General features: G+C 70.4%; 43 protein-coding genes (1 of these 43 running past the window's edge). 25 read left to right on the plus strand and 18 right to left on the minus strand.

Translation table 11 applies throughout. The annotated features are described in order from the left end of the window. Positions 1-572: 572 nt before the first annotated feature. On the plus strand, positions 573-2,252 hold the full coding sequence (gene ctaD, locus ACSIH6_RS20000; protein ID WP_435109824.1) for an aa3-type cytochrome oxidase subunit I: 1,680 nt from the start codon (positions 573-575) through the stop codon (positions 2,250-2,252). A 50-nt stretch (positions 2,253-2,302) separates the two neighbouring features. On the opposite strand, the gene ACSIH6_RS20005 is transcribed toward ctaD, so the two are convergent. Then, the gene (locus ACSIH6_RS20005) at positions 2,303-3,763 is read right to left on the minus strand and encodes an aldehyde dehydrogenase family protein (protein WP_435109825.1); all 1,461 of its coding nucleotides are present in this window, start codon (positions 3,761-3,763) and stop codon (positions 2,303-2,305) included. 61 nt (positions 3,764-3,824) lie between these two features. On the opposite strand from ACSIH6_RS20005, the gene ACSIH6_RS20010 reads away from it, so the two are divergent. Further along, positions 3,825-4,469 carry a TetR/AcrR family transcriptional regulator gene (locus tag ACSIH6_RS20010; protein WP_435109826.1) on the plus strand — a complete coding sequence of 215 codons (645 nt, stop codon included), beginning with the start codon at positions 3,825-3,827 and terminating at the stop codon, positions 4,467-4,469. Positions 4,470-4,631: 162 nt separating this feature from the next. Here the strand turns inward: ACSIH6_RS20010 and ACSIH6_RS20015 are convergent, their stop codons facing one another. From ACSIH6_RS20015 to ACSIH6_RS20040, 6 genes are read right to left on the minus strand one after another with little or no spacing between them, the layout of a single operon-like run. After that, a complete protein-coding gene (locus ACSIH6_RS20015; RefSeq protein WP_435109827.1) occupies positions 4,632-6,326 on the minus strand; it encodes an adenine deaminase C-terminal domain-containing protein in 1,695 nt (564 codons plus the stop codon). 35 nt (positions 6,327-6,361) lie between these two features. Then, entirely contained in the window at positions 6,362-7,327 is a 966-nt protein-coding gene (locus ACSIH6_RS20020) for a nucleoside hydrolase (RefSeq protein WP_435109828.1), read from the minus strand. Beyond that, the gene (locus tag ACSIH6_RS20025) at positions 7,324-8,385 is read right to left on the minus strand and encodes an ABC transporter substrate-binding protein (RefSeq protein ID WP_435109829.1); all 1,062 of its coding nucleotides are present in this window, start codon (positions 8,383-8,385) and stop codon (positions 7,324-7,326) included. The genes ACSIH6_RS20020 and ACSIH6_RS20025 overlap by 4 nt, the downstream gene beginning before the upstream one ends. Beyond that, the gene (locus ACSIH6_RS20030) at positions 8,382-9,404 is read right to left on the minus strand and encodes an ABC transporter ATP-binding protein (RefSeq protein WP_435109830.1); all 1,023 of its coding nucleotides are present in this window, start codon (positions 9,402-9,404) and stop codon (positions 8,382-8,384) included. The genes ACSIH6_RS20025 and ACSIH6_RS20030 overlap by 4 nt, the downstream gene beginning before the upstream one ends. Positions 9,405-9,424: 20 nt before the next feature. Beyond that, positions 9,425-10,213: an ABC transporter permease gene (locus ACSIH6_RS20035; protein ID WP_435109831.1), complete on the minus strand. Its 789-nt coding sequence runs from the start codon at positions 10,211-10,213 to the stop codon at positions 9,425-9,427. Next, positions 10,210-11,088 carry an ABC transporter permease gene (locus ACSIH6_RS20040; RefSeq protein WP_435109832.1) on the minus strand — a complete coding sequence of 293 codons (879 nt, stop codon included), beginning with the start codon at positions 11,086-11,088 and terminating at the stop codon, positions 10,210-10,212. Before ACSIH6_RS20040 ends, ACSIH6_RS20035 begins: the two co-directional genes overlap by 4 nt. 239 nt (positions 11,089-11,327) lie before the next feature. Here ACSIH6_RS20040 and ACSIH6_RS20045 point away from each other — a divergent pair, with 239 nt between their 5' ends. Together ACSIH6_RS20045 and ACSIH6_RS20050 are read left to right on the plus strand one after the other, a co-directional pair. Next, positions 11,328-12,320: a LacI family DNA-binding transcriptional regulator gene (locus ACSIH6_RS20045; RefSeq protein ID WP_435109833.1), complete on the plus strand. Its 993-nt coding sequence runs from the start codon at positions 11,328-11,330 to the stop codon at positions 12,318-12,320. 570 nt (positions 12,321-12,890) lie between these two features. Beyond that, positions 12,891-13,667: a tyrosine-protein phosphatase gene (locus ACSIH6_RS20050; protein WP_435109834.1), complete on the plus strand. Its 777-nt coding sequence runs from the start codon at positions 12,891-12,893 to the stop codon at positions 13,665-13,667. Positions 13,668-13,761: 94 nt separating this feature from the next. Here the strand turns inward: ACSIH6_RS20050 and ACSIH6_RS20055 are convergent, their stop codons facing one another. The 3 genes from ACSIH6_RS20055 to ACSIH6_RS20065 all read right to left on the minus strand — a co-directional run bounded on the left by ACSIH6_RS20055 (position 13,762) and on the right by ACSIH6_RS20065 (position 16,897). Next, entirely contained in the window at positions 13,762-14,907 is a 1,146-nt protein-coding gene (locus ACSIH6_RS20055; RefSeq protein WP_435109835.1) for an RNA polymerase sigma factor, read from the minus strand. Between the two features lie 6 nt (positions 14,908-14,913). Beyond that, the gene (locus ACSIH6_RS20060; RefSeq protein ID WP_435109836.1) at positions 14,914-15,321 is read right to left on the minus strand and encodes a YciI family protein; all 408 of its coding nucleotides are present in this window, start codon (positions 15,319-15,321) and stop codon (positions 14,914-14,916) included. Between the two features lie 565 nt (positions 15,322-15,886). Beyond that, positions 15,887-16,897, minus strand: coding sequence for a LacI family DNA-binding transcriptional regulator (locus tag ACSIH6_RS20065; RefSeq protein WP_435109837.1), 1,011 nt, complete (start codon positions 16,895-16,897; stop codon positions 15,887-15,889). Positions 16,898-17,114: 217 nt separating this feature from the next. Between ACSIH6_RS20065 and ACSIH6_RS20070 the strand changes: the two genes are divergently transcribed. The 5 genes from ACSIH6_RS20070 to ACSIH6_RS20090 are packed head-to-tail and all read left to right on the plus strand — an operon-like array spanning position 17,115 to position 21,678. Continuing rightward, a complete protein-coding gene (locus ACSIH6_RS20070) occupies positions 17,115-18,161 on the plus strand; it encodes an extracellular solute-binding protein (protein ID WP_435109838.1) in 1,047 nt (348 codons plus the stop codon). After that, positions 18,161-19,018, plus strand: coding sequence for an ABC transporter permease subunit (locus tag ACSIH6_RS20075; protein ID WP_435109839.1), 858 nt, complete (start codon positions 18,161-18,163; stop codon positions 19,016-19,018). Before ACSIH6_RS20070 ends, ACSIH6_RS20075 begins: the two co-directional genes overlap by 1 nt. Further along, complete coding sequence (locus ACSIH6_RS20080) at positions 19,015-19,776, plus strand: ABC transporter permease (protein ID WP_435109840.1); 762 nt, start codon at positions 19,015-19,017, stop codon at positions 19,774-19,776. Before ACSIH6_RS20075 ends, ACSIH6_RS20080 begins: the two co-directional genes overlap by 4 nt. After that, the gene (locus tag ACSIH6_RS20085; RefSeq protein WP_435109841.1) at positions 19,773-20,870 is read left to right on the plus strand and encodes an ABC transporter ATP-binding protein; all 1,098 of its coding nucleotides are present in this window, start codon (positions 19,773-19,775) and stop codon (positions 20,868-20,870) included. Before ACSIH6_RS20080 ends, ACSIH6_RS20085 begins: the two co-directional genes overlap by 4 nt. Before the next feature lie 31 nt (positions 20,871-20,901). Beyond that, positions 20,902-21,678, plus strand: coding sequence for an MBL fold metallo-hydrolase (locus ACSIH6_RS20090; protein WP_435109842.1), 777 nt, complete (start codon positions 20,902-20,904; stop codon positions 21,676-21,678). Positions 21,679-22,085: 407 nt separating this feature from the next. On the opposite strand, the gene ACSIH6_RS20095 is transcribed toward ACSIH6_RS20090, so the two are convergent. Next, positions 22,086-23,048, minus strand: coding sequence for an AraC family transcriptional regulator (locus ACSIH6_RS20095; protein ID WP_435109843.1), 963 nt, complete (start codon positions 23,046-23,048; stop codon positions 22,086-22,088). 80 nt (positions 23,049-23,128) lie between these two features. On the opposite strand from ACSIH6_RS20095, the gene ACSIH6_RS20100 reads away from it, so the two are divergent. The 3 genes from ACSIH6_RS20100 (at position 23,129) to ACSIH6_RS20110 (ending at position 26,886) form a co-directional block, all read left to right on the plus strand. Further along, the gene (locus ACSIH6_RS20100) at positions 23,129-23,986 is read left to right on the plus strand and encodes an NAD(P)H-binding protein (protein ID WP_435109844.1); all 858 of its coding nucleotides are present in this window, start codon (positions 23,129-23,131) and stop codon (positions 23,984-23,986) included. A 58-nt stretch (positions 23,987-24,044) separates the two neighbouring features. Then, complete coding sequence (locus ACSIH6_RS20105; protein WP_435109845.1) at positions 24,045-25,640, plus strand: MFS transporter; 1,596 nt, start codon at positions 24,045-24,047, stop codon at positions 25,638-25,640. A 310-nt stretch (positions 25,641-25,950) separates the two neighbouring features. Further along, entirely contained in the window at positions 25,951-26,886 is a 936-nt protein-coding gene (locus tag ACSIH6_RS20110) for a hypothetical protein (protein WP_435109846.1), read from the plus strand. Positions 26,887-27,009: 123 nt separating this feature from the next. Here the strand turns inward: ACSIH6_RS20110 and ACSIH6_RS20115 are convergent, their stop codons facing one another. The 3 genes from ACSIH6_RS20115 to ACSIH6_RS20125 are packed head-to-tail and all read right to left on the minus strand — an operon-like array spanning position 27,010 to position 30,800. Beyond that, a complete protein-coding gene (locus tag ACSIH6_RS20115; RefSeq protein ID WP_435109847.1) occupies positions 27,010-28,350 on the minus strand; it encodes a hypothetical protein in 1,341 nt (446 codons plus the stop codon). 43 nt (positions 28,351-28,393) lie between these two features. Beyond that, a complete protein-coding gene (locus ACSIH6_RS20120) occupies positions 28,394-29,656 on the minus strand; it encodes an MFS transporter (RefSeq protein ID WP_435109848.1) in 1,263 nt (420 codons plus the stop codon). A gap of 1 nt (position 29,657) precedes the next feature. Next, the gene (locus ACSIH6_RS20125) at positions 29,658-30,800 is read right to left on the minus strand and encodes a hypothetical protein (protein ID WP_435109849.1); all 1,143 of its coding nucleotides are present in this window, start codon (positions 30,798-30,800) and stop codon (positions 29,658-29,660) included. 793 nt (positions 30,801-31,593) lie between these two features. Between ACSIH6_RS20125 and ACSIH6_RS20130 the strand changes: the two genes are divergently transcribed. The 7 genes from ACSIH6_RS20130 (at position 31,594) to ACSIH6_RS20160 (ending at position 49,893) form a co-directional block, all read left to right on the plus strand. Beyond that, the gene (locus ACSIH6_RS20130) at positions 31,594-32,556 is read left to right on the plus strand and encodes a TauD/TfdA family dioxygenase (RefSeq protein WP_435109850.1); all 963 of its coding nucleotides are present in this window, start codon (positions 31,594-31,596) and stop codon (positions 32,554-32,556) included. Continuing rightward, positions 32,553-35,510, plus strand: coding sequence for an AMP-binding protein (locus ACSIH6_RS20135; RefSeq protein WP_435109851.1), 2,958 nt, complete (start codon positions 32,553-32,555; stop codon positions 35,508-35,510). The genes ACSIH6_RS20130 and ACSIH6_RS20135 overlap by 4 nt, the downstream gene beginning before the upstream one ends. Positions 35,511-35,611: 101 nt before the next feature. Further along, entirely contained in the window at positions 35,612-36,454 is an 843-nt protein-coding gene (locus tag ACSIH6_RS20140; RefSeq protein ID WP_435109852.1) for a thioesterase domain-containing protein, read from the plus strand. After that, complete coding sequence (locus ACSIH6_RS20145) at positions 36,451-42,090, plus strand: beta-ketoacyl synthase N-terminal-like domain-containing protein (RefSeq protein WP_435109853.1); 5,640 nt, start codon at positions 36,451-36,453, stop codon at positions 42,088-42,090. Before ACSIH6_RS20140 ends, ACSIH6_RS20145 begins: the two co-directional genes overlap by 4 nt. Positions 42,091-42,144: 54 nt before the next feature. Continuing rightward, complete coding sequence (locus ACSIH6_RS20150) at positions 42,145-47,148, plus strand: amino acid adenylation domain-containing protein (protein ID WP_435109854.1); 5,004 nt, start codon at positions 42,145-42,147, stop codon at positions 47,146-47,148. Next, positions 47,145-48,518, plus strand: coding sequence for a hypothetical protein (locus ACSIH6_RS20155; protein WP_435109855.1), 1,374 nt, complete (start codon positions 47,145-47,147; stop codon positions 48,516-48,518). Before ACSIH6_RS20150 ends, ACSIH6_RS20155 begins: the two co-directional genes overlap by 4 nt. Before the next feature lie 124 nt (positions 48,519-48,642). After that, complete coding sequence (locus ACSIH6_RS20160; RefSeq protein WP_435109856.1) at positions 48,643-49,893, plus strand: ATP-grasp domain-containing protein; 1,251 nt, start codon at positions 48,643-48,645, stop codon at positions 49,891-49,893. Positions 49,894-50,379: 486 nt separating this feature from the next. Here ACSIH6_RS20160 and ACSIH6_RS20165 read toward each other — a convergent pair whose 3' ends face one another. Then, positions 50,380-51,177: a helix-turn-helix transcriptional regulator gene (locus tag ACSIH6_RS20165; RefSeq protein WP_435109857.1), complete on the minus strand. Its 798-nt coding sequence runs from the start codon at positions 51,175-51,177 to the stop codon at positions 50,380-50,382. 177 nt (positions 51,178-51,354) lie between these two features. Here ACSIH6_RS20165 and ACSIH6_RS20170 point away from each other — a divergent pair, with 177 nt between their 5' ends. The 4 genes from ACSIH6_RS20170 to ACSIH6_RS20185 all read left to right on the plus strand — a co-directional run bounded on the left by ACSIH6_RS20170 (position 51,355) and on the right by ACSIH6_RS20185 (position 52,687). After that, entirely contained in the window at positions 51,355-51,690 is a 336-nt protein-coding gene (locus tag ACSIH6_RS20170) for a hypothetical protein (RefSeq protein WP_435109858.1), read from the plus strand. Between the two features lie 41 nt (positions 51,691-51,731). Beyond that, a complete protein-coding gene (locus tag ACSIH6_RS20175; RefSeq protein ID WP_435109859.1) occupies positions 51,732-51,875 on the plus strand; it encodes a hypothetical protein in 144 nt (47 codons plus the stop codon). Between the two features lie 69 nt (positions 51,876-51,944). Then, positions 51,945-52,289 carry a nuclear transport factor 2 family protein gene (locus ACSIH6_RS20180; protein ID WP_435109860.1) on the plus strand — a complete coding sequence of 115 codons (345 nt, stop codon included), beginning with the start codon at positions 51,945-51,947 and terminating at the stop codon, positions 52,287-52,289. 110 nt (positions 52,290-52,399) lie between these two features. Continuing rightward, positions 52,400-52,687 (plus strand): hypothetical protein, encoded by a 288-nt coding sequence (locus tag ACSIH6_RS20185; protein ID WP_435109861.1) that lies wholly within the window; start codon positions 52,400-52,402, stop codon positions 52,685-52,687. Between the two features lie 515 nt (positions 52,688-53,202). Here ACSIH6_RS20185 and ACSIH6_RS20190 read toward each other — a convergent pair. After that, complete coding sequence (locus ACSIH6_RS20190; RefSeq protein WP_435109862.1) at positions 53,203-54,063, minus strand: Rossmann-fold NAD(P)-binding domain-containing protein; 861 nt, start codon at positions 54,061-54,063, stop codon at positions 53,203-53,205. Positions 54,064-54,203: 140 nt separating this feature from the next. On the opposite strand from ACSIH6_RS20190, the gene ACSIH6_RS20195 reads away from it, so the two are divergent. After that, complete coding sequence (locus ACSIH6_RS20195; protein ID WP_435109863.1) at positions 54,204-55,061, plus strand: helix-turn-helix transcriptional regulator; 858 nt, start codon at positions 54,204-54,206, stop codon at positions 55,059-55,061. Positions 55,062-55,161: 100 nt separating this feature from the next. Here ACSIH6_RS20195 and ACSIH6_RS20200 read toward each other — a convergent pair whose 3' ends face one another. Both ACSIH6_RS20200 and ACSIH6_RS20205 read right to left on the minus strand, forming a co-directional pair. Next, on the minus strand, positions 55,162-56,370 hold the full coding sequence (locus ACSIH6_RS20200) for an MFS transporter (protein ID WP_435109864.1): 1,209 nt from the start codon (positions 56,368-56,370) through the stop codon (positions 55,162-55,164). A 96-nt stretch (positions 56,371-56,466) separates the two neighbouring features. Further along, positions 56,467-57,069 (minus strand): hypothetical protein, encoded by a 603-nt coding sequence (locus tag ACSIH6_RS20205; protein ID WP_435109865.1) that lies wholly within the window; start codon positions 57,067-57,069, stop codon positions 56,467-56,469. A gap of 233 nt (positions 57,070-57,302) precedes the next feature. Here ACSIH6_RS20205 and ACSIH6_RS20210 point away from each other — a divergent pair, with 233 nt between their 5' ends. Continuing rightward, positions 57,303-57,671, plus strand: the 5' portion of a protein-coding gene (locus tag ACSIH6_RS20210; RefSeq protein ID WP_435109866.1) for a helix-turn-helix domain-containing protein. 219 nt of this gene lie beyond the right edge of the window; the window shows 369 of its 588 coding nt (coding positions 1-369); its start codon is at positions 57,303-57,305; its stop codon lies beyond the right edge, outside the window.

Here is a 57,671-nt window from a genome sequence, read left to right on the forward strand (position 1 = left end):
GTCGAACACGTTAACGAACCCGCACACCGTGGTGGGGTCGAATCCGAAGAGTGGTGGGGTCGAATCCGAAGATTGTTGTCCGGTCGCATCCGCACAACCTCTTGGGGTCGCGTGCACGACACGATCCCTCCCGGGTCTGAAGGCCCGGGGCTCCTAGCTAGATTCCGCTGAATCTGCCGTCCGCGCGGTGGAAAGACCCGGCCGAGGAGAGGTTCTGGCTGGGAGTCCGCGCCCCCGTGCCCTGACGGTGTGGCCGCAGGGTCCGGAGAAGGCGTCCGCGGCGCCGAAGCGGCGTGCCCGCGGACCGCAGGGTCGCGCCGGGGCGACCGGGAGATCGTGACGGGGGTCCGGAAGGGTGCTGTCGCGGGGGAGGTCACGCCTTTCCCGCGAACAAAAAGGACATTCCCCGCCCGAGAAAGAAAACGCTGGAGACAATCACCACCCCCGGCGGACCCGATGGGCTAGGTTGCGTTCCCGAGGCCTGCACGATTCCTTTCCCAAACCACCCCCAAAAGGAAAAGCCTCATTTCTCCCATTCGCCCGCACCCATCTTCCGCACGGAGGCACGAGCAGTGGCACCAGCGAAAACCGAGGCAGAGGAGTCCTCCGGGAAGGCCCCCAAGGGGTCGCTCATCGTGAGCTGGCTGACCTCGACCGACCACAAGGTCATCGGGTACATGTACATCATCACCGCCTTCGCCTTCTTCGTCTTCGGCGGAATCCTGGCGGTGCTCATCCGCACCGAACTGTTCTTCCCGGGCATGCAGATCATGTCCAACGAGGAGTTCAACCAACTCTTCACCATGCACGGCACGATCATGCTGCTGCTCTTCGCGACCCCGCTGTTCGTCGGCTTCGGCAACGTCATCATGCCGTTGCAGATCGGCGCGCCCGACGTGGCGTTCCCGAGGATGAACCTGTTCAGCTACTACCTGTTCCTGTTCGGCGGGCTGATCGTCGCGGCCGGGTTCCTGACCCCGGGCGGCGCGGCCAGCTTCGGCTGGTTCGCCTACACGCCGCTGTCCTCGGCGGTCCACTCACCGGGGGTGGGGGGCAACCTGTGGATCATGGGGCTGGTGGTCTCGGGTCTGGGCACCATCCTGGGCGCGGTCAACTTCATCACGACCGCCCTGTGCATGCGCGCGCCCGGCATGACGATGTTCCGCATGCCGATCTTCACCTGGAACATCATTCTCACCAGCGTGCTGGTGCTCATCGCGTTCCCCGTGTTGACGGCTGCCCTGATCGCGCTGGGCGCGGACCGCATCGTCGGCACGCATGTGTTCGACGCCGAGCACGGCGGCGCCATCCTGTGGCAGCACCTGTTCTGGTTCTTCGGCCACCCCGAGGTGTACATCATCGCGCTGCCGTTCTTCGGCATCGTGACCGAGATCCTGCCGGTGTTCAGCCGCAAGCCGATCTTCGGCTACAAGGGGCTGGTGGCGGCGACCATCGCCATCACCGGCCTGTCGGTGACGGTGTGGGCGCACCACATGTTCCCGACGGGTGCGGTGCTGCTGCCGTTCTTCTCGTTCATGAGCTTCCTCATCGCGGTGCCGACCGGCGTGAAGTTCTTCAACTGGATCGGCACCATGTGGCGGGGCCAGATCACCTTCGAGACACCGATGCTGTTCTCGATCGGGTTCCTGGTGACCTTCCTCTTCGGTGGTCTGACCGGTGTGCTGCTGGCCTCCCCGCCCGTCGACTTCCACGTCACCGACTCCTACTTCGTGGTGGCCCACTTCCACTACGTGGTGTTCGGCACGGTGGTGTTCGCGATGTTCGCGGGCTTCTACTTCTGGTGGCCCAAGTTCACCGGGACGATGCTCAACGAGAGGCTGGGCAAGTTCCACTTCTGGCTGCTGTTCCTGGGCTTCCACGGCACGTTCCTGGTGCAGCACTGGCTGGGCGCCGCGGGCTTCCCGCGCCGCTACGCCGACTACCTGCCCAGTGACGGGTTCACGCAGTTGAACCAGATCTCCTCGGTCTCCTCGTTCGTGCTGGCGGCCTCGACGCTGATCTTCTTCTGGAACGTCCTCGTGACCGCGCGGACGGCCCCCCAGGTGGGGATGGACGACCCGTGGGGTTACGGCTGCTCGCTGGAGTGGGCCACGTCCTGCCCGCCGCCGCGGCACAACTTCGCGTCGCTGCCGCGGATCCGTTCCGAGCGTCCCGCGTTCGACCTGAACCACCCGCACGTGGCGGCGCAGGCCCTGGACACCGAGCACGGGGAGGCTGCCCGGAGGGGCTGACCCGCGCGGGCGGGAGCGGGCAGCGCTGACGCCCGTCCCCGCCCGCATGTTCAAAGGAACCGGCGCAGCAGCTTCTGCTTGAGATCGGTGACGGGCGCGTAGGCGATGCGCATGGTGTCCATGAACAGCGACTTGTCCAGCACCGACTTGGTGTGCGAGAAGGTGTCGAGGGAGGCCGCGGAGTGGTAGGCGCCCATACCGCTGTCCCCCACACCGCCGAAGGGCAGGTCGGGGACGGCCAGGTGGGCCACGGGCAGGCCGAAGGCCAGGCCGCCCGAGGAGGTCTCGGTGGTCAGGCGGCGCTTGGTCTCCTCGGAGTCGGTGAAGCCGTACAGCGCCAGCGGCTTGTCGCGTTCGTTGACGAAGGCGATGGCCGCGTCCAGGTCGGGGACCCGCAGGACCGGCAGGACGGGGCCGAAGATCTCCTCCGACATCACCGGGGAGTCGGGGTCCACGTCGCCCAGGACGGTGGGGGCGACGTAGAGCCGGTCGATGTCGTGCTGTCCCCCGGTGACCACGGTGCCGCTCTCCAGCAGGGCGGTGATCCGGGCGAAGTGGCGCTCGTTGACGATGCGCCCGTAGTCGGCGCTGCGTGAGGGGTCCTCGCCGAACATCTCGGTGATGGCGGCGGTCAGCTCGCGCTGGAGCGGTTCGGCGGTGTCGCCGACGGCGAGCACGTAGTCGGGGGCCACGCAGGTCTGCCCGGTGTTGGTGAACTTGCCCCAGGCCAGACGGCGGGCGGTGGTGGCCAGGTCCACGCCGGGTTCGACGATCGCGGGGCTCTTGCCGCCCAGTTCCAGGGTCACGGGGGTCAGGTGCTTGGCGGCGGCGGCCATGACGACGCGGGCCACGGCGCCGTTGCCGGTGTAGAAGATGTGGTCGAAGCGCTCCTCCAGCAGGGCGGTGCTCTCGGGGATGCCGCCCTCCACGACCGCGACCGCCTCGGTGTCCAGGTAGCGGGGCAGCAGCTCGGCCAGGACGGCGGAGGTGGCCGGGGCGAGTTCGCTGGGCTTGACCAGGGCGGCGTTGCCCGCGGCGATGGCTCCGACCAGGGGCGCCAGGGACAGGTTCACCGGGTAGTTCCACGGGGCGATGATCAGCACGGTGCCCAGCGGCTCGCGCACGCGGCGGGCCTTGGCCGGGGCCAGGGCGACGGGCACCGGCACGCGCTGCGGGCGCAGCCAGGAGGCCAGGTGCCTGAGGGTGTGGTCGATCTCGTTGACGACGAAGCCGATCTCGGTGGTGTGGGCCTCGATGGGGCTCTTGCCGAGGTCGGCTCCGAGCGCGCCCTCGAACGCGGTGCGCTGTTCGGTGAGCATGCGGCGCAGCGCGCGCAGCTGGGCGCGGCGCCAGGCGACGGGCTTGGTGCGGCCGGAGGCGAAGGCGGCGCGCAGACGGGCGACCACCGGCGGGATCTCGGTGGTCAGGGTCAGCGGCTCGGCGGGGGGACGGGTGGCGGCCTCGGCGACGTCGGCGGTCTCGGCTGCGGGAACGCCTTGGGTGTTGGTCATGGGGCGATACTAAACGAAACACTTTCGTTTCCCTAGGCCTCACTCGCATAGGATTCCGGGCATGACCACCGACCATCTGCCCGACGCCTCGCGCGCCCCCCACCGGGGCCGGCCGCGCGACGCCGCCCGGGACCGCGCGCTGATGGACGCCACCCTCGCCGAGCTCGAACTGCACGGGTACGGCGGCCTGACCACGGCCGCCGTCGCCCGGCGGGCCGGTGTCTCCACCGCCACCCTCTACCGGCGCTGGCGCTCCAAGGAGGACCTGGTGCTGGGGGCCGCCCGGGACTGGGCGGAGAACCTGGGGCCCGACCGCGACACCGGCGCGCTGCGCTCGGACCTGTCCCTGCTCCTGCACGACAAGGCCGCGGCCCTGGAGGGGGCCTCGGGAAGGCTGCTGCGCGCGGTGCTGGGCGAGGCCGCGCACAACCAGGCGCTCGCCGACGCGCTCTTCGGCGACTTCGTGGTGCCGCTCCAGGACCGGGTGCTGGCGGTCGTGGAGCGCGCCGTCGCGCGCGGGGAGATCCCGCCGGTGGACGACCCCCTGGTGGTGGCGGAGATGGTGATCGGCCCGATGGTCAGCCACACGTTCCTGGTGCCGCCCGTGCCCGGCGCCTCCCCGGGCCACGACATCGCCGTTCGGCTCCTGCCCTACCTGCTGCGCGCCCTGGGCCACCGGGAGGCGGGGGGCTCCGAGGTGGCCTGACCATGTGAGTCAGGTTCTGCGTGGCGATCAGTGCTGTCTTGTAGCGACGCGACCCGGCAGACGGACCGCCGGAGCGGTTCGGCCCCCGCCGCGGGGCGGACCAGCGGTGCCCGCGGAGCCGCACCCCCGTGAAGGTGCGCGGCCCCGCGTCGCGGAACGGGGTCAGCCCACCGTCGCCGGTTCCCAGGCGCGCTCGACCACGCGCACCAGGCCCCGGTCGGTGATCTTCACGCTCGGGGACACCGCCAGGGTCAGGGTCGACAGGCTCATGAAGGCGTTGCGGTTGTCCCAACCCCACGCCGCCAGCTCCGCGCGCAGCTCCCGGGTGGCCCGGGCCACCTCGTCGGCGGGCCGCTCCGACATGACCCCGCCGATGGGCAGGGCGACCCCGGCGCCCGCGCCGCCCTCGCGGACCAGGTTCATACCGCCGCCCCAGGACACCACCCGGGCGGCGGCCTCGCGCAGCGCGTCCTCACTCGTGGCCACGACCGTGAGGTTGTGGCTGTCGTGGGCGTAGGTGGTGGCGAAGGCCCCCGCGCCCAGCTCCTGGCCGGTGACCGGCGCGAACGCCACCCCGCCCGCCCCGGTGTGGCGCTCGAAGACCGCTACCACCGCGGTCCTACCCTGCCAGTCGACCACTCCCCCGCGCACGGGCAGCACGACCTCGTCCGGCTCGGTGTAGGTGTCCACCGCGTTCACCCGCAGCGCGCGGAAGGCGTGTTCGCCGTCGGGCAGGTCCACCCGCCAGCGGGCCGCCTCCGCGTCGGGCGCGCTGATGCGCACCGTGCCGCCGAACGGGTGGTCCGGCGCGGGTCCGGGACCGGTGAGCGGGGCGCCGTCGCGGCCCACGACCGTGCCGCCCGCGATCGCGACCACGGGGGTGAGCTCGGTGAGCGAGCGCAGCAGGACCAGGTCGGCGCGCTTGCCCGGGGTGACGGTCCCCCGGTCGTCGAGGCCGAGCCTGCGCGCGGGCTGGAGCGTGAGCGCCCGCAGCACCGCCAGCGGGGGCAGCCCGCGTTCGAGGGCCACCGACCCCACCCGGTCCAGGTGGCCGGTACTCACGACAGCGTCCACGACGATGTCGTCGGTGACCAGGCAGAAGTCGGGCAGGTGCGGCAGCTCCAACAGTGCCCGCACGACCTCGGGGGTCAGGCACTTCTCCTGGAGCATCAACAGCATGCCCAGGCGGGCCTTCTCCACCGCCACCTCGGCGGTGTTCTTGCAGTGGTCGGAGTCGATCCCGGCCCACAGGTACTCGCCCAGCTCGGCCCCGGACAGGTTGGGGCAGTGCCCGTCCAGGCGCACGCCCCGGCCGCGGGCCGCGGCGATGATGGCGCCCATCCGGGGGTCCCCCGAGACCACCGCGCGGTAGTCCATCACCTCTCCGAGGGTGGTGACCCCCTCCCAGTCCAGCATCTCGGCGACGTCGTCGGCGTCGAGGCGGGCCCCGGCCGTCTCGAACCCGTCGAGCGCGGGCACGCACGAGGGAACCGCCCAGCGCATGGTCTGCCGGGTGGCCCCGCCCTGCTCGATCATCCACGCCTGCCCGTCGCGCCCGGCGACGTTGACGATCTCGTGGGCGTCGGCGAGCACGGTCGTGGTGCCGCGCGCGAGCGTGACCCGGGCGAACTCGGCCGGGGCCAGCAGCGAGCTCTCGATGTGCATGTGCGCGTCCACGTACCCGGGTGCGACCACGAGCCCGTCGGCATCGACGGTCTCCCTGGCCTCTACCGGGGTCCCCGGCGGCAGCACCGCGCGGATCGCGTCGCCGACCACGGCGACGTCGGCCCGCCACACCTGGCCGGTGTGGACGGAGACGACGTCTCCGCCGCGGATGAGCAGGTCTGCGGTGAGCATCGAGGTCGGTTCCCCTTCCGGTGCGCGGTCGCGGTTCACGGCGTCCTCGCGCTGTCGTTCGGTTCTGCGGCGTAGCTGGCGATGCCCTCGGTGAGGCGGGCGGCGAACCCGTCGGCGTCGACGGTGCGGGCCACGCGCACGTTCCGTGCGCGGCCGGGGGTGCGCACGTCGGCCACGAGGGCGCCGCGGGTGAGCTCTCCGGCGCACTCCACCGAGGCGGCGCCCTCCTCCCAGCCGAGCAGTTCGGGGTGGGCCACGGCGGCCACCGCCAGCGCGTCGTGCACCGGCACGGCGGCGACGCCGAAGCGGTCCCGGTAGCGCAGGGCGTAGTCGCGCAGCAGTCCTCCGGCGATCCCGGCGGTGCCGGGCAGCGACGCCAGCTCCTCGGCCTCGCGCAGCGGGTACAGCGCGGCGCGGGTGACGTCCAGGCCCACGATCCGCACCGGCAGGCCCGATTCCAGCACGTAGCGGGCGGCCTCGGGGTCGGCGTGGAAGTTGAACTCCGCCGCCGGGGTGATGTTGCCCTGGGCGAAGGCGGCGCCGCCCATCACGACGATCTCGCGCAGCACCGGTCCGGCCTGCGGGTGGCGGGCGAGCAGGGCCGCCACGTTGGACAGCGGGCCGATCGCCACCAGGGTCAGCTCGCCCGGCGAGCGCAGGGCCTGCTCCGCCAGCCAGTCGACCGCGTGGCCGGGGTCGAACGCCCGGGGCGGGGAGGCGGGGGCCAGCCCGCCCAGACCGCCGACCCCGTGCATGGGCTCGTCGCGCAGGCGCGTGGTACGCGAGATCGGCCCGGCCAGCCCCGAGACCAGCGGCAGTCCGGCCGGGGCTCCGGCCAGGTCCAGCACGTGCGCGGCGTTGCGGTCCACGTCGGCGAGGGAGGCGTTCCCGGCCACCGTGGTCACCCCCCGCACCTCCAGCCCCGGTGAGGCCAGCGCGAGCAGCAGGGCGAGGGCGTCGTCGACGCCGGGGTCGCAGTCGATCACAACGGGGACGCTCACCGCGCCACCTCCTCGGTGAAGCGGTCCAGCCAGGTGGAGCGCTCCTGCGCGATGAGGGCCAGGTCGCCCTGGTGGTAGCCGCTGTCGGACGGGGAGGAGGCGGCCTGCCCCGAGACCCGCTCCATGAGCGGGGTGGGGTCGGCCTCCAGCGCCACGGGCTTGTCGTAGAGGGCCTCGGCCATCCCCTCCTGCACCTCGGGGCGCAGCAGGAAGTCGACGAAGGCCAGGGCCCCGGCCTCGTTGGGCGCCCCGTTGACCACCTGCGCGGTGTTGGCGGTCATCACCCGCCCCTGTTCGGGCGCGGCGAAGCCGATCGGCTGTCCGGCCTCCACCGAGCCCATGGCGAAGTTGTCCAGGCCGGGCGCCATGGCGATCTCGCCGCGTTCCAGCAGGCTGGTGAGCTCGGTGGAGCCGGTGTAGAACTGGAGCGCGTCCGAGCCGATCCGGCCCATCGCCTCGAAACCGGCGTCCGGGTCGGAGGGGCCCGAACCGAAGTGCTCGCCCGCGGCCAGGACGAACATCGGGCCCGCCGAGACCGAGATGTCGGGCAGCACGTACCCCGCCTCGGGCTTGGCCCACAGGTCGTCCCAGGAGTCGGGTGCCTCCTCGACCAGGTCGGTGCGGTAGAGCAGTCCCAGGAGCTGGAAGGTGTAGGCGGGGCCGTACCCGTCCGGGTCCACCGCCCAGGGCTGGATGGCGCCGAGGTTGGGTACGTCGGCGGGGTCGACGGGGGCGAACAGCCCCATGTCCTTGCCGATCTGCGCGTAGTAGTCGGAGATGAGCACGACGTCGGTGTCGGGCGTCTCGGCGTTGATCCTCAGTTTGGTGAGCCGCCCGGCGTTGTTGCCGGTGTCCAGGACCACCCGGATCCCGGTCTCGGCCTCGAAAGGGTCGGCCACCACCTCGGTGAACTCCTCGGTGGCGAAGGCGAAGGTGCTCACCACCAGCGTGTCGGGGTCGTCCTCGCGCACCGGTGCGCACGAGGCGCTCACCAGGGCCAGCGTCGCCGCCCCGGCGAGCGCGGCCAGCAGTCGGCGCGGGCGTGTGGGACGGCTCATCCGGCCTCCTCCGCGAGTTCCACCAGGTGGCGGTGGGGCAGGGCGATGCGCACGGGGTCGCCGGGGCGCAGGTCGTCGGCGGGGTGCAGGGAGCGCAGGACCGAACCGGGTCCCTCCACCCCGTCGATGCGGGCCTCGACCAGGCAGTTGCTGCCCTGGAAGGTGACCTCGGCGACGGTGCCGTCCAGGCCGGTCCCGCCCTCGCCCTCCCGGGTTCCGGCGGGCAGCAGGCGCACGTGCTCGGGCCGGATGGTGACGGTTCCGTGCCCGGGCACCCGCGGGAAGTTGTCGTAGCCCAGGAACTCGGCGACGAAGCGGTTGGCGGGCCGGGGGAAGACCTCCCGGGGCGCGCCCGCCTGCTCCAGGCGTCCCTCGTTGAGGATGACCATGGTGTCGGACAGCTCCAGCGCCTCGTCCTGGTCGTGGGTGACCAGGACGGCGGTCAGCCCGGTCTCACGCTGGACCCGAAGCAGTTCGCGGCGCATCTGCACGCGCAGCTGGGCGTCGAGGTTGGACAGCGGCTCGTCCAGCAGCAGCACCGAGGGGCGGATGGCCACGGCGCGGGCCAGGGCCACGCGCTGCTGCTGGCCGCCGGACAGCTCGGCGGGCTTGCGGTCGGCCAGGTGCGCCAGGCCCACCAGCTCCAGCGCCTCACCGGCGCGTTTGGCCACCTCCTGGGCGGCGATCTTGCGGGTGCGCAGCCCGTAACCGACGTTGTCGCGCAGCGTCATGTGCGGGAAGAGCGCGTAGGACTGGAAGACCATGCCGATGTTGCGCTTCTCCGGCGGGGTGCGGGTGGCGTCCTGGCCCTCCAGCAGGATCCTGCCGGAGGTGGGCTGGAGGAACCCGGCGATCATGCGCAGGGTGGTGGTCTTGCCGCAGCCGCTGGGGCCCAGCAGCGTGGTGAACTCGCCGCTCCGCACGGCCAGGTCCAGGTCGGCGACGGCGGCGGGGCCGTCCTTGCCCCTGCGTCCGCCGAAGCGGTGGGTGACGCGGTCGAGTTCGACGACGGGTGTCATATGGGTGTCCTTCTTCCCGGTTAGCGGCCGAAGACCTTCGTGAAACCGACCATGCGCTCGGTGGCGAAGGCGACCGCGACGCTGAGCGCCAGGAGCAGCACGCTGACCGCCGCGACCACCGGGTCGAACGAGGACTGGACGTAGTTGAGCATCTCCACCGGCAGCGTCGCCACGCCCGGGCCGGTGAGCAGCAGGGACAGCGGAACGTTGTTCAGGGAGGTGATGAAGGCCAGGATCGTGGCGGACACGATGCCCGGCGCCATGACCGGCAGGGTCACGGTGAAGAAGGCGCGCACCGGCCCGGCGCCCAGCCCCCGGGCCGCCTCCTCCAGTCGCGCGTCGGCCAGCGACAGCGAGGCCCCCACCACGCGGACGGTGTAGGGCAGCAGCAGGACGGTGTGCCCGACGATGAGCGCGCCCAGCGCGGTGACGCGCATGCCCACCATGAGCTGCTGGAACAGGGCCAGGCTCAGGACCAGTTCGGGGACCACGATCGGGGCGAAGAAGAGGTTCTCCATCACCCTGCGCCCGCGCGGGTTGCCCCGGTGCAGCGCCAGGGTCGCCGGAACGCCCAGGAGCAGGGCGACCGCGGTGGAGGCGAGCGCCACGGCGACGCTGGTGCCGAAGGAGTCGATGAAGGGCCCGTAGTCCAGGGCGGCGGCGAACCAGCGCAGGGACAGGCCCTCCGGCGGGAAGGCCAGGGTGCTCCCCGCGGTGAAGGCGACCCCGATCAGGATCACCACGGGACCGAGCATGAGGACGAAGGCCGCCGCCGCGAGCAGCGACAGGAAGGGGCGTCTCAGGATCATGAGGTGGTGGTGCTCCCGATCTTGCCGAGCCGGCCGGACAGCGCGCTGACCGCCAGCACCAGCACCGTCATCACCAGGGCGACGGCGCTGGCGGAGGGCCAGTCGAGGCTGACGTTGACCCGGCTGTAGAGCAGGGTGGACAGAAGGCGTTCGCGCGGCCCGCCGAGCAGCTGGGGCGTGGTGAAGGCGGTGACCGCGCCCGCGAAGACCAGCGTGCAGCCCACGAGCACCCCGGGCAGGGCGAGCGGGAAGACCACGGTGCGGAAGGCCCGGCCGGGCGAGGCGCCCAGCCCCCGGGCCGCGTCCTCCAGGCGGTGGTCCTGCTGGGCGAGGCTGGAGTAGGAGGACAGGATCATCAGCGGCAGGAACAGCTGGACCAGGCCGAGCACGATGGCGGTCTCGGTGTAGAGCAGCTGGACCCGGCCCATGCCCAGGGCCTCGCTGATCCCGCTGATGAGGCCGTTGCCGCCCAGGACCATGATCCAGCCGTAGGTGCGCACGACGGTGTTGAGCAGCAACGGGAAGATCGCCAGGGCCAGGAGGCGACCGGACCAGCGGCCGGGGGCCCGGGAGATGAGGTAGGCCACCGGGAAGCCCATGAGCAGGCACAGTCCGGTGGTCACCACGGCGACGCGGACGGTGCGGGCGACCACGGGGAGCAGGTAGGGGTCGCTGAGCAGACTGCCCGTCTCGCGCGCGACCGTGGCGGGGTCGCCGTCGGGCGGCCAGGCCAGGGTGGCCACGACCGGGTAGCAGAAGGCGAACAGGACCACGGCCAGCCCCGGGACCAGCAGGACCGTGACGGGTGGTCGTGGAAGGCGGCCGCGGCGCGGAGCGGCTCCGGTGGCGCCGACGGTGGGTGACGGGCGGGGCAATTCCACTCCCGGTCGCTGTCGAGGGGACGGTCTGGGATCTTCGCCGTGCTTCAGCTGCACGGCGCTTCGTCTGCGCGGTACTTCATCCGCACAGTTCCTCATCCGCATAGTGCTTCATCTGCGGAAATGCCTGCAAGCGCTTGCACAAGCGCTTGCACACCGTAGCCTGTGTCGGGGACACGAGCCAACCCCCGGGTCGCGAGTGTGACAGGGGGCACCATCGGGTGTGAGGAGCTGCAATGGCGAGTCTGGACGACGTGGCCAGGGAGGCCGGTGTGTCGGCGTCCACCGTTTCGCGGGCCCTGTCGCGGCCGTCCATGGTCTCCGAGCCCACCCTGCTCAGGGTGCGCGCCGCCGCGGAGAGGCTGGGCTTTCGCGCCAACCCGGCCGCGCGGGCGCTGACCACGGGCCGCAGCGGCTTTTTCGCCCTGCTCGTCCCCGACCTGGACAACCCCTTCTACTCCACCACCGCCACGGCCGCGCAGGAGCTGGCGGGCAGGAGCGGACGCCGGGTGATCATCGCCGTCACCGGCGGCGACGCGGCCCGGGAGGCCGAAGTGCTCGGCGAGCTGGAGAGCCAGGTCGACGGTTTCGCGCTCCAGTCACCGGTGGGCTCGGCCGCCGACCTGAAGGAGACGCACCGGCGCAAGCCGCTGGTGGTGATCAACCGCCGCGTCCCCGGACTGACCTCGTTCACCGTCGACACCCCCGGCGGCCTGGGCACCGTCTACGACCGCCTGGTGGAGCTCGGGCACCGCGACGTCGCCTACCTGGCGGGTCCGCCCAGTTCGTGGATGGACCGGCGCAGGCGCGAGGAGCTGGTGGAGCACGCCGCCCGGTCCCGGCTGCGGGTGCGGGTCTTCGGGCCCGTGCGACCGGCCTTCGCCGAGGGTGCCGCCACGGCGCGGGAGATCGTGGACTCGGGCTGCACGGCGATGCTCGTCTACAACAGCCTGTTGCTGTTGGGCGCCATGTTCGAGTTCGGCCGCATGGGGCTGCGGGTGCCCGAGGACATCAGTGTGGCCGCGGCCGACGACATCGCCCTGGCCGACCTGCCGGGGCCGCCGATCTCGGCGGTGCTGGCCCCGGCGGACGAACTGGGGCGTGCGGCGGTGACGGCGCTGGTCGAGATGGTCGACGGGCCCGCCGGGACCCGGCCCCGGGGACGCAGACTGCCCACCGAGGTACGGATCACCGACTCCCTCGCGCCGCCGCGCGCGGCACGCGGCTGACGGACGTCCGGCTGTCCCGTGCTCACCGGTCGGGTTCGGGCGTCGGGAGCTGGGACGTCAGTGGCTCAGGAGCCCAACGGAGGACAGCGTTCGGCACGGAACCCGAGGTCGGCGGCAGGAGCGGTGTGAAGGCCTGGTCCGGTCACCGGAAAGCCGGGCGAGAGCGCGCCCCCGTACGGGATCCTGGGCGGGACGAAGCAGCGATCGACCGAATCGCAGGAGTCGGCTGTATGGACAGAACAGTTCTGGTGATCGGCGGGACCAGGGGCATCGGGCTCGGCCTCGCCGAGGCTAGGGCGCGCGAGGCCGCCCGGGAGCATTCCCAAAGCAGAGTAGGAATTTTTGTTCTTGGGCCATCCTTTACGGCGTAGATTCACATTGTCGTCCGTGTGCACGGAACGGAGGCGCGGTCCCCGCGAGCTTCGGCGCTGCTGTCGCCATGTCCTCTCCCCCACCGCTCCACTTCGATGACGTGACCGTGGAGGTCTGAGCGCCAGCGAACCGGCGCAGTGCCCGGAAAGGGACCAAGGAACTTTTCTTCTTCGGCGGGGGGAAGTATCCCTGGCGTCCATGAGCGACAGCAGAAAGATCACCTGGGAAGGCTTCTTCAACACCCGCGACCTCGGCGGCCTTCCGAACCGGAACGGACGGAGCGTCCGCCAGGGCGCCTTCATCCGGTCAGCCGACCCGCGCTTCGTCACCGAAAAGGGCTGGCAGACCGCGTACGACGCCGGTGTGCGCACCGTCGTGGACCTGCGCAACCCGGACGAGATCCGCCCGGCTCCGGGTGAGGGCCTGACGAGTCAGGGCGGATCCGCCGCGTTCCCCGCGGAAGCGGCCCAGACACCCCTCCCGCCGGGGATGACGCGCCTGGAGGTGCCCCTGGACGATGTCGAGGACGTCGAGTTCTGGCAGGACGTCAACCGTCGGCGGCTGAACGGGAGCCCGCTCCACTACCGGCCCTTCCTCGAACGCAAGGGTGAGCGGTGCGCCGCGGTGATCACCGCCCTGGCCCAGGCCCGGCCCGGCGGCGTCCTGTTCCACTGCGGAGCCGGACGCGACCGCACCGGCCTGGTCGCCCTGCTGCTGCTCGCCCTGGCCGACGTCAGGGCCGACGCGATCGCCGACGACTACGAGCTCTCCACGACCGAACTCGTCCCGCTCTTCGCCGCGATGGGACACAAGGACCAGGGCCCCGTGATCGGGGCCGTGCTGTCCGAGCGCGGCCTGACGCTCCGCGACACCGTCCTCGACGCCCTCCGCGGGCTGGACGCGCACGCCTACCTGTTGGAGGCGGGAGTCCGGGAGGAGGACCTGGACGCCCTCCGGAAGCGACTCATGGACTGACCACCGCCTTCGAACGACGCGACTCGGCCGACCAGCGGGGTGAGCGGACCGTCCCCGTCTGGCCGGTGAACGCCCGCCGCCCTTGGGGGGACGCTCAACCGCGCAGCCGCGCGTTGAGCCGCGCGGCCTGTCGCATGAGGTGGTCGCGTTCGGGCAGGTTGGACGCTGAGCGGGCGGCCTCGGCGTAGAGCCGCGCCGCGGTGGCCGGGTCACCGTCACGCTCGTGCAGGTACGCGGCGGCGGCGGTGCGGCGGGGCACGGAGGGGTCCAGTCCCGCCAGGGCGGCCAGGCCCGCCCGCGGGCCGTCGGCCTCGCCGACCGCGACGGCCCGGTTGAGGCGGACCACGGGGCTGTCGGTGAGGCGCACCAGTTCGTCGTACCACTCGACGATCTGCACCCAGTCGGTCTCCGCGGCCGTCCGGGCGTCGGCGTGGAGCGCGGCGACGGCGGCCTGGGCCTGGAACTCGCCCAGGCGGTCGCGGGCGAGGGCCGCCTGGAGCACGCCGACGCCCTCGGCGATCATGCGGGTGTTCCACAGGCCGCGGTCCTGCTCGGCGAGGGGCACCAGCCTGCCGTCGGGACGGGTCCGTGCCGGGCGCCGTGCGTGGTGGAGCAGCATGAGCGCGAGCAGGCCCGCGACCTCCTCATGGCGGATTCTGGCCGCAAGCTGACGGGTGAGCCGGATCGCCTCACCGGCGAGGTCGACGTCTCCGGAGTAGCCCTCGTTGAAGACCAGGTAGAGCACGCGCAGCACCGTGGCGACGTCACCGGGCTGGTCGAACCGGACGCCCGAGACGGTCCGCTTGGCCCTGCTGATGCGCTGGGCCATGGTCGCCTCCGGCACGAGGTAGGCCTGCGCGATCTGGCGCGTGGTCAGGCCGCCGACCGCGCGCAGTGTGAGTGCGACGGCCGAGGCCGGTGTCAGGGACGGGTGCGCGCACAGGAAGTACAGCTGGAGCGTGTCGTCCACCGCCTCGCCCGGGCCGGGCACGGGCTCGCCCTCGACGCGTACCTCGCGGTGCCGCCGCGAGGTGTCGGCGCGGACGGCGTCGAGGAACTTACGCCAGGCCACGGTGACCAGCCAGCCCTGGGGGTTCTGCGGCGGGTCGTCCGGCCACACGCGCACGGCCTCGACCAGGGCTTCCTGCACGGCGTCCTCGGCCGCGGCGAAGTCGGCTCCGCGGCGGCCGAGGATCCCGATCACGGTGGGGGTGAGGGTCCGCAACAGGGCCTCATCCATGGTGTGTCACTCCGTGATGGTCGGGGGCGCGGTCAGGAACGGGCGCACCTCGAGCCACTCGTGGATCGGCTCCCCGCCCGCCCCGGGCGCGGCCGACAGCTCCCCGGCCAGCTCGAGCGCTCGCTCGTAGGTCTCGACGTCGATCACCATCCAGCCGGCGATCAGGTCCTTGGTCTCGGCGAACGGGCCGTCGGTGACCGGCGGCCGTCCCTCGCCGTCGTAGCGGACGAACGTGCCCTCCGGGGAGAGCGCCTGGCCGTCGACGAACTCGCCGGTGCCCTCCAGCCGATCGGCGAAGTCCTGCATGTACCGCATGTGGGCCGAGACCTCCTCCGGCGTCCACTGGTCCATGGGCACGTCGTTGACCGATGCCGGTGCGCCGCGGTAGTGCTTGAGCAGCAGGTACTTGGCCATGATGTCCTCCGTGGGTTGTTCCGTGGCCCGGGAGGGCCGGGTGCGGTGCGGCCCGTCGTGGGCCGTGTTCACTCCGGGGACGGAGCCGCGCGTGGGTTCTCGACATCCCACGGCGATATTTTCTGACGGATTTCACGGTGTCTGCTTCTTCCATGGTGCCTGTCGGCGTGTTTCGCGGTGCCGCAGACGAGCACGGGGGCGTTTCGCGGCACATTCGTCGGGCGAAGCCGCCTTCACCCTCGGACGGAAGAAGCAGCCCGCTTCCGCCAAAGGGAACACCCCGGCAGCGGGAACCTTCCGCGCCCCTCCCCCACACGGACGGCGGGCGGCAAGACGCTGTGGGTCGGGGCATCCGAACGAACACCCTGAACGCGGCGAACAGCCGTCCTCCCACCGGCCGGAACAGCCGTCCCAGGGCGGTGCGCCATGGCTGTCAGCATCGCGTTGGCCATGCTGACAGCCGCGTCCGGGAGCGCTTCGGAAGTCTCGCCACCTCGGGGGACGGTCCGCGACGGCGGGAGGTGACGGGCGGCGGGGTGACAGGCGGCGGGGGGACGGGGCGGTCTCACGCCAGGACCGCGACCGACCCCCGCTCCACCAGGCGCACGGGCAGCCGCACGGCGGTGCCGGGACCCTCCACGAGCAGGTCCATGATCCGCTCCCCCAGGGCCTCGCGCTCCACGGCGATCGTGGTCAGGCCCGGGTCCAGCAGGGCCGAGGTGGGCAGGTCGTCGTGGCCCACCACGCTGACGTCCCGCCCCACGCGCAGGCCCAGGGAGCGGGCGGCGTCGTAGACGGCGGCGCTCAGGTGGTCGGAGTTGACGACCAGGGCGCGGTGCCCGGGGCGCGCCATCATCTCCGCGGACCTGCGGGCCACCGCGTCGTAGTCCAGGGGGCCGCGTGCCACCGAGCCGGCCACCCCGTGCTCGGCACAGTGGCGGTGGAAGGCCTCCTCACGCCCCCAGTCGGCGGCCAGGGGCTCGGGGGCCATCAGGAGCGTGGCCTCGCGGTGACCCCGCTCCGCCAGGTGCGCCACGGCCCGGGCGACGGCCTCATCGTCGTCGGGGCCGACCGTGGACAGGCGGCTCGCGGTGCCCTCCCGGTCGGGTTCCGGCGTGCAGTTGAAGGCCACCACCGGGACGTGGGAGTGGCGGTCCATCCACTCCAGGAGGCGGCCGCGCCGTCCGATGGGCGCGATGGCGATCCCCGCGACCGCCTCGGCGGCGAGCCTGCGCAGCGCGGCGCTCTCCCGTTCCTGGTCGTAATCCGAGCTCATGATCAGCAGGAGCGCCCCCTCGCGGTGCGCGACGGTCTCCATGCCGCGCAGCACGTCCAGGAAGAAGGGGTTGCGCATGTTGCGGATCACCACGCCGTAGGCGGAGCGCCGGCCGGTGCGCAGGGCCCGGGCCCGGCCGTCGGCCTGGTAGTCCAGTTCCGCGGCGACCCGGCGGACCCGCTCCGCGGTCGCGGCGGCCACGCGGCCGGTGCCGTTGAGGGCGAAGCTGGCCTGGGCGACCGAGACGCCCGCCCCGGCCGCGACGTCCCGCAGGGTCGCGCGCTTGGTCGGTTCCGGCATGGCTCTCCTCGGGGGGACTGTGGCCGTGGACTCGAAAGTACCGTGCGCCCGCTCCGGCCGGGCACCGGAGGGTCGATGGCGCGGGACGCTGTTCCACCAGCGTTCGGTCTCCGGTCACCGTTTGCGAAACCTCAGGTCACCGCACTGATTAATCGTTTAATCAAGCACTTCCGCACAGCGGTGCCCGGCGGGCACCGCAGCCGACCCCGGAGTCCCCATGACCCTCACCCACGGCCGCGGCGTCCTGAGCGCCGCCGCGATCGCCTCCGTCCTCACCCTGACCGCCTGCGGCAACGCCGACCTGCCCTCGGCCTCGGCCACCGGCGACGGCGGCACCGTCATCACCTACAACTCGCCCGCCGAATGGGGCAACTACGGCGAGGTCCTGGCCGCCTTCACCGAGGAGACCGGGATCCAGGCTCCCAACGACCCGAAGAACTCCGGGCAGGCCCTGGCCGCACTCCAGGCGGAGAAGGGCGCGCCCGTCGCCGACGTCGCCTACACCGGCATCGCCTTCGCCGGACAGCTCGTGGAGGCCGGAGTCCTCCAGTCCTACGTGCCCGAGGGCGCGGAGGAGGTCCCCGAGGACCTGCGCGACCCCGACGGGAACTGGACCGCCGTCCACACCGGCACCATCGCCTTCATCGTCAACGAGGACCACCTGGACGGCGCGCCCGTGCCGAGCAGCTGGGGGGACCTCCTCGACCCCGCCTACGAGGGCAAGGTCGGCTACCTCGACCCCACCCAGGCGGCCGTGGGCTACTCCGCCGCGACGGCGGTCAACCACGCGCTCGGCGGTGACCTGTCCGACTGGAAGCCGGGCCTGGACTACCTGGCCGAGCTGAAGGACAACGGCGCCGCGACCTCGGCCCAGACCGCCACCGCCAAGGTCGCCCAGGGCGAGATCCCCATCCTCATCGACACCGACTTCAACGGCTACAAGCTCCGTGACGAGGGCGCCGACGTCAGCGTCGTCATCCCCGAGGAGGGCTCGTTGCAGATCCCCTACATCGTCGGCCTGGTCGAGGGCGCGCCCAACGCCGAGAACGGCAGGGAGCTCCTGGACTTCTACTTCTCCGAGCAGGGCCAGGGCCTCTTCGCCGACGGGTACATGCGCCCGGTAATCGGCCAGATGCCCGAGGAACTCGCCGACCAGGTCCTGCCCGAGTCCGACTACGAGCGCGCGATCACCATCGACTACCTCGAGCAGGGCGAGCGGCAGCAGGAGTTCATCGACCTGTACCAGAGCGAGGTCGGCTTCTAGTGTCCCCCGGTACCGCGCGCGTGCGTCGCGGCATACCGCCCCCGTGGTCCGCCGCGCTCCCGGCCCTCACCCTCATCTGCCTGTTCAGCGCCTACCCGGTCGTGGTGCTGGTGGCCAACTCCCTCGGTCTGGGCCGGTCCCCGGCCGACGGGGGCCCCACCCTGGAGCACTACGCCGACGCCCTGGCCTCGGCGGCCGTCCGTGAGTCCCTGGCCGCGTCGGCGCTGGTCGCCGGGGTGGCGGTCCTGGCCACGCTCGTGATCGCCGTCCCCGTCGTCCTGCACCAGGCACGGCAGGACCGCGCCGGGGGCGGCGGGGCCGCCACCGACGCCCTGCTCACCCTGCCGATCGCCCTGCCCGGCATCATCATCGGGTTCTTCGCGATCGTGCTCAACGGCAGGACCGGACTGCTCGCGCCGCTGTGGGAGGGCTTCGCGGGGCTCGCCTACACCCTGCCCGGCCTCCTCGTCGCCTACGTCTACTTCTCGCTGCCCCGCGTCCTGGGGCCGCTGCGCGCCGCCGCGGCCGGGCTGCCGCCCTCGCTCACCGAGAGCGCCCGCACCCTGGGCGCCTCCAGGGTCCGGGTACTGGTCACGGTCACCCTGCCCCTGCTGTTGCCCGCGCTCATCGAGACCGGGGGCACCGCGGCGGCGATCGCCCTGGGCGGGTACGGCACGGTCGCCACGCTCTCGGAGGGCATCCGCCTGCTTCCGCTCAACGTCGCCAACGAACTGACCACCGGCTACCGCCTGGCCGCCTCCTCGACCCTGGCGGTGCTGCTGGCGGCCATGGCCGTCGCCGCGCTGGTCCTCGGCCGCGGCGTGGGGCGCCTGGTCGGACGGGTGGTTGCCTCGTGAACCGCGTCGTCACCTGGGCCGTGTGCGCCTTCGTCCTCATCCCGATCCTGGCGACACTGGTGGTCGCCACCAGCGTCGACTTCTCCCAGGGGCCCTGGGGCGGCGGGGTCACGCTGGACTGGTTCGCCCACGCCTGGCCCCCGCTGGCCCCCGTCATCGGCCGCAGCCTGGCCGTGGCGGCGCTGGTGGTGGTGTTCAACCTCGCACTGGGCGGTCCGCTGGCCTGGTGGGTGGCCCACCACCCCTCGCCGCTGACCCGGCTGACGGGATACCTGGTCAACGTCCCCCTGGCCGTGCCGGGCATCGCGTTGAGCGTCGCCCTGGTGAGCGCCTACGCGGCGCTGCGCCCCAGCGGGCTGCTGCTGGTCATGGGCCACGTGGTGTTCACGTTGCCCTTCACCCTGGCCGCCCTGGTACCCGCGCTGGCCGACGACGAACTACGCCTCAACGAGGGGGTCGCCCGCAGTCTGGGTGCCGGCTCGGCCAGGGTCCTGGCCACGGTCACCGTCCCCGGCTGCCTCATCGCCCTCACCCAGGCGATGACGATGGTCTTCGCCCTCTCCTTCGGCGAGTTCAACATCTCCTTCTTCGTCAACCCGCCCGCCACGCCGACCGTGCCGTTCGCCCTGTTCGACGCCTACTCCACCCAGAGGCTCGAACCGGCGTCCGCGCAGTCGATCGTCTTCATCGCCTTCGTCGCCCCGGTGCTGACGGCCATCGTGCTGGCCCGGCGGCACGCCCTGAGGAGCACTCCGTGACCGATCTCCGTGAACCCGGGACCCGCGTGTCCGGCCCCACCACCCGCGCGTCCGGCCTCACCGTGTCCGACCTGACCATCCGCTACGGCGACACCGAGGCCGTCCGCGGGGTGTCCATGGAGGTACTGCCCGACGAGACCGTGGCCGTCGTGGGCCCCTCCGGCTGCGGCAAGAGCAGCACCCTGCGCGCGGTGGCGGGGCTCACCCCGGTCGCCGGGGGAGGCATCGGCCTGGGCGGGCGCGACATCACGCACCTGGACCCGGCCCGCCGGGGCGTGGGCCTGGTTCCGCAGAACTACGCGGTGTTCCCGCACCTGAGCGTGGCGGGCAACATCGCCTACGGCCTGCGCGCCCGGCGGGTCCCGGCCGACCGCAGGCGCCGCCGGGTGGCCGAGATGCTGGAGCTGACCCGGCTCACCGACCTGGCGGGGCGCCGACCCGACCAGCTCTCCGGCGGCCAGCGCCAGCGCGTGGCCCTGGCGCGGGCCCTGGCCGTCGAACCGGACGTCCTGCTCCTGGACGAGCCCCTGGCGGCCCTGGACCCCCAGTTGCGGGGCGGCCTCCGCAGGGAGCTGTCCACCATGCTCTCCTCCTCGGGGTGCGCCACGCTGATCGTCACGCACGACCAGCGCGAGGCCCTCTCCCTGGGGTCGCGGATCGCCCTGATGCGCGAGGGGTCCCTGGTGCAGTTCGGGACGCCCCGGGAACTCTGGGAGGACCCCGCCGACCCCTTCGTCGCGGACTTCCTGGCCAACGCGGTCCTCCTGGACGCCGAGCGCTCCCAGGGCGAGGCCGCGGTGCTCGACGGCCGGTGGAGGATCCCCGCGGCGGACCTGCGGACGGGGCCGACCGGACACGGCCGCACCCGCCTGCTCCTGCGCGACGACAGCCTCACCGTCACCGACCGCGACGACGCCTCCGCCGTGACCGCGCAGGTCACACACGCCGAGTTCGTCGGCGACGCCGTCCGCCTCACGGTCGACGCGCACGGCCGCGTGTTCGGCGTCCGGGTACCACCCGACGCCCGGATCGGCCGTTCCGTGTCGCTGGCGGTCGTTCCCGGCCGCGCCACCCTGCTCGTCCCCGCCCCCTGAGACCACCGGACCGCCCCACGACGGAGGAACCATGCTCGAACTCGAAATCCTCGGATCCAACGCCACGGCGCCCACCGCGGAGGGCCCCGCGTCCTGCTACCTGCTGCACACCGACGAAGGCGTCCTGCTCATCGACGCCGGGCCGGGGTCCCTGCTGGCCTACTGCTCGCGCTACGGGCTCGACCGGCTGCGCGGGATCGTGGTGACGCACCTGCACGCCGACCACAGCCTGGACCTCATGGCCTGGGCCTACCGGTGGACCTTCCCCGAGGTCCTGCCGCGCGTCCCCCTGTACTACCCGGCGGGGGAGGCCGAGCGCCTGGCCGCCTTCGACGCGGTCTTCGGCATCCCGACGCTGCCCACGATGAACAGCCCGATCGCCCAGTCCTTCGAACCCAGGGAGATGGCCATGGACGGGACGACCCGCTACGAGGTGGCGGGGACGGCCTTCCGCTCCTTCCGGGCCCACCACAGCGTCCCCTCCGCCGCGCTCCGGTTCGAGGGCCCCGGCGGCAGGGTGGTCTCCTTCTCCTCCGACACGGGGTACTGCGAGGCCGTCGTGCGCGCGGCCGAGGGGGCCGACCTGTTCGTGTGCGAGGCGACCTACCTGGAGGCCGACGACCAGGCCCTGACCGGCCACGGCCACCTCACCGCCGCGATGGCCGGGGACCTGGCCGCCGAGGCCGGGGTCGACCACCTGGTCCTCACCCACTTCGCCGACCCCGGCATGTGGGAGGAGGGCGCCCGGGCCGCGGCCCGCGGTTTCTCCGGCGCGGTGAGCGTGGCCAGGCCCGGCAGCCGCTTCTGAGGTGCCGACCGGGCCGGTGAGGAGTACCACAGCCTGGACCACGAGTTGTGGACGCCGATCCTCTTCGGTGCCTCCCGCCCGGATCGTGCTCCGACCCCAGCGAGAAGTACCAGCTCCCATGCCCCCGCCTCGCCGGTCGAGGACACCGGCCCTCCCGAGTTCTCACACTCCCGGTTCCTCGGCGTCCGTGCCGTTCGTACACCGAACCCGAGCCAGACATGACCAACACCCCTGACACCAGTCTCCCGGGAGGTGCCGGGAACAGCCCACCTGTGGGCCAGAACCGGCCGAGCCGACCCCAGCCTTCCGACGATCGCCGGGTGACGGGAGGCGATCCAGGCACACGCCGGAGCTTCCGCCACCCCCGGTACGAAACAGTTCGCGCGTGAGGTCGGGCTTGGCAGGGGTCAGGACAGTTGCCCGCGCCTGGGGTCGTCCTTCAGTGCCTTGCGGTACTCGGTCGGAGTCACGCCGCGCAGGCGCTTGAAGGCGACGCTCAGCGCGAAGGCGTTGGCGTAGCCGACACGCTGGGCGATCGCCGCGACGGTCGCCTCACCGCTTCGCAGGTGTTCGGCAGCCTGGGTGACACGCCACTCGGTGAGGTAGGTCATCGGCGGCTCTCCAACGAGCCCGGTGAAGCGCCGCGCCATCGAGGCTCGGGAGACCCCGCACCCCTGTGCCAGGGACGCGACCGTCCACGGGCGGGCGGGTGCTTCGTGCATGAGGCGCAGAGCACGGCCCACCACCGGGTCAGCCATGGCCGAGTACCAGTGGGGAGCCCGCGTGTCGGGACGGTCGAACCAGTGCCGGAGTGTGGAGATGAGCACGAGGTCGAGGAGGCGGTCGAGGACGACCTGCTGCCCCGGATGCTCCTTGGTGCTCTCCTCCACCACCAGGTCCATGGCCGGACACCGGTACTCGGCGCTGGAAACCACGAAGGCGCGGGGCAGGGCTGACAGAAGGCGCTGGCTGACCTCGCCTCCGAGTTCGTAGGAGCCGCTGAGCAGCAGGTCGGGGCCGTCCGGGCTGTCGCCGCACAGGCGCGGCCCCAAGGTCAACTCCTCCAGGACCGGTGTCCCGTCAGGCGTGGTGCACAGGTCGGCGCCCTGCACCACGTACTGGGCGGAGGTGTCGGGATGATCGGCCACGCTGTGGGCTCCAGGACCGCGCACGATCGCGATGTCCCCGGCCTCCAGGGACAGGGGGGCTTCCTCGTCCGCGAGGACCCAGCCGTGTCCGCGGACCATGGTGACCACGGTCAGCAGGGTCGGGTTGGCGAACCGCAGGGACCAGGGAGGGCGCAGAACCGTCTGGCTGAACAGGGATCCGCGCGCCCTGACTCCGTCCAACAGATCTGCAAGAGCATCCATACCACGACTGTAGACGCACAGACAGGCATGTGAGCTTCTCAGCTATGGAAAGTCTCATGAGAGCAGGATTGACTCGGGGCATGACAGAGATGACAACCCAGAGCACCTTCCTGGTCACAGCGGGACAGGGCATCACAGGGCGGCGGGCCACCCGGATTCTGCGCGAAGAGGGTTTCACCGTACGCGCCGCTTCCCGCTCGTCCGAGCAGTACTTCGACTGGCTCGACCAGAGTTCCTGGAGTCCCGCCCTGGAGGGTGTCGACGCCGTGTACCTGGTGCCCTTCGACCCCGAGCCCCTCACCCCGGCATTCGTCCGGTCGGCGGTGGAGGCGGGTGTGCGCCGTATCGTCCTGCTCTCCGGACGGGGCGTCGACGTCCCCGGCTACGGCGGTGAGGGCAACGACGCGGTGGCCTACCACCTCGCCGGGGAGGAAGCGGTGCGCGCGAGCGGCGTGGAGTGGACGATCGTGCGCCCGGGCTGGTTCGCCCAGAACTTCAGCGAGGGTTTCCTGCGCGAGGACGTGCTCGGCGGGGAACTCCGGTTGCCCACGGCCGACGTGCCCGCGAGCTTCGTCGACGCCGAGGACATCGCGGCAGTGGCGGCCGCGGCCCTGACCGGCGCCGGCCACTCCGGTCAGGTCTACGAACTGTCCGGTCCGCGCTCGCTGACCATGGGCGAGGTCGCCTCGGAGATCTCCGAGGGCACCGGGCGCGACGTGCGCTACGTCCCGCTGTCACCGGAGGGGTTCGTCGCCGAACTGATCCGGCAGGGCTACGCGGAGGAGGACGCGCGTTCCTTCGAACGGACGCTGTCGCCCATCCGGCTCGGGTTGGACAGCCACCTCTCCGGCGGGGTGCGGCGGGCCCTGGGACGCGAGCCCCGTGATTTCACCGACTTCGTCCACGACGCCGAGGCCTCGGGCGCTTGGAACAAGTGACCCCGTGGGGCCGCGCACGCCGCGGCCCCAGCCGATCGCACACCCACGAGGAAACACCTTGACCGCGCCGCCTGACTCCGCGAAGGCCTCCGATGGCCCGCCGACACGCGCGAGTGCCAGGGAGTGGACGGGACTGGCCGTCCTGGCACTTCCCACCACACTGCTCACACTCGACATCACCGTCCTCAACCTGGCGCTCCCCCACCTGAGCGCCGATCTTGGTCCCAGCAGTACACAACAGCTGTGGATCATCGACGTCTACGGCTTCATGATCGCCGCGTTCCTGATCACCATGGGAACGCTCGGTGACAGGGTCGGGCGGCGCAGACTCCTGATGCTGGGCGCCGCGTCCTTCGGTGTGGCCTCCGTCGTCGCGGCCTACGCGACGACCCCCGCGATGCTGATCGCCGCCCGGTCGGCACTCGGTATCGCGGGAGCCACGCTGATGCCCTCGACCCTGGCCCTGATCAGCAACATGTTCCACGACGTCAGACAGCGGGGCATGGCCATCGGTGTCTGGGCCACCTGCTTCTCCGTGGGAGCAGCAGCCGGACCGCTCGTCGGAGGACTCCTGCTGGAGTACTTCTGGTGGGGATCGGTCTTCCTGCTGGGGGTGCCGGTGATGGTGCTGCTGCTGGTGTGCGCCCCGCTGCTCCTTCCCGAGTACCGCGACCCACAGGCGGGCCGTCTGGATCTGACCAGCGTGCTCCTGTCCCTGGTCGCGATCCTGGCGTTCATCTACGGCCTGAAGGAGATGGCCGCCTACGGAGTGCGTCCGCAGTACCTGGCCGCGCTGGCCGCCAGCCTCGCCTTCGGGGCCCTGTTCGTTCGCAGGCAGCGGCGCCTGGCCCACCCCCTGCTGGACCTGGCACTGTTCTCCGACCGGGCTTTCCGTTCCGCGCTCGTGGTGCTGCTGCTGGGGCTGGCCGCCCTGGGCGGCCTGTACCTGCTCGTCTCCCAGTACCTGCAACTGGTCCAGGGGCTCTCCCCCCTCCAGGCGGGGCTGTGGCTGCTGCCCTCGGCTCTCGGCACCGTCACCGCCTCCCTTCTGGCGCCGGTGCTGGCCCGCCGTATCCGGCCGGGACACGTGCTGGGAGCGAGCATGGCCCTGTCGGCCCTGGGCTGTGTCCTGCTGACGCAGGTGCCCCACACTGACCTCCTGCTGGCGATGACGGGTTTCACGCTCTTCTACATCGGCACGGGACCGTTGACGGTTCTGGCCACCGACCTGGTGGTGGGATCGGCTCCGCCGGAGAGGGCGGGATCGGCGTCGTCGATGTCCGAGACGAGTATGGAGATCGGGTTCGCACTGGGCATCGCCGCCCTGGGAAGCATGGGCACCGCCGTCTACAGGTCCGAGCTGGAACACGGAGCACCGGGCGGGCTGCCGACCGAGGCAGCGGGCACCTCAGCCGATTCGCTCGCCGGAGCCTACTCCACGGCCGAGCGTCTGGACTCCGAACTCGGGCGACAGCTGATCGACGCGGCCGCCCCGGCCTTCACCACCGGCATCGCCGCGGCGGCGTGGGCGTGCGCCGCGGTGACCGGGATTCTCAGCGTTCTGGCCTTCATCGCCCTGCGGCGGATACCCCCCGCCGGCTCGGTCGGCCCGATGCCCGGCGCGTTCCCCGATTCCACCCAGCATGAGGACTGACCTCACCCGGAACACATGAGGCGCACAGCAGTGATCGGATGAATTGTGACGAAACTGCACTGTGTTACACATAGGCACACGAAAGCAAACCCTTCCTGTTTGCAGCGTCAGGGCGCGGGTGCCCGTGCGGGTGCCGCGGCGCTGGCGTTCGGCGTTCGACAGGGCCGAAAGGTGCCAGACGGCGGCCTTCCTCCTTTATCTTAAAAATTAAGGATACTTTCCCTATCCCCGAATCGGCTTTTTTTGGTACCGTACCGGAGAGATCAACACCGGTCGACACACATCCGATACGGATAGGATGGCCGCACGAATGCAAGCACTCCTGACGGATAGAGCTTCCACCTTCCTGAAAGCACTTCAGCAGGAACTTCGCACTGACGACCTTCTCTCTCTTTCGAGCACCGCCGAGGAACCAGCCGTCGAGTTGCCGCGCGTGAGGATCGCAGATCCGACCGCGCTCACGAACGCCGAGATCACCGCGTTCAGCCAGGCCTTTGTCTCCCGGTCCGGAATGGTGGCGTTCGAGTGCGAACGAACTACCTCCGACGACGGCGTGCACCCGCTGGTCAGGTTGGGCGAGCAGATCCGGGAGCACGTTCCGACCTACTGGGCGGTCGCCAACCCCTCCGACGGCCCGGACGGGACGACCAAGATCCACGACACCGGGACACCTCAGGAGAGCAGGTCTCTTACCTCCTTGGGTATGGCTGCCCACCAGGACGGATGGCTGAGCCTGCCCGGTGTGCTGTCAGTCACGGGCCTGTGGGCGGACGCGGCGCCACTCCACGCCGCCTCCACCTACGGGCAGAACATCGTGCGGCTCGCGCTCGACCTGTGGCGCCGGGACGAGGAGGCTTTCCAGAGTCTGTTCACGGACGATGCCATCGTCATCCGACGAACAGCGGACGGTTCCGTCGTCGCGACTTCCCCCGTGTTGTACACCAAGAACGGATGGACTCACTCGTTCTTCCGAGAGCCGAACGACGAGTACGAGATCAGCGGTGGATCGCGGGAACCCGCAGCGATCCGGGCTTTTGAGTTCCTTGCCAGCCGCTCGCACTTCGGCTCCAAGGGGTCCGCCTTCACCAAGCTGGACCGTACCGGCCGCGGCCTTGTTTTCAACAACAGGCACTGCATCCATGGCCGGACGGCCTTCACCGACGATCAGTCGGCGGGAAAAAAGAGGGTCATCGCCTCCAAGTGGTGGATCTCCGATCCAGAGCACAAGAACCGCTCGTGGGGTTGACAGAAGGATAATCCTCCACCCACCGGGAGAAGCCACTCTCGCGCGCTGGACCCGTTTCAGGAAATACGATAATCGAGGTCGGTGGGCCCCGGTCGAAGGCTGGGGCCCACCGACGACCACGGCTCAGGCATGGACGAAAACGGTGTTCAGGCCGCCCGCGGCGGTACTGGTCACACCGGGCCCGCCGGGTGCGGAGAAACGGGCGAATATCCCTCCCGCACGACCCTCGATGAGGATAGGACTCAGCACATGCGGCAGGTCCAGTGAGAGGCACTCCCCCGAAGCCTCGTCGACGAAGCTCATCGGCAGGGTGTCCGGCCGACAGTACTCCTGGACCACGTACTCTCCGGTGAGCCGGTCCGTCAACAGCTCGCGCCACTCGGTGTCGGTGGTCTCGTGCCCGATGACCACGCCCGCTCCCCCAAGCCCGCCTGCCGGCTTCACGATGAACTCCTCCTTGTGGGACTCGAGCATGCCGAGCAGATCCCTTTCCCGGCCTCCGCGCAGAACCTTGCGGTCTTCGAGAACCGAAGTCCACGGCACATGGTCCTCGATGAAGTCGCGGTGGTGCGCGGGAAGGGCGGGAGCCCGCTCGGTCAGCCAGGCCAGGACCTTCTTGTTGGAGTACAGGTGGGAGAGCGCCGGAGCCAGGAGCAGGGTGGAGTCATGCTCCACCGCGGCTTCGAGGGCCCCCATGGGTTCCCCGTCGGCGTAGGCGCCCTCCATGACGAACTTCATCAGTAGGACGTCGATCCCGAGACCATGCTGGTTCCTCAGACCGCCGTCCTCGTACAGTTCGTCGAGTTCGACGAAGACGCACGGCAGCCCGTTGCTCGCCGCGTCGTCGATGACCTCCACGAAGTGCTGTTCGTTCGACCCGGCCACCGCGATCTGGGGAACACCGTCGGTCCGCTGCCCCGCGATCCTGGCGACGAGCTCCCGGCGGGCTGAGACAGAGTTCCCGGACCACGTACGGGTCTTCTTGGCAAGCTCCCGATAGCGGGGGTCGCCCCAGAACCTCGCGTTCATCCGGTGCAGGTGTTCGGGCCCGCCGAAGGCGCTCGCGATGTTGCACTCCAGGACCTTGGGCACACCGCCGCTGAGGACGAGGTCCGGTCGGGCCTGGCTCGCCGCCCACTGGTTCCAGGAGGGACGGCCGCACAGCAGAGGGCTGGGCTCCACGCCGAGCAGGTCGCACAACTGGTAGGGATCACGGGCCCTGCGTTCGCACTCGGCGACCGCGAGTTGGACAACGTTCTTTGCCGCGTGGGCGACGCGTCCCGCCGTCTCCTGGTCCAGGATGACGGGGCGGATCGGGATCGGTGACTGGGGACCGCGCCACAACTGGGTCTTGAGCGCGTCGTCGAGCGACCTGGCGAAGGCGCTGGCCCCGGCCGCGTCCTCGGTCGCCCGGCGGTGCCACTCGGCGACGATCTCGGGGTCATAGCCGAACGAGGATCCCATGGTTCTCCCTGGGTTGTGGGGTGGTCGCAGGGACACGGCGTGGTCACCCTGTCCGCTGGCGCGCCCACACCGGTTCCACCTCAGGCATGTCCCTGAGAGTGCGCAGCGGGCTGAAGACGATGATCACGGTGGTCGCCAGGGCACCGACCGCCGACACCAGCAGCATCGTCCGCATGTCGAAGACGGCCACGAGGAGACCGCCGAGGAAGGCCCCGACCGGAAGCATGCCGAAGTTGGCGAGCCTGAGGAAGGCGTTCACCCTCCCCAACATGTCAAACGGTGTCACGGAATGGCGAAGAATCTGGTTCTGCAAATTAACCACAGAAATACCGACGCTGTATACGAGAAGCCCTCCGGTGACAACGATGAAGGCATTTGACTCCGGCGCGGTGACAACGATGAGCAGGCCGATAGCGTTACTCGTGGCACCGGCGAGGAAGAGGTTCCCGAATCCCATCCTCTTCCCCAGCCACCCAGAAACAAGAATGCCCAGGAAGAAACCTGAGTTTCCGATGACACCGATCACGGATGCAGCAGCGACCGAGAGACCCAGTTCTTGGACCTTGAACACGAGAACGTACGTGGTGAACATCCCGACGAAGAGGTTCCTCGATGCCACGAAGTACACGTTGGGGCGGAGGAGGGGACTCAGAAAGACCTGATAGAAACCGTCAGCGGCCATACGGAAGCTGATGTTCTCCTGCGCTTCGGGCTCCCGCTCGGGCTCCGGCGCCCGGAGCAGGCAAAGTGTGACCAGGCTGATGACGGCGACCACGGCGTCGACTGCCAACACCGACCACAGTGGCAGGAAACCGATGAGGAAACCGGCCAGGGCGGGGCTGGCGATGGTGGCGAACGCGCGGCTCAGCTCGACCCAGAAGTTTCCGCTCGCGATCTGCTCCCGCTGGAGCAGACCACGCAGGACGGGGTGGTAGCACACCTCGTAGAACACCGTCGCGCTACCGAGTACGAAAACCGCGACGAAAAGCATCCACAGGCTGAAGGAGTGGAGGGAGAACAAAACCATGACCGTGGTCATCGTCAGGAGGCGCACAACATCGCCGAAGATCATGATCCGCCGGCCGCGAAAGCGGTCGGCGAGCACCCCTGCGGGGACCGACAGCAGGAACTGGGGAAGCAGGTGCACGGTTCGGATAAATCCCACCATGGACGCGGCCGCACCCATGTGGACCACCAGGAGCGGCAGGATGAACTGGGTCACCTGGAATCCGATGGGGAAAGAACTCTGACCGACCCAGAAAGTCCGGTAGTCCGGGTTCTTCCAGGCTGTCACCGGTTTTTCCATATCAGGCTCTTCTCGGGGCGGGGGAGTCTTTCCGGCCGACTCGGAACGCCATGTTGGCCGCACCGCCGCCCTGGGCGTTCACGATGTAACCGCCGCCACTCGGCATCTGGCGCACCACCAACCCTCCGCAGCGCTCGCCCAGGAGCAGCGGGGAGAAGACCGTCTTGAACTCCACCGTCCGGGCCCGGCGGTGTTTCCTGTCGTACACGGGCAGTGTGAGGGTGTCCGGCTCGACGAACTCCTGCACGACGGCCGTGCCCGAGGCGAGGGCGTCGTCGACGAGTACCTCCCAGTCACCGGGGGAGGTCGACCTGCCCACGTGGACGCTCGCCCCGGAATGACCCTGGTATCCCTTGAGAACGAGGTCCGCCTGTTCGGAGCGCAGCCATGTTCTCCTGTCGGAGTCCGTCGCGCCCGGCAGAGAGGACGGGTCCCCGAGGTCGAAGGTCACCGGCAGGTGCCGACGGACGAGCTCCCGTTCCGCCGCGGGCAGGTCGGCCGCGGCGCGGGTGAGCCAGGCGAGTACCCGCTTGCTGGCATAGGGCTCGGCCGCCTCGGGGGCCAGGACCAGTGCCGCGCGTTCGTCGATGACCTGCCGCAGGGAGGTCAGTTCGATCCCCGCCTCGGGTGCGTCCGCGGTGACGAAGGTCCGAAGGATGATGTCGACACGGAGCTCTCCGACGTAGGCCGCCCCGTCCCGCACCCGAACGTCCTCGGGGCAGGCGTGGACAGCGGGAACACCACCCGTTCGCAGAGCCTTGACGACCTCGGCGAACACGGCCTCGCGACCGAGGTCGTCGACATGGCTCCGGTAACCGAGGACCACGACCTGGGGGGAGTCGGTTCCAGTCGTCCGGGCGAGCCCTCTCAGCATGTCGCACAGAGCGACGCCTGGATCCAGTGACGAGACCGGAAGTGACCCCGCGACCTTCGAGACCAGCGGGTTCTCCCAGTAGATCTGGTTGAGCTTCGTGAGTTGCGTGATCCCGCCGATCGCGCTGTTGAAGTTGACCTCCATCAGCTTGGGGACGCCCTTGGAGAAGACGAAGTCCGGGCGGCACATCCACAGTGCCCACTGGTTCTGTCCGGGGTCCTCCGTCCACAGGGAGAACGGGGGTGGGACGTGTGCGACACGGGATGCCAAGGATTCCTCGCCCCCGCGGCCAGGGAGGCCGCACACCTTCTCGACCAACTTCCTCATCGCCACGCCGGAAGCAATGACGGAATCATACTTGTCCGCGGCGAGAAAGACCGGACGCAAAGGCGTCGGGGCAGAATCCGAACGAAAGTAACCGACCTGCATCCGGCTGTCAAGATCAGATGCATATTCATGCACCAAGCGATCCTTGAGGAGATTCCGGTCCAACCCTCGAACCACTTCTTCTGGATCTTCGATGCAGCTGGATCTAGTGATCAAAATTTTCCAAGTCTTCGCCACAAGGGACATCCACGAAAACACGCAAGCTGGCATCTTGGCGCCAGGATTGGCTGTCAAACCTTACGCAAAACGCAACCCAGGAATCCATGGGCCCAATGGATCGTATCCATTTCGTAACCTAGAGTCAAGGGGCGGCGGACCGGCCACGACCGCCCGCAGCCCAGCGCTCCCCCTCACAAAATCGCAGATCACTGACCATTTCCGAGCCAACGGCGAGCCACACCGGGAGCGACAAGGACGCGTCGCGCTTCGCCTCCGTCCACGCTTCACTCGAACGAGCACTTCCGGCCACTGAGCTAGCACCGGAGGGCAACCTCAGTCAATTGCTTGACCAAGATTTCCTGGCCAGATGTGGACACTGCGACCATTGCGAACAACAGAAGGGAGTTGAAAGACTTCGCCGTGGACCTAGCACCTCCACCAAGGGAAAGCGGCAATCTTGTCCATTGGAAAATTCGCTAAGCTGACCAAGCCAGGTGCGCCCCTTGCGCGATCGTCCGTGACACGGCATGAAAAATTAAATAATCAAGGCCTTCCCCTGGCTATCAATTTCGATGACGATGTCGACGTGGCAGCGTGGACGAAAGAAAACCGGGACGAACTCCGGGCGGACCTGTACCGCCACGGGGCCCTTCTGCTGCGTTCCCCCCAGCGGCCGGACTTCGACGAGGTCTACAACGCGTTCAGCGGCAAACCCATCGACTTCCAGGGTGGAGCCGCCATCCGCAGCCGGGTGGGAAAGTCCACCTACACGGCCAGCGAATACCCCGAGAACCTCGACATCAGGCAGCACAGTGAGTTCTGTTACGCCCACGACTGGCCCATGCTGCTGTTCTTCCAGTGCGACGTCGAGCCCCAGGACCGCGGGCAGACCCCGCTCACCGACAACCGGCGGCTGATGCGTGAGATCCCCGAGGAGATCCGCCGGGAGTTCGCGGAACGGGGCCTGCTCTACGTCCGGGGCTACGGCTACAACCGCACCTGGCAGCGCTCATACGAGACGGACAGCCGGGAGGAGGTGGAGGCCCTGTGCGCCGCGGAGGGCCGACGGGTCGAGTGGGTCGGAGACGACCAGCTGCGCACGTACGAGCGGCGCGACGCCATCGCACGCCATCCCGTGACGGGCGAGGAGGTGTGGTTCAACTACGCCCACGGATTCCACATCTCCCGCATGGACAGCGGTATCCGTGAGGCGCTCTCCACCTCCCCCGAGGACACGGACGAGCAGCTGTGGCCCAACAACGTCTACTGGGGCGACGGGTCCGAGATCGACGGAGAGGTCATCAACGTCGTGAACGACATCGTCGAGAAGTGCACAGTGCAGTTCGACTGGCGGACGGGCGACGTCCTGATCGTGGACAACATGCTGGCCGCTCATGGGCGCCGACCCTTCAGCGGTCCCCGCCGCATCCTGCTCAAGATCGCCGAGTCCTACAAGGAGACGCAGGTGGTGCAGGCGTGAGCACCACCCAGGAAACCCCTGAGACCACGTCCGGCCAGCCCTACGACCTCAGTCCGTTCCAGCGGGCCTCGGTGGGCGGCGCCTCCCGGACCGTCACACTTCGCGCCCAGGCCCCGGAGGGGCCGTTGGAAGCGCTGCGGGACGCGGTCGCCGCCTCCGTGGCCGCGGCCCCCGTACTCACGTCCGAGTACGTCCCGGTTCCGGGCATGCGCATCCCCAAGCAGGCGAACACCCCCCATACCGTGCGTTCCGGCGCCTCCGGCGAGTGGATCATCCAGGGCGGGACGTTCCACGCGACCGTCAGCGAGACCACCGCGGGACGTCGGCTGGACCTGTCGTGCGACACGGCCTTCATGGACACGGCCTCCGCCGAGCTCCTGCTCGCGGACATCGCCCTGCGCCTCGTCGGAGCCCCTCGGGAACGGACTTCCGGTGTGGACTTCTCCACCGTGGCGTCCGGGCACACCCTCATGCTCCATGAGGGAGAACTGTCCGCGGAGGAGGCCTACTGGTCCGAGCGGCGGACAGCGGGCGGACGTGGCCCGCGTCTGGAGGACCTCATCCCAGGAGCGGGAACCGGGGCGGGGAACGCTCCCACGACAGTGGTCCGCAGGCTCAGCCCCGAGATGTCGGAGAAGCTGGACGAACTGGCGGAACGTTCCGGCTGCGCGGTAGCCGACCTCGCCCAGCTCGCCCTTGAGACCGCTCTTCTGCGTCTGGGCGGGACGCTGGGCCTCCTGGGCAGGGCCGAGGACGCCAGGGGCCTGATGGGCCTTGACGGGGCCATCGGCCCCCTCACGCAGGTGGTTCCCGGCGGAGAGCGCGTCCTCGACCTCACCGGCCACGCCCGGAACGCGGTGAACACGCTGGTGGAGCAGAGGGCCGCCGACGCCGAGATGCTCGGCGGCCCGGCCCTTCCCCCCTACGGGGAGCAGCCAGTACTGGTCATGGACCGCACCTGCGGGCCCCGCGCACCCGAGGCGTGGCGGATTCTCTCCTGGCAGTACCCGGTCGGCGGAGACATCACCCTCGCTGTGTGGCACCACGACGGGGCATGGGAACTCAGGGCGCAGGCCAACCAGGGGCGCGGACCCGACCAGGTCGACACGCTGACGGCCCTGTGGTCGGGGCTGCTCATGGATCTCCTCGGACGTCCCGAGAGCCAGCTGTCGGAGCTCGCCCTGCTCCCTCCCGAGGCTTCCGACGAACTGGCTGACGCGGCGCGCTCGAAGCTTCCCGCCGCCGTATCCGTGACCACGCGGCTCGCACAGCACTTCGCTGAAAGGCCGGACGCCCCCGCCTGCTTCCTGGGCGAGCGGGTCTGGAGCTACGGTCAGCTCCGGGAACGAACCGGCCAGATCGCCAGCGCCCTGTCGCACCTGCCCCCGGGGGCGGTGGTCGCCATCATGGCGGAGCCGGAGTTCGACCTCGTCGCGGCCCAGCTCGCCGTGCTCTGGCGGGGAGGCGTGTTCATCCCGCTGTCCCGGGAGGAACCGTCCGCACGTGTCCTGGACGCACTCGACCGCGCCGGGGCCGCGGCGGTGCTGGTCGGGGGTGAGCCCGCCCGGTTCCAGGCACCCTCCTCCTGCGAGAGGATCAGTCTCGACGACATCGGCGCCGAGGCCCCTCCCCTCGGAGCACCCGCCGACGTCGCCCCCCAGGCTCCGGCCTACATGATGCGCACATCGGGTACGACCGGCAGGCCGAAACTCCTGGCGATCAGCCGGGGAAGCCTGGACAACTACCTGCGCTGGGTGGACGAATCCCTCCTGGTCGGGGACGAGGAGTTCCCCGTCGTCTCCAGCCCCGTCTTCGACGCCAGCCTCAAACAGACCCTGGGGGCCGTCTACGCGGGCACGGCCGTCCGACTGCTGGAGTCCGACCGTCTCGACCCGGACGCGGTGCGGGCGGAACTCGCCGGCCTGCGGGGACGACTCGTCCTGAACTGTGTTCCCGGCTACCTGTCCGAGCTCCTGGCCTCGGACGAACAGCACGACTCCACCATGCCGATCACGCGGTTCCTGATCGGGGGTGAGCGCCTCCCCGCCAGACTGGTGGCCAGGGTGCTGAAGAGGTATCCGGACTCTGAACTCTGGAACCTCTACGGGCCGACGGAGGCGACGGCCACGGCCACCGCGGGAAGGATCACGGACGAGGAGCGCGTCCATGTGGGCAGGCCCGTGGCCGGTGCCGGTCTGACCGTGGTGGACCCCTACGGGGCGGTCCTCCCCCGGGGGGCACGCGGGGAGGTCGTGATCACGGGCCCGGGGCTGTCCGACGGCTATGTCTCGGGGCATGAGGGCACGTCGCCGTTCACCCCCCTGCGGCTGGGCCGGGGCAGTATCCCCTCCTACCGCACCGGTGACCTCGGGGTCATCGACCAGGAGGACCGTCTGTGGCTCATGGGACGAGTCGACCACCAGGTCAAGGTCAACGGCTGGAGGATCGACCCGGAGGAGCTGGAACGCGTGGCCCAGGAGGTCGAGGGCGTGCGGGACGCCGTCGCGGTGCTGGACGACCGTGCTGAGCAGCCGTGCCTGCGGGTGTTCGCCACCGGAGAGGTGACCTCGGAGCTCGTTCTCAAGCACCTGGGCGAGGTCCTGCCCAAGCCCATGCTGCCCGCTTCGGTGACCCTCCTGGACCGGTTCGACACGGGGGTGACCGGCAAGGTCGACCGCAGAGGGCTCCTGGAGCGTCTCGGAGAACAGGTCGAGACCTCACCCGAGGACTACACGCCGCAACAGCTGATCGTCGCCACCGTCTGGCGGGAGGTCCTCCAGCAGGGTTGGCCCGCCCCGCAGGCCGACTTCTTCAGCTCCGGCGGCCACTCGCTCCTTCTGGCACGACTGGTCAACCGGTTGCGGGCCGAAGGCCACCACCAGCTCTCGCTGCGAAAGGTCGTACGCAACCCCACGGTGGCGTCAATGGCGGCGCTGATCGCCCCCAGCGCCTGACACGGTGCCCGCGACGGCACCGGCGGCCAGCTCTCACACGGGTGCGCGCCGGTGCCGCGCGCCAGCATGTCCCCCAGCAGCCCACCCACGCAGAAGAGCCGATGATCAACCAGAGCGACAACCTCGTCCCGCTACGGGGCGGCGGCGAGCCCGCCACCGTCTTCCTTCACCCCGCGAGCGGGCTTTCCACCGCCTTCCGACGCCTGCTGCCGCACCTTCCCGGAACGGGTGCCGTCTACGCCTACGAGAGCCTCGAACCGGGCGGGCCGGAACTGTGCTCCATCAACGCCCTGGCCGAGCACTACTGGGCACAGTTGCGCGGGGAGGGCCACGAACAGCTGGTCCTCGTCGGATGGTCGTTCGGCGGACCGGTCGCCGTGGCCATGGCCTCCCTCGCCGAGGCGGAGGGCCACACGGTCCTGGGAACCGTGGCCATCGATTCGGGGACCCCCGAACTCCTGAGCTCCCGGGACGAGTCGCTCCTCGGAAAACTCGCCGGGCTCTTCGAGCTCGATCCGTCGTCGTTCCCCGACCACGAGAGCACACGAACGGTCGATACCGCGTTGGCGGCGATCACGGCCAGGCTCAGGGTGGACCGGGGCATGGACACCCTCGAGGTCGACGACCTCCGTCCGTTCGTCGACACGTATTTCTGGCACCTGGACGCCGCACGGGAGGGCTGGGACGCGAAGTGCCCCCAGGCTCCCTTCCTCCTCATGAGGGGACGCGACGAGCACGGCTGGAAGGACTCTCCCGAGGATCTGGGCTGGTCGGCTGTGCTCGGGACCCCACCGGCGACCGTCTGGCTGCCCGGTACCCACTACAGCCTGATGAGCGCGGACAACGTGCCGTCCCTCGCGGGGGCGCTGGCTCCTCTGATCGACCCCCGAGGAGAGGCCGGGCCGCCCACCGACGAGCCTTCGAGCAAGGGAGAGTCCGCATGAGCGAGGCCGGTTACGACCCGGAGTACGACATCGCGGTGGTCGGGATGTCCGGCAGGTTTCCCCAGGCCCCGGACGTCGCCTCCTTCTGGTCCGCCTGCCGGGACGGCGTGGAGTGCGTCACCCGGTGGGAGGGCCCGTCAGGAGCACCGGGCCGGGTGCTCGCGGGTGGCCTGCTCTCCGGCCAGGACCTGTTCGACGCCGAGGCCTTCGGTATGGCCCCCGCCGAGGCCGAACTGCTCGACCCCCAGCACCGGTTGTTCCTGGAGATCTGCTGGGAGGCCCTCGAGGCGGCGGCCGTCGTACCGGGCGGCGCCGACCTGGTCTCGGTGTACGCGGCCGCCGCGCCGAGCCTTTACAACCCCCTTCCCACGGACCCGGGGGACGAGAACGCGCGCTACCAGCAGATGATCGCGAACAGCCCGGACTTCCTCGCCACCCGGGTCAGCTACCTCCTGGACCTTCGGGGCGAGGCGATCAACGTGCAGACGGCCTGTTCCTCGTCGCTCGTGGCCGTCCACATGGCCTGCCAGAGCCTGCGTTCGGGGCAGAGCGACGTCGCCCTGGCCGGGGGCGTGTCCGTGAACCCGGACCAGCACCTGGGCTACGTACACCAGAAGGGCATGATCGCCTCTCCGGACGGCAGGTGCCTGCCGTTCGACGCCCAGGCCCGGGGTGCCGTTCCAGGCAACGGTGGCGCGGTGGTCGTCCTCCAGCGCCTCGGCGACGCTCTGGCGTCTGGTCGACCGGTCCATGCCATCGTTCGTGGGAGCGCCGTCAACAACGACGGGCGTGCCAAGTCGGGTTTCATGGCGCCGAACACACGGGGCCAGTCCGAGGCGATCGCCACCGCACTGGCCGCCGCGGACGTACCGGCGGAGAGTATCGGATACCTGGAGGCGCACGGAACGGGGACGCGACTGGGCGACCCCATCGAACTCCAGGCGGCCCGGTCCGCCTTCGGCCTGTTCACGGACCGGACCGAGTTCTGCGCCCTGGGGTCCCTCAAGGCCAATTTCGGGCACCTCGACCGCGCGGCCGGGGTCGCCGGCCTGGTCAAGGCCGTGCATGTCGTGCAGGAAGGCGTCATTCCGCCCCTGGTCGGCTTCGACAGCCCCAACCCGGAGTTGGACCTGGAGCAGTCCCCGTTCCGGGTGCCCCGGTCGACGGAAACGGGTCCGTGGCCGACGGCCGACGCCCGTCGTGCGGGAGTGAGCTCCTTCGGGGTGGGTGGCACGAACGCTCACGTCATCGTCGAGAACTACTCTCCGGCCCGGGAACCCGGGCACGGCCGCCCGGCCGGGGAGGGCGTGGAGCGGGCGCCGCTCGCCCTACCGCTCTCCGCCCACAGCCCGGCCTCGCTGGCCAGGAGCGCCACCAACCTGGCCGCCCATGTCGAAGCGTCCGGCCAGCGGCTCAGCGAGGTCGCGCACACGCTCACCTCCGGGCGCCGGGACCTGGCGTATCGCACCGTCGCGGTCGCCGGGGACCGCGCGGGGGCGGCGCGTGCCCTGAGCGAACCGACGGACGTGCGGCCGGTCCCCGGGCAGGCCCCCTCCCAGGTCTTCCTTTTCCCCGGACAGGGGGCGGAGGTGGTCTACCGCCCCCAGGAACTGTGCGCTCGTTTCCCCGTCTTCGAGGAGGAGGTCGGTCTGTTCGCGGATGCGCACGGCATGTCCAGCCGTGAGCTTCTGGCGGGAGTGAGCGGCGATGAACCGGAGATCCGCGCCCTGGCCTACCAGCCCTCCCTCATAGCGGTGCAGGTGGCCCTGGCCCGTCTCCTGGAGGAGCTCGGGGTGACGGCGGACGCGCTGTGCGGGAGCAGCGTCGGTGAGTACGCCGCGGCCTACATGAGCGGGGTCTTCGACAGGGAGGAGCTCATGCGGGTCCTGGCGGCACGGGACCGGCTCATGCGCGCCACCCCGGAAGGCCGCATGATGGCGGCGCCGTGCTCGGCCGAGAAGGTCGCGGACCTGCTTCTGCCCGGGATGAAACTGGCGGGGGACAACGCCGCGGAGCGGGTGTTGCTGAGCGGCCCGGCCGACCTCGTCGAGCGGCAGAGGTCCGCGCTGCTCGACCACGGGATCGAGGCCCGTGTCCTGCCGGGCCGGATCGCACCGCACAGTTCCCTGATGACGGAGGCCGGGGACGAACTACGGCACGTGCTCTCCTCCGTCAGGCTCCGCCCCGCGCAACGGCCCCTGGTGTCCACGCTCACGGGTACCTGGATCGAGCCAGGAGAGATGGAGCGACCGGACTACTGGGTCCGGCACCTGTGCCAGCCCATCCGGTTCCGGAAAGCCATGGAGACGCTGGGCGAGGCCGGACACGCGCACTTCATCGAGGCCTCACCAGGTGATTCCCTCACCAAACTGGTACGGCGGAACCTCCTCGACTCCGTTGGACGCGCGGTCACCGTCGGCCCCGTGGACGAGAGCCCTCTCACCGGTCTGCTCCGTGCCCTGGGCGAGGTGTGGACCGAGGGGACCCCGGTGGACTGGGAGAGCGCCAACGGCACGCGTGACGAGCGGTTCGGGGTCCTGCCCGGCTATCCCTTCCAGAGGCGCCGCCTGTGGAACCACGTGTCGGCGACGGCGAACCCGTCGTCGAGTTCGCTCCACGCCGCGTCCGACGGCGGGCCCCACCGGGTTCTTGACGCACCGACCTGGCGGCCCGAACCCGCGGTCCCCCGGAACGCCCGTCGTCCCCTCCCCTCCCGCGTCGCCGTCCGCGCCGAGGACGGCGACGGGTTGGGCGCCGTGCTCGCGGCGCGGCTGGCCGATGCCGGGGTGGACGTGACGCTGGTGCCCGCCGGTTCCCCCTCTCCGTCGGTGAGCGGCGCACCGGGCCAGGAGGCCCCGGTCCTGGTGGACCTGACCCTGGCGTCTCCGGAACCCGCGGAGGACGACGATCCCGTCGACCGGCCTGGGTTGACGGCCTGGCTGGAGCGTGGCCTGCTCCGCCCGCTCCGCGGTTTGAAGAGCGGACCCGTGTCCCGCATGGTGGTGGTTACCAGGGGTTTTTGGCCTGTGCTCTCCGGTGAGCGCGGTGACACACGCCCGTCAGCGGTGATCGGGCTCCTCAGGTGCGCCCCGCACGAATGGCCCGGACTGACCACGTCGATGGTCGACCTGGAGGCGGGCCCTGAGTCCGCGGAGGCCGAGATCGACACGCTTCTCGCGGAACTGGCGGAACCGGGGGACCACGACCTCGCCCTCCGCGGAGGTGTCCGCTACCGCCGCTTCCACGAACCCGCCACCGTCAACCGGGCCAGTCCTCTGAAGGAGGGCGGTACCTACCTCCTGTTGGGGGGCACGGGTCGTCTCGGCCCTGTGGTGGCCGAGGCCATCTCCAGCGAGGTACGGGCCACCATCGTCGTCGCTGGACGCGACCCTGACCGGTCCCCCAGCGGTCACGGGCGCGCGCTGCTCGACTCGGCCCGCGAGCGCGGCTGCACCATCGTGCTCCGGGCACTGGACGCGGCCGACCCCGTCGCGCTGGAACACGCGGTCGACGAGCTCACCGCCGAGCACGGGCGTGTGGACGGTGTCTTCCACCTGGCCGCGCACACAGCGGTCGAGGATTTCCCGTTGTTGACCGACCTGACCCCGGAGTCCGCGGTCTCGCTCACGGAGGCGAAGGTGATGAGCGCCGCCGCTCTGCGCCGAGCGCTCGGCGAACACGACTACGACTTCGTCGTCCTCTTCTCCTCGGTCTCGACGATCATCGGGGCGCTGCGTTTCGGTGCCTACGCGAGTTCCAACGCCTACCTGGACGCGCTCGCGGTGGAGATGAGCGCGGTGAGTGGCCGCAGGTGGATCTCCGCGGTCTGGGACGGGTGGAGCGCCGACGGGATCGCGAGCACCAGAGGACTCGGTTCTCTGGACGGCGCCGAGCTGTTGCGCAGGACCCTGCGCGCCGAGCAGCCGGTGGTGGTTCCGGCGGTACGCGGAGCGGAGTCCCAGCGGGCGGCCGTGCGGGCGGAACTGGCCGAGGTCGCCGAGGCCGCGCGGCTCCGCGGGGAGGACGCGTCCGGGAACTCGACCGCGGACGCCATCCTGCTGACGGTCCGTGAGATCAGCGGACACCAGCGAGTGGACCTCCGGCAGAGTTTCGCGGGGCTCGGTATCGACTCCCTGCAGATGATGCAGATCGCCGCCCGGCTGCGTCCCCTCCTGGGCGAGCACGTGTCACTGGGCGGGCTTCTGTCAGCCGGGTCGGTGGCCGACATCGTCGCCCTGGCCGAGGCCGACGTGCGAGAGCCAGCGGCCGCGGAAGCCGCCGCCCGTGTCGGGAAGGGCACCCTGTCCAGCGTGCAGCAGCGTCTGTGGTACCTGCATCAGCTCACACCCGACAGCAGCGACTACAACGTCCCGTTCGGCTGGGTCCTGCCCGGTGGCACCACTGTCGAGCAGGCGCGCGGAGCCGTGCGCGAGGTCCTTCTGCGCCACGACGTGCTGCGCTCCGGCTACCGGCCTGACGAGGAGCAGGTTCCCCGGCGCTTCGTGGGCGACGTCGACGACACACCCGTCGAGGAGGTGGTTCTGGACCCCCGCGGCCACGGGAGTTCCTTCGGGGCCGTCGCCCGCGCCTTCGTGGACCGCCCGATCGATCTGGCGTCCTTCTCCACACGCGTGCTCATCGCGCATGGCCCGGAGACCCCGGTACACATCCTGTTCGTCTGCCATCACGCCTCGGTGGACGCCTGGTCCATCAAGATCATCCAGGAGGACCTGGAGAGCGGTCTGGAGGGTGGGACGCCCTCGGAGACGAAACCCCGGGGAAGCTACCGCGACTTCGTCCAGTGGGAGCACGACCTGCGCGCGGCCCCCGGGTACGAGGACCGCCTCGACTACTGGAAGGGCCGTCTGGAGGGCTTGGAGCCGACCGTGCCGCCAGCCGACGCCGAGATCGCCGAGGACACTCACCGGCGGGTGGCGGTGGCGACCCGCCTCCTGTCACCGGAGACGCTCGAAAAGCTGCGCCGCAGCGTCCGTGCGGCCGACGCCACCCTCTACACCGCGGGGCTGACCGGGCTCGCCCTGGCTCTCTCCCGGTGGTGCGGTGGGTCGGAGGTCGTCATCGGCACCAACCTCGCCAACCGCGCCCGTGCGGACTTCGAGGACATCGTGGGCATGTTCGTTGACCCGGTCGTCCTGAGGCTGGCACCGGGAGAGGACGCAGGGGACGCGGACGGTCCGGCTCCCACCCTCGACACGGCGCTGCGCCGGACCAGGGCCGTGTTCGGCGAAGCGCTCACCCACTCCGACGTGCCGTATCTGGACCTGGTCCACCACATGGGCAGCGGGGGCGGCGACCAGGACAATCCCTTGTTCTCCGTCATCGCCACCATGTTCGACACCGAGTCCGGCGGCGGGAACCTGGAACCGCTCGACGTTCCCCTGCCCACAAGGCCGAAGTTCCCGTTGGCCGTGGAGTTCCTTCCGCGTGGGGACGGTCTGCTGATCCACGCCCTGTACGCGGCCGACCGGTACCTCCCCGCGACCGTGGAACGGCTCTTGGGGCGCGTCGCACGGTTCCTCGAACTGCTCGCGGAGCAGGGCCCCGACACCCCGTTGAAGGAGCTCTTCGCCCAGCGGGACCCCGCCGCCCCCGGCCGTTTCACGTGGCGTTCCTGAGGCGGGTCACTCCCGCGGGGACCGATACGCCGATGAACCGATGAGGAGAACAGCATGCGTCAGGACAGCAGCGGTGACGGGGCGCACACCCTGCACGGAGCGTTCGCCCGGCAGGCCGCGCTCCATCCCGACCGGGTGGCGCTGCTCCCCGCCGACGGCCCGGGCCTCACCTATGCGCGACTGCTCGACCGGACGACCGCCCTGGCCGACGTCCTGGCACGTTGCGGGGCGGGCCCCGGTACCCGGGTCACCGTCCTCGGCGGCAGGACGGCGAACACGGTCGTGGCGCTGCTCGGCGTGCTCCGCACCGGTGCCGCCTACTGCGTGGTGGACAGCTCGCTCCCGGCGTCACGGCTCGCTCTGATCGTGGCCGACCTGGACCCCGCCGCACTGGTCGTCACCGATCCCGAGGCCGCTGCCGGGCCCCATGGTTCCGTTCCGGTCCTGTGTCTCGACGAGGTGAGCGGACGAGCCTCCGTGGCCACCGCACCGGCCACCGTGCCCGCAAGGCCCGCAAGGCCCGCACGCTCGGACGATCTCGCGTACGTGATGTACACGTCGGGCTCGACCGGGCGACCCAAGGGCGTTCTCGTGGAGCACGGGAGTGTCCTGAACATGGTGGAGTCGTACGAGGCCCTGGCCCCCGCTGCACCTGCTTTCTCCGGCTCCCTGGTCTCGCCCACGGCCTTCGACGTGTCGGTGTGGGAGATCTTCTCCGTCCTCGCCTACGGTGGCACCCTGCACGTGCCCGCGCCCTCCTCTCTGCGGGGCGGGGAGGAGCTGTGGGATTTCCTGAGAACCGCCGGCATCGACAGCGCCTACGTACCGCCAGGCCTGGTGACGCCACTGGTGGAGGCCGCCGAACGTGACGGCGGACACGGCTACGCCCCACAGCGCGTACTCGTCGGTGTCGAACCGATCCCCCAAGGGGCCCTGGAGCGTTTCCGGAAGGCGTGCCCCGGGCTACGGGTGGTCAACGGTTACGGCCCCACCGAGACCACCGTCACTGCCACACTCCACCTGTTCGAGCGGATGACGGATCAGGCCCGGCGCACCCCCATCGGGCGGGCGGTGGCAGGAAGCACCGTCAGCCTGGTGGACGAGCGGCTGCTGCCGGTGGGGCCGGGTGCGGTCGGTGAGATCGTGGTCTCGGGGGACTGCCTCGCCCGTGGGTACTGGGCGCACGAGGAGGAGGAGAACAAGCGTTTCGTCGCTCTCGACGGACGGCGTTCCTACCGCACTGGAGACTACGGCCGGTTCCTGGACAACGGTGAGCTGGAATTCGTCGGGCGCAGGGACGACCAGGTCAAGGTGCACGGCTTCCGTGTCGAACTGGGTGAGGTCGAGGCGGCCCTGACCAGGGCACCGTTGGTGAGGCGTTGTGTCGTCCGTGTGGTGGGGCGGCCGCACGCTCGGAGGTTGGTCGCCGCTGTGGAGGCGCCCGACGGAGTACGCCCCACCGACCTGCGCCAACACGCGGCCATGGAGCTACCGGCCCACATGGTCCCCTCCCGGGTGCTGGTCACCGACTCCTTTCCGATGACCGGTAACGGGAAGGTCGACGTGGACCGGCTGTTCACCCTGGACCGGGGCCGCCCCTCCGATGGTCCTCCGTACGTGGCTGCCGACACCCCGGAGGAGGAGAGGATCTGCCGGGTGTGGGCTGAGGTGCTCGACCTCGACGAGGTGGGGGCCGAGGACGACTTCCACTGGCTCGGGGGTGTTTCCCTGGACGCCGTGCGCATCTCGGCCCGGTTGCGTGAGGAGGGGGTGCTGAGGACCGCGTCCGAGGTGCTGTCGGCCCGCACGGTCCGTGCCCTGGCGGCCTTGGAGCCCGGCCCGGAGGTGGAGGTGGTGGAACACGCGGCGCGTCCCGGCCGCTATCCCACGTCACGGGCGCACCAGGGGCTGTGGGCCTGGCGGGAGTTCCACCCCGACTCGTCCTCGTCCACGGTGGTCCACGCGCTGCGACTGGGCGAGGCCCTCTCCCCCGAACAGGTGCGTGAGGCCCTGGCCCTGGTCGTGGACAGGCACGAAGCGCTGCGGACGACCTTTCAGCTGACCCGTGAGGGAAAGCTCGTCCAACATGTGGAGGGCACCGTCCCGGTCGACGTGCCCTTGGTCCGTGTGGCGGACGAGGCGGAGGTGGACGCACTGGTCCTCGCCGCGCTCGACCAACGGCTCGACGCCCGGTCACGGCCCTGGCAGGCCGAACTGCTTCTGGGACCCGGGTTCGGAGTGCTGCTGTTCGTCGCCGACCACCTCGTGTTCGACGGGGAGTCGGCCGTGGTCCTCGAACGGGACCTGGTCCGTGCCTGTGAGAGCCCGGACCGCTACGCCCGGGAAGGGGGCGTACCCGGCCCGGCGTCACCGGGTGTCCTGGCCGCCCCGGAGCCCGAACGTGGGAGGCGTCTGCGTGAGTACTGGCGGCAGGCTCTGGAGGGCGTCCAGGACGTCCCCGTACTGCCTGCCCCTCTTGAGCGGGCCGGACCGAGGACACGACCGGCCCGAACCACACGGGACCTACCCCTGTGGGAGCGGGCCAGGGAGCTGGCCCGCCGGGAGGGGACGACACCGTTCGTGTTCGTTCTGGCCGCTCTGAAGGCCTTCCTGCGACGCCGGCAGGGCCATCCCGACAACACGGTCTCCGTGGCCTTCTCACGCAGGCACGACCTCGGGTACACCGCGTCCATCGGGCACATGGTCAACCTGCTCCCCGTGCGTGACCGGGTGAACCGTGATGACCAGCGCCGGGGTTTCCGGAGCTACCTGGCTGACGTGGCGAGGCTGTTCCGCGAGGCGGTGGACCACGGAGACCTCCCCTTCGAGGACATGCTCGGCGAAGAGGCCCGAGTGACCGGCCAGGGTACGCCGGCGCCCGCCCGAGTCGTCCTGGCCCAGAGGGTCCGGGGCCTGCCCGAGCACCCCGGCCACGGTCAGAACCCGCACGTGAGCAGGTGGCCGGACCTGCCCTCGAACTCACCTTACGAACTCACCCTCTTCCTCGACGAAGGGGATTCGTCCGCACCGCCCCGCCTCTCCTGGGTCGCGGCGGGGAACGCGTGCCCCGACGGCGCCCTGGAACTCGTGGCCGAGGGCTTCGACGCCTTCTGGAGCGCGGTGGTGGGTGCGCCGGACACCGCTCTGGAGGACCTGCCCTGTCTCGGGCGGTCCGAGGAGGAACTGATCCGCCGTACGGCCCTGCCGCGGGTTCCGGAGGCCGAGGTGAGCCTGGTCGACCTGTTCGCGGACCAGGTCCGTTCACGACCGGAGGCGGTGGCCCTGCGGGAGGGCGGGCGCTCGATCTCCTACCGGGAGCTGGCGGAACGCGCGACGGAGATCGCCTCCTCGCTGCCGCCGGACCTGGCCGAACGGGGCCCGGTCGCCGTGGTCCTGGACAAGTGCGGGGATCTTCCCGCCGCGCTGCTCGCCGTGCTGCGCTCCGGTGGCGCCTACCTTCCGTTGGCTCCCGAACACGCCCGGACCCGGCTTCCCGCGCTGGTCGATCGGGCCGCCGTCAGCGTCTGTGTGACCCGGTCCGACCTGGTGGAGGAGATCGGCCTCCCCGAGGGTGTGCCACGTGTCCTCGTGGACGGGCCGACCGTCGCGGGGCCGCCGGCGCCCGGAGAGGAACCACCCCCCGCCAGGGTCACCCCCGCCCACCTGGCCTACGTCATGCCCACCTCCGGCACGAGTGGCGAACCCAAGCTCGTCGGAGTCCCCCACCGGGGCGTGGTGAGGTTGGTCCGGCACAGTCGGACCCTGCCGCTCGACACGGGCGACGTCACGATGCTGGTCTCCAACGTCTCCTTCGACGCCGCGACATTCGAGATCTGGGGCGCCCTGGCCAACGGCGGGCTCCTGGTGCTGCCCGAGCCCGAGGAGTTGGCCGACCCCCGGCGGTTGTGCGCGGCCGTCGAGCGCCACGGGGTGACGGCGGGTTTCTTCACCGTTTCCCTCTTCGAGCGCCTGCTGGAGACGGAGCCGTCCCGGTTGTCAGGTATGCGGCACCTGATCGTGGGCGGCGAGGCCGTCCCGCCAAGGGTGCTCGCCCGGGCCGGCGCACACGTCCCGCCCAACAGCCTCGTCAACGGGTACGGGCCGACGGAGAACACCACGTTCTCCTGCTGTCACCGGATTCACGGCGATGTCTCCCGGTTGCGGTCCACCCCCATCGGACCGCCGGTGGACGGCTCCGGAGCCGTTGTGCTGGGTACCGACCTGAAAGCGCTGCCGGTGGGACTTCCCGGGGAGATCGCCGTCAGCGGCCACGGTCTGGCGCACGGTTACCTCAACGATCCCGAGCTGACCGCGCGCCGCTTCGTCGAACTGAAGCAGTTCGGCGGCCTGCGGGTCTACCTCACCGGTGACAGCGGTCGGCTGCTGCCGGACGGCACTCTCGAATACCTCGGACGCCTCGACCGCCAGGTCAAGATCCGGGGGTTCCGTGTGGAGCCGGGCGAGGTCGAGGCCCAACTGGAGTCGCATCCGTCCGTGCGCCGGGCCGCGGCGTACGCGGAACAGATCGCCGGAACGTCCACTCTGCGCGCCGCCGTGGAAGCGGACGGGGTCGACGGCGACCACCTGCGCCGATGGCTACAGGAGCGGCTCCCCGGTTACCTGGTGCCTGACCGTGTTCACGTGTTCGGCGCGTTTCCCCTCACCGAGAACGGCAAACTTGACCACGCCTCGGTCCGCCAGCGGTCCCGGGGCACCTCTGTCACGAAGGTCGGCCCGAGCACCGAGGACGGGGAGACCGACTCGCTCATCCGGATCTGGGTGGACTTGTTGGGCGAGGAGGAGATCATGCCCGAGAGCGACTTCTTCCGGCTGGGCGCCAACTCCATCACCGTGCTCGCCCTGAGCGCGCGGCTGCATCAGGAACTGGGCTGGGACGTGCCGACACACGTCGTCTACTCGGTACGGACCGTCCGAGGGATCGCCGACTACGCGCGCTCCTCCCCCCTCGCACGACTGACCGAGCGTGAGCGACAGAGGAACCAGGCGCTGGCACGGGCCGGAAAGATCCGGAAAGCGACAAGGAGGAAACGATCGTGATCGACCGCGAACACCCCCCGGTGGTTCCCGCCGACGCACACGCGGAGTGGTCCGAGGCCATCGACGCCATGAGCCCCGCGGCCGCCAGGTCCCACGCGGAAGCGGTGCGGGAGGCCGCCTCGGAGCTGGGGATCTGGAGCCGCGGAGGCTACGTCCCCCTGCAACCCTTCGTCCTCGGCTCGGGCTCCGCGAACTTCCTGCACGGGATCGGGTCCCGGTTGGGGGACCTGTTGCGGGACCACGCCCTGGAGGCCTGCGGCCACGACATGGGAAAGCTGGCCGACATCGCCGAGCTCTCGGAGGACGAACGCTGGTTCGTCGGCGCCGAACGCCCCTTGGACCAGGCCCTGGGCTGCCTGCGCCCCGACGTCCTGGTGTCCGACGGTCGCCCCTACGTCCTTGAACTCAACTTCGGCACCTGCCTCAACGGAACCACCGCCGCCCCCGTGCTCACGGACACGCTCCTGAGCACTCCCACGGGGCGGGAGATGCGCCGGGCGAACGACCTCTCCGCCCGTTCGTTCTTCGCCGCCCGAAGCGACTGGGCCCGCACCCACGCGAGGGGCGACGGTGGCCGCGTCGCGCTCCTGGGGCTCGCGAGTGAGGGTGACGAGGGCTCTCTCCGGGCCTTCCAGGCGGAGGGCGACTACTTCGCCGCGCACGGTGTCCCGTGCGACTTCGTCCCCGTCGAGGAGGCCGAGGTCGCGCAGGGCTCGCTGTGGTGGCGGGGCAGGCCCTACGGGACCGCCATCCGCTACTTCATGGCCAACGCACGGGTACGCCGCGACCACATGGACTTCGTCATCGCCCTCGAACACGCCAAGGGCACTCGGCTCCTCGGCTCCTACGTGTCCCAGCTGTTCACCAGCAAGGCGCTGCTCGCCGACCTGTACTGCGATCCCCGGCTGGACGCGCGACAGAGGCGGCTGCTCTCCTTCGTTCCCTGGACCGCCCGCCTGACGCCCGGGTGGGTCGACCGGCACGGCGACCGGGTCGACCCGGTCGAGTGGGCCTTCGCGAACCGGGAGGAGGCGGTGCTGAAACCCTTCAACCTGTTCGGCTCCCGAGGGGTCCTCATGGGCAGCGCCCTGGGCGAGCAGGAGTGGAGGGAGGCTGTGGAGGGAGCGCTGCGCGAGGGCGCCCATGTCGTCCAGGAACGCGTGCGCGCCGACCCCTGGCCCATGCGCTACTGGAACCTGGAGTCGGAGGCCGTGGAGGCCGTCGAGGCCCCTGTCCTCCTCGGCCCGTACTCGGTGGGGGCGCAGGACGGCGGCTGCTTCACCCAGCAGCCGATCCGCGGGGGGGCCGAGGCCCTGATCGAGAGGGGTCACCCCCGATCCTTCGGAACCGTGGTGTCCTCCTCGGATTGAGGGCTGGCGGACCATGACGACCGGGCCCCGGCCCTCGACGGTAGGACGATTCCTCTTGACGAACAGCAGATCCGGTTCAAGACCGAACGACCACGGGTTCAGGGACGGGGAGGAGGCCCTCCGGGTGTCCCGCGAACTGGACGACGTGATGCGCGGGCTTCCCTTCACGGGAGGTGAGGACGTTCCGGTGCGGCCGCTGCCGATGGCCAGGGCCGACTACGAACACGGTTTCAGCACGGCGCGCAGGTTCACCTCGCTGTTGGAGCGCACCTGCCGTTCCATGGCCGAGAGCCCGCTCGGGTTGCGGTCACTTCTGGGCGCGGACGAGGACCTGTACCACCTGTTCGACCGGGACGAGGTCGAGTGGGAGTGGGGCGGCTGTATGTCCCGAACCGACGGGGTCCTCAGCGACGGTGTCCTGCGCATCCTGGAGTGCAACATCGGGGCCGCGATCGGCGGGGTGGTCAGCATGCACGTGTTGACCGGGTACCACCTGTCACGTTCCGACGGGCGCTTGGCCGCAGCGGACCCCCTGGCGGCACGCGCCGCACTCTTCCGGAACGTCTGTGCGTGGTTGGGCAGGGAACGGTCCGTGGCCGTTCTCGGCACCATGCGTGAGGACAACGTCGGGGACGACCGCTACTTCACCATCGAACGCGACTACCTCAGAGCGAGGGGGTTCGAGGCGGACTTCCTGGAGCCGGAGGAACTCGTCAGGGCGTTCCAAGGAGGTACGGGCGCGCCGCGGCACCCGGTCGTGTTCCGGCACTACCTTCCGGTCGAATGGGAGCAGATGGGCATCGGCACGAAGCCGTTGCGGGGTGTGATGGACAGCGGCGCCGTCCTGCTCGCGCCGGAGACCGCGTTCATGTTCCAGAACAAGAAGGTCCTGGCATGGATGTCCCAGGGCCGCCCCTGGTACACGGCCTCCGACCGCAGGTTCCTGGAACGCCACCTTCCCTGGACGCGTGTGGTGGAAGGGGGCAAGACCAGTTTCCGCGGCCGGGACTGGGACCTCCACCGGCTCCTGACCGAGCAGAGGAGAGAACTGGTCCTGAAGAAGGCCGACAGCTACGCCGGACTCGACGTGGTGGTCGGCCCCCACGTGTCGGAGCAGGAGTGGCTCCAGGCCGTTGAGCGGGCGTTGGACGGGGACTGGATCGTCCAGGAGTACGTGGAGGCCGACAGCAGGCAGGTGCCTTTCGTGCGGCGCCGGACCGGCGAGTTCGTGTCCTCCGAGGTCCCCATCGTCTACGGGTTCCTCTTGATGGGCGGGGAGGCCGGCGGGTGCCTGGTCCGCCATTCGCTCACGGAAGAGGCCGTGATCAACAGGCACCAGGGCGCCTCACTCAATATCGCGGTGCACGACGCGTGACAGGAGCGGGGCCCGCCGCTCCCCAGGCAGCGGCGGGTTCCCCTGTTTCGTGCCTGATGTGCTCCCCGGTACACCGGATGGCCTCCGTCGGCCGCATACGGCCGTTTCAGTCGAAACCCCTCACCCGGTAGGGCGTGACACGCCACAATCGATGTCATGAACAGGGTGAGCGGAGCCCGGCGGATGGTCGCCGAGGGCACGAACACACTGTTACCGGAACCAGCCGCGCACCCTGGCCCTGCTGACGACGCTGGGCCGGATGATGCCCGAGGTGCCGCTGGTGCCGTTCGCCGTGTCCGGAGAATGGGCCGGGATCACCTGCTCCGTGCGGCGGCCGGGAGCCGAGCACTACCCGGCACTGGTCGAACGGCTGAGGATGTATCCCTCTGCGCCAGGCTCACGTGGGACACAGGGTGTTGTCAGGGGGCAGCGAACGGCGCGGCGGATCGGACGGGAAAGGGCGGACCCCCTGTCCGGCGCGAAGAATTACCCGTCGCCGTGAGGCGTGTAGAGCATGATCCAGTGGTCCCGCTCAGGGTCGTGGAGCACCTCGAGCTCGAAGCGGGCCCACCCGCGGGTCGGGTGGTGCATCTGTTTGACCACGGATCTCGAAACGCTGACCTCCCCCTCCTCCCCATGGTCGCGGAAGCTCTGGCTGGTAGCGGTGAGCTCGGCGAGCAAGGAGCGAAGGTAGGTGTCGCCGGGGTACCGGCTCAGTGCCATACGGAGTTCAGCGGCCGCGACCCGCAGGAACCGCTCCGAACCCTCGTCTGCGAGCAGGTGGGCGAGCACGTCGGTCGTGAAGGCCTGGTAGGCGATGTTGCGCTCGAACGGGCCGCCGCCGGTCAGGGTCCCGAGCAACTCCTGCGCGGCCCTGTTGCGAGCGAGGAGGTCGAGCCGCCCGTCATGCACGGTGACCGGCATCGTGTCGTCCAGGCCCCGCAGCAGACGCAGCAATCCGGGGCGGATGACCGAGGCGGGAGAGGCCGGTTCGGGCGGGGACTCACCACCCAGCCGGAAGAGGTGGTCGCGTTCGGCGTCCGAGAGCCCGAAGGCCTGTGCCAGCGAGGTGAGGATCTCGCGCGAGGGGCGGGGCGCTCTGCCCTGTTCGAGGCGTGTGTAGTACTCCACTGAGATACCCGCGATATCGGAGACCTCCTGGCGGCGAAGCCCAGGAACCCGCCGACGGGACACCCGCACACCGCCCCGCGGGTCGGGAGGACTCATCGCAGCCCTGCGCCGCCTCAGGTACTCCCCGAACTCGGTCCGATCGCTGCTCGACATAACCCCCGTTATCCCCGCCCCCTGGGCCCTGGATCGGCGGGCGAACGTGGTCCTGCCGGTACCACCCTCGACGTGGCCTTCCTCCCCCGCTCGGCGTCCCGGATCACCGAAGACGCATCCGGTCCGTCAGGACCGCCCCGAACGCGCGGCGGACCGCCCAGGGCCAAGGAGAACGGCATGACCAGTACAGCGTGGACCTTCCCGATCCCCGAGAACCGCGTCCAGGAGTTCCGAGACCTCCTCACCGCTCTCGACAGGGACCACCTTCCCGGCCTGGACACCAGGGCCCGGGAGGGCGGTTACCACCGGGAACGGATGTGGCTCCAGCCCAACGACGACGGCGGCGCGGAGTTCATCGTCTACCTCGAACTCGACGAGAGCGTCGACCTGGCCACCTTCTCCGAGCGGCTCCTGGCCTACGAGTCCGAGTTCACGCGTTGGTGGACGCCCCGCTTCGCGTCCTTCGGGCTCCCCAGGTCATTCGGTGAGCCCTTGCTGTCGTGGGACGCCTGAACCGGATCCTCACACACAGAACACAAAGAACGGAAACCCTCATGAATGACCAGAAAATGACACCCGCCACCCACACCGGGCTCGACATCGCCCAGGAGTTCATCCGCGCCGTCGAGGCCAAGGACATCGAAGCCGTGGCCCGGACCCTGGCCGACGACGCACGGCAGTTGTTCATGCACGCCTGAGGTGCCACGACCCCCGACGGCGTCGCGGACATCATCGCGGGTCGCAGGCGTGGCCTCTGCGTCGCGGATGTGAAGGGCAAGCGCGAGGTTCTCGCTTACACGGGCGCGCTGTTCGACAAGTTCACCCCGCTGCTGTGGCGCGACCACGCATGGCGCGTCTCACCGGATGGCAGCGAACTCTTCTTCCACGGCATCGGTGACATGGTCGTCGCGCGCACGGGCCAGCCCTACCGCAACACCTATGTGACACGGTTCGACGTCGAGAACGGCCGGATCGTCCTCATGGCCGAGTACGGGAACGCGCTCATGTACGCGGGCCTGGGCGTCCGCCCGAACGGGGCCGAGTTCCGGGCCCTGCTGCGCGCGGTGGGACGTATGCTCTCGCCACGGCTTTCCGCCCGGTCGGGCCGATGACCCTCTCGCCCCGCCCCGCCCGGGCGGGGCGCACCCCTGTCCGCTGGGCGCCTTCGTCACCGCCGCCGCCACGCGCTCTCCCCCGACACCTGGCTCGCCCGGGAGGCGCGTTGCTCGCCCAGGTGGGCGCGTGGGCGGCGGCGCAGGTACTGGGACCTGTCACCACCGTGCTGGCGGGGCGGGCACCCCGCGTCGTCCACGTCGTGCTCCCTCCGGGCTCCGACCGCATCACCCTCCTCCCGCTGGAAGCCGCCTCGGTACACGGAAAGGCGCTCTCCCTGCACGGGGTCACCTTCGTGCACGCGAGCGAGGGCCCCCGACCCGGACCCGCGGCTGCCGTCGAAGGGCCCGTGCGGATGCTGGCCGTGTTCAGCCCGCTCAGGGACACACCGCCCTGAACCAGCGCCGTGAGCGCGTACGGCTGCGCGAACTGGCCGAGCTGCTGGCTCCGCTTCGCGGCAGGACCGGGCTGGTCACCCTCTCCGCGTGTTGGTCGGACACACCCGCCCCGAACGCTGCCGGTGTCTCCCGCACCGACGCGGAGACCGATGCGGCGACCGGCGACGAAGGCGCCGCGCCCGCCGTTCCCCGGCTCCGGGCTGTGCCGGGCGTCGGCACCGCCGAGCCGGACGGATCCGCGCAAGCCGAGCAGCGTCCGCCCGATCGGTGCGTCGGGCGAGTACCGACGATGTCGCGTGCGTCCCTGGCACTGGCCCCGGGCAGCGGCGCGACCGGCGAGGAAGTGTGTTCACCCAGGCGGGGTTCACTCCCGTGCCGAGCCGCGCACCCGGCCGGTCGATCCAGATGATCGTGCGGCGCCAACTCGGCTGACCGCGCCCAAGGAGCCCATGACGGTCCCGGAAGGAAACGGTGCGGCCCCCGGGCGCACGCGGCGGGCCTGCCCGGCCGCCCCTCACGTCGCGGACCACTCCTCCCGGCGGGCACGGACGAAGTCGGTGAAGGTGTGGGGAGGGCGGCCGGTCAGACGGTGGACCGTGTCCGTGACGCGGTCCTCGCTGCCCCTGGCGATGTCGGCGTCCACCCCGACCAGCGCCGCGGCGAAGGGCTCCGGCATGCCCGCGTCCAGGTTGCGCCGGACCAGCTCGGCCGCCGGGGCAGGCGTGTGGCGCACCGGTCGTCCGGTGGCGTCGGCGATGATCGCCGCCGCCCGCGCGTACCCGAACGACTCCGGCCCGGTGAGCACGTGCTCACCGGCCACCGGTCCCGGTGCCGACAGCACCTCCGCCGCGACGGCCGCGATGTCGGCGGCGTCGATCCAGCCCAGCCGCCCCTCACCGGTCGCCGAGCGGATCTCGCCGCGCTCGCGGATGCCCGCCGCCACCGGGTGCATCCCGGTGAAGTTCTGCATGAACCCCGACGGCCGCAGCACCGCCCACTCCGGGAACGATCGCACGGTCTCCCCCAGCTCCGCGACGCCCCGGGCCCCGGGCAGTTCCGCCAGTGAGCCGAGCAGCACCACGCGCCGCACCCCGGCGGCCCGAGCGGCCCTCAGGAACGGCCCGGCCAACGGCATGGGGTCCAGGGTCATCAGTGGCGGCACCAGGTACAGGGCCTCCGCTCCGGCGAGCGCCCGGGCGTGCGTCGTCGGATCCGCCCAGTCGAAGGGCACGCCGCCGGGCCCCGGCCTGCGACTGGCCACGCGCACGTGCGCGCCGCGGGCCCGCAGCGTCTCGGTGAGGGGGCGGCCGGTGTTGCCGGTGCCGCCGGTGATGAGGATCGTCGTGCCTTCGGCACCTTCGGGTGATCGGTCCATCTCCGCCTCCGTTGTTCGGTCTGCGCCGTTCGGTCCGTCATCCGCCACACTGGCGGGCCACGCCGCGCGGGGGAACGGCCGCGTCGTCCCCGGACCAGTGGTCCGTGGCTCGCCGCCCGCGCGCATGGCACGCTGGGGGCGTGGACAAGCGAGAACTCGGCGGATTCCTGCGCGCCCGCCGCGAGACCCTGCGCCCGGCCGACGTCGGCCTTCCCGAAGCCGTGGGCGGGCGCGCGCGACGCACACCGGGGCTGCGGCGCGAGGAGGTCGCCGACCTCGCCGGGGTCTCGGTGAACTACTACGAGCGGCTGGAGCAGGCCCGGGCGCCGCGCCCGTCACCGCAGGTGATCGACGCGATCGGGCGGGCCCTGAAACTGTCGGAGGTGGAACGGGCCCACCTGTCCCGGCTCGCGGGGCACGCGCCGCCCGCACGGCCCGGCCATGTGGAGCAGGTCCCTCCTGGGGTGCTCGCCCTGCTGGAGCGGCTCGGCCCGGTCGCCGCCTACGTCTGCGACGCCCGCCACGACGTTCTGGCCTGGAACGGCCTGGCGGCAGCGCTGATCACGGACTTCGCCGCGCTGCCCCCGGCCGAGCGCAACGTGCTGCGGCTGTCCATGCGCCCGGGCGGAACGGTGTGCTCGGCGCCTCCGGAGTCGGCGGGCGGGTTCGAGGCACAGGCGGCGGCCCAGTCGCGCGAGGCGCTGGCCCGCCGTCCGCACGACTCCGCGCTGCGGCGGTTGGTCGGCGAGTTCGCCGAGCGCGATCCCGGGTTCGCTGCGCAGTGGCGGCGGCACGACGTCCGACCGCGTGCGACGCTGCGCAAGCGCGTGGACCACGGCGAACTCGGCGTGCTCGACCTCGACTGCCAGACGCTGGCCGTGCCGGGCACCGACCTGCGCGTGGTCATGCTCAGCGCGAAGCCGGGCACCCTCGCCCACGACAAGCTCACCCGCCTCCAGCTCCGCCTCGCGGTCCCCGAGCCCTCACCGCGCCCGTAGCGGGGGGGGTGGTCCGGTGAAGGCCAGCGGTCGAGTGGTCGGCGGCCAAACGGCCGGTGTTCGCCGTTTCCCCGCGGCACCGCCTTACACGGTCGATGGACTACACACGGGGTTTTCGGTCGACCAGGGCGGCGAAGAACGCCGCCACCAGCGCGAAGGACGCCGACGCCAGCAGCAGGGCCAGCAGGTCGTGGACCGCACTGGTGGCATTGAGAAGGAGACCCGCAGAGGAGGAGACCAGCGCACCGCCTCCGATCGACATCGCGGCGGACAGGCCCATGGCGGTTCCGGCGAGGTCGTCGTGCTCGGACATCACTCCCATGTTGACCACGGGCGTGGTCAATCCGTTTCCTATGCCGATGAACATGCAGAACACGAAGAAAAGGAGGGGGTTGATGTCGTGCGACGCCGCGAGGACCAGACCGGCCAGCAGCCCCCCGCACGTCAGAACGCGGGCACCGACGAGAACGTGACTTCTGAACACCCGGGAGGCGACCGCCCCCGTCAGATAACCGCCCAGGATGAATCCGCCCGGGACCATGGCCATGTAGATTCCCAGAGCGGCACCCGACGCGCCGAAGTGGCTGCCCATGACCAGGGGTGCGCCTCCCAGGAACACATAGAGCGTTCCCGTCGAGAAAGCCATGCAGAGTGTGTAGGACCAGAACCGGGGCGAGCCGAGCAGTCTTCGGAGCGAGGAGAGGAAGTCTCCCCTCCTGGAGCCTGAGTGGAGAGACGTCTCCTTCATCTGGTACACGGACACGAGGAGAACCGTTCCGCCGAGGACCGCGAGGGCGGCGAAGATGGAACGCCACCCGAACAGCTCGCCCAGGACCCCGCCCAACGCGGGCCCGACCATGGGGGCGAGCGCCCATCCCATGCTCGCGAAGCCGATCCTCCTCACCGCGTCGCGGTCACTCGAAGTCTCCTTGATCGCGACCATCGCGACCGAGAAGCACGCGGCGATCGACGCCTGGAACATACGGCACACGAGGAAGACCGCGATATCAGACGCCAGTGCGCAGCCGACGGAAGCGACAACGAAGACCGAAACGGACACCAGCACGACCGGGCGACGTCCGTAACGGTCCGACAGGGCGCCAGAAACGATTTCGACCATGGCGGTGGCAACGGCATACCCCGCGATCGAGAGATTGACCAGAGCGAAACTCGTGTCAAGCGCGTCCGCGATGTTCGGCAGCACCGGCAGGTAGACGGTGACCGGAAGCACCGACAGCGCCGCCAACACGACGAAGAGGGCGCGGCGCGGTGGATCCGTTGACTTCTGCGCGTCGACAGAGCTGGTCATGCCGCCTTCTTCCGTTCGTTCGCGTTGCCCTGGCCCGTCGTGGTTCCCGGCGTCCTACCTCGATGACAATCGAACCTCGACCATTCGCCGGTCGCCCTACAGCTTGACCATGCGGCGCTTCCCGGGAGATCGCTCGTCGACGAATTCGACATGCGGAGCGAACCGCGATATTCCGGCGGCCACCTTCCTCACGGACCAGGATGACAAACTCGCGCTTTGGCCGTAGCGCCTACCGCTGGGCCTCTCGAAGGAGACCATGGTCCTCCACACCGGAATGAACTTCAGCAGTTTCGAACGGCGACGCCGCAGCACCACCCGTGTGATCGCGTCCCAAGGAGCCTCGGCCTTCGGCGCTCCGACCTTCATGCGCAACCCGAAACTGGTGTCGGCGAACAGCTTGATCCCGTCCTGGTCGAGTCGCGCCGCCAGCGGACTCCTCAGCTGGGAGGCGAATTTCACCACCACCCACCCCAGGACCCCGATCAGGGGCATCTGCAAAGGTGACCGGTGCGTGTCGACGTAACTGGGGAACGCACTGTTGTTTGCGACCTCGACCAGGTCGCCGACGGGCACATTCGCCTGCACCCATACCATGGCGGCGATCACGGCGGCCCCGAGAGCGAACCAGGGAATGTCTCCGGGGCGCACCCACTCCTTCACGACAATCTCGGGGTTCTGCGGTCGAGCGGAAGGTGCCATGGAATTATCCTCGGGTTTTTGGGGGGCCAGGGTATCCGATTGTCGCATTCGGCCACCATCGCGGCGCTTTCCGATGAGCGTCGCGACACCTCCGCTCCCGCAGGGGTGCGGTGAGCGTCGCGGTGGCCTCCGGTGCCGGGTCAGGGCTTCCAGGGGCCCACGCGGCCCCCTCGGGGCGACTCCTGAACCGGCCACCGCCTTCGGCCTTGCATCGGAGGCATACCATACTGCCCATGACGCAAGAAGACGGAGAGCTGGACAGCCTCGTACGCAAACGCATCCGCGCCCTGCGGGTGGCGCAGGGCTGGTCCCTGGAGGAGCTGGCCAGCCGTGCCCACCTCAGCCAGTCCTCGCTGAGCCGCATCGAGAACGGTCGGCGCCGCCTCGCCCTGGACCAGCTGGTCACCCTCGCCCGCGCCCTGGACACCACGCTGGACCAGCTCGTGGAGACCGCCGCCGACGACGTCGTCATCAGTCCGACGATCGACGGTGCCCGCGGCCGGATGCGCTGGCCCGTCAAGGGCGACCCCGGCATGAGCGTGGTGCGCCAGCGCATGACCGAACCGCCGCCCGACAACCCCGCGCGCATGCGCGCCCACCCC

It is taken from the genome of Nocardiopsis synnemataformans (assembly GCF_965343085.1).
Classification (GTDB): Bacteria; Actinomycetota; Actinomycetes; order Streptosporangiales; family Streptosporangiaceae; genus Nocardiopsis; species Nocardiopsis alborubida.

Bases quoted from the DNA above. Each gene is read 5' to 3' on its own strand.
- ACSIH6_RS20005 (WP_435109825.1), bottom strand. From the start codon at position 3,763: ATGACCAACACCCAAGGCGTTCCCGCAGCCGAGACCGCCGACGTCGCC.
- ACSIH6_RS20010 (WP_435109826.1), top strand. From the start codon at position 3,825: ATGACCACCGACCATCTGCCCGACGCCTCGCGCGCCCCCCACCGGGGC.
- ACSIH6_RS20015 (WP_435109827.1), bottom strand. From the start codon at position 6,326: ATGCTCACCGCAGACCTGCTCATCCGCGGCGGAGACGTCGTCTCCGTC.
- ACSIH6_RS20025 (WP_435109829.1), bottom strand. From the start codon at position 8,385: ATGAGCCGTCCCACACGCCCGCGCCGACTGCTGGCCGCGCTCGCCGGG.
- ACSIH6_RS20030 (WP_435109830.1), bottom strand. From the start codon at position 9,404: ATGACACCCGTCGTCGAACTCGACCGCGTCACCCACCGCTTCGGCGGA.
- ACSIH6_RS20035 (WP_435109831.1), bottom strand. From the start codon at position 10,213: ATGATCCTGAGACGCCCCTTCCTGTCGCTGCTCGCGGCGGCGGCCTTC.
- ACSIH6_RS20045 (WP_435109833.1), top strand. From the start codon at position 11,328: ATGGCGAGTCTGGACGACGTGGCCAGGGAGGCCGGTGTGTCGGCGTCC.
- ACSIH6_RS20050 (WP_435109834.1), top strand. From the start codon at position 12,891: ATGAGCGACAGCAGAAAGATCACCTGGGAAGGCTTCTTCAACACCCGC.
- ACSIH6_RS20055 (WP_435109835.1), bottom strand. From the start codon at position 14,907: ATGGATGAGGCCCTGTTGCGGACCCTCACCCCCACCGTGATCGGGATC.
- ACSIH6_RS20060 (WP_435109836.1), bottom strand. From the start codon at position 15,321: ATGGCCAAGTACCTGCTGCTCAAGCACTACCGCGGCGCACCGGCATCG.
- ACSIH6_RS20065 (WP_435109837.1), bottom strand. From the start codon at position 16,897: ATGCCGGAACCGACCAAGCGCGCGACCCTGCGGGACGTCGCGGCCGGG.
- ACSIH6_RS20070 (WP_435109838.1), top strand. From the start codon at position 17,115: ATGACCCTCACCCACGGCCGCGGCGTCCTGAGCGCCGCCGCGATCGCC.
- ACSIH6_RS20090 (WP_435109842.1), top strand. From the start codon at position 20,902: ATGCTCGAACTCGAAATCCTCGGATCCAACGCCACGGCGCCCACCGCG.
- ACSIH6_RS20095 (WP_435109843.1), bottom strand. From the start codon at position 23,048: ATGGATGCTCTTGCAGATCTGTTGGACGGAGTCAGGGCGCGCGGATCC.
- ACSIH6_RS20100 (WP_435109844.1), top strand. From the start codon at position 23,129: ATGACAGAGATGACAACCCAGAGCACCTTCCTGGTCACAGCGGGACAG.
- ACSIH6_RS20110 (WP_435109846.1), top strand. From the start codon at position 25,951: ATGCAAGCACTCCTGACGGATAGAGCTTCCACCTTCCTGAAAGCACTT.
- ACSIH6_RS20115 (WP_435109847.1), bottom strand. From the start codon at position 28,350: ATGGGATCCTCGTTCGGCTATGACCCCGAGATCGTCGCCGAGTGGCAC.
- ACSIH6_RS20120 (WP_435109848.1), bottom strand. From the start codon at position 29,656: ATGGAAAAACCGGTGACAGCCTGGAAGAACCCGGACTACCGGACTTTC.
- ACSIH6_RS20140 (WP_435109852.1), top strand. From the start codon at position 35,612: ATGATCAACCAGAGCGACAACCTCGTCCCGCTACGGGGCGGCGGCGAG.
- ACSIH6_RS20145 (WP_435109853.1), top strand. From the start codon at position 36,451: ATGAGCGAGGCCGGTTACGACCCGGAGTACGACATCGCGGTGGTCGGG.
- ACSIH6_RS20150 (WP_435109854.1), top strand. From the start codon at position 42,145: ATGCGTCAGGACAGCAGCGGTGACGGGGCGCACACCCTGCACGGAGCG.
- ACSIH6_RS20165 (WP_435109857.1), bottom strand. From the start codon at position 51,177: ATGTCGAGCAGCGATCGGACCGAGTTCGGGGAGTACCTGAGGCGGCGC.
- ACSIH6_RS20170 (WP_435109858.1), top strand. From the start codon at position 51,355: ATGACCAGTACAGCGTGGACCTTCCCGATCCCCGAGAACCGCGTCCAG.
- ACSIH6_RS20175 (WP_435109859.1), top strand. From the start codon at position 51,732: ATGAATGACCAGAAAATGACACCCGCCACCCACACCGGGCTCGACATC.
- ACSIH6_RS20190 (WP_435109862.1), bottom strand. From the start codon at position 54,063: ATGGACCGATCACCCGAAGGTGCCGAAGGCACGACGATCCTCATCACC.
- ACSIH6_RS20200 (WP_435109864.1), bottom strand. From the start codon at position 56,370: ATGACCAGCTCTGTCGACGCGCAGAAGTCAACGGATCCACCGCGCCGC.
- ACSIH6_RS20205 (WP_435109865.1), bottom strand. From the start codon at position 57,069: ATGGCACCTTCCGCTCGACCGCAGAACCCCGAGATTGTCGTGAAGGAG.